This is a genomic window from Enterobacter cloacae complex sp. IR5422 (assembly GCF_049238165.1).
Taxonomy (GTDB): Bacteria; Pseudomonadota; Gammaproteobacteria; order Enterobacterales; family Enterobacteriaceae; genus Enterobacter; species Enterobacter roggenkampii.
Genome location: NZ_JBMKHT010000034.1, coordinates 1 through 46348 on the forward strand (window position 1 = coordinate 1; position 46348 = coordinate 46348).

48 protein-coding genes, 5 tRNA genes and 1 pseudogene are annotated in these 46348 nt (G+C 53.5%); 33 read left to right on the plus strand and 21 right to left on the minus strand.

Translation table 11 applies throughout. The features are described 5' to 3' along the window. Positions 1-75: 75 nt before the first annotated feature. Positions 76-879: pseudogene (queG, locus tag ACOTXT_RS15995) on the plus strand (tRNA epoxyqueuosine(34) reductase QueG); the annotation flags it as partial. Positions 880-1149: 270 nt separating this feature from the next. Here the strand turns inward: queG and ACOTXT_RS16000 are convergent. The 5 genes from ACOTXT_RS16000 to orn form a co-directional block, all read right to left on the minus strand. Continuing rightward, positions 1150-1225, minus strand: a tRNA-Gly gene (locus tag ACOTXT_RS16000). A 36-nt stretch (positions 1226-1261) separates the two neighbouring features. After that, positions 1262-1337 (minus strand) — tRNA-Gly (locus ACOTXT_RS16005). Between the two features lie 36 nt (positions 1338-1373). Next, positions 1374-1449: transfer RNA gene (locus ACOTXT_RS16010), tRNA-Gly, on the minus strand. Between the two features lie 36 nt (positions 1450-1485). After that, a tRNA-Gly gene (locus ACOTXT_RS16015) sits at positions 1486-1561 on the minus strand. A gap of 196 nt (positions 1562-1757) precedes the next feature. Continuing rightward, the gene (gene orn, locus ACOTXT_RS16020) at positions 1758-2303 is read right to left on the minus strand and encodes an oligoribonuclease (protein WP_008502926.1); all 546 of its coding nucleotides are present in this window, start codon (positions 2301-2303) and stop codon (positions 1758-1760) included. Between the two features lie 107 nt (positions 2304-2410). Between orn and rsgA the strand changes: the two genes are divergently transcribed. From rsgA to mscM, 3 genes are all read left to right on the plus strand, one after another. After that, the gene (gene rsgA, locus ACOTXT_RS16025) at positions 2411-3463 is read left to right on the plus strand and encodes a small ribosomal subunit biogenesis GTPase RsgA (RefSeq protein WP_008502927.1); all 1053 of its coding nucleotides are present in this window, start codon (positions 2411-2413) and stop codon (positions 3461-3463) included. Between the two features lie 97 nt (positions 3464-3560). Then, the gene (gene asd / locus ACOTXT_RS16030; protein WP_025911888.1) at positions 3561-4529 is read left to right on the plus strand and encodes an archaetidylserine decarboxylase; all 969 of its coding nucleotides are present in this window, start codon (positions 3561-3563) and stop codon (positions 4527-4529) included. A 19-nt stretch (positions 4530-4548) separates the two neighbouring features. After that, the gene (mscM, locus tag ACOTXT_RS16035) at positions 4549-7872 is read left to right on the plus strand and encodes a miniconductance mechanosensitive channel MscM (protein ID WP_063930110.1); all 3324 of its coding nucleotides are present in this window, start codon (positions 4549-4551) and stop codon (positions 7870-7872) included. Positions 7873-7909: 37 nt separating this feature from the next. On the opposite strand, the gene yjeM is transcribed toward mscM, so the two are convergent. Both yjeM and epmA read right to left on the minus strand, forming a co-directional pair. Continuing rightward, entirely contained in the window at positions 7910-9409 is a 1500-nt protein-coding gene (gene yjeM / locus ACOTXT_RS16040) for a glutamate/gamma-aminobutyrate family transporter YjeM (protein ID WP_055321265.1), read from the minus strand. A 178-nt stretch (positions 9410-9587) separates the two neighbouring features. After that, a complete protein-coding gene (epmA, locus tag ACOTXT_RS16045) occupies positions 9588-10565 on the minus strand; it encodes an elongation factor P--(R)-beta-lysine ligase (RefSeq protein ID WP_008502931.1) in 978 nt (325 codons plus the stop codon). 310 nt (positions 10566-10875) lie between these two features. Here epmA and frdA point away from each other — a divergent pair, with 310 nt between their 5' ends. Genes frdA through frdD form a run of 4 tightly spaced genes read left to right on the plus strand, consistent with a single transcriptional unit; the run spans position 10876 to position 14169 of the window. After that, on the plus strand, positions 10876-12666 hold the full coding sequence (gene frdA, locus ACOTXT_RS16050) for a fumarate reductase (quinol) flavoprotein subunit (RefSeq protein WP_045354583.1): 1791 nt from the start codon (positions 10876-10878) through the stop codon (positions 12664-12666). Beyond that, positions 12659-13393 (plus strand): succinate dehydrogenase/fumarate reductase iron-sulfur subunit, encoded by a 735-nt coding sequence (locus tag ACOTXT_RS16055; protein WP_421625350.1) that lies wholly within the window; start codon positions 12659-12661, stop codon positions 13391-13393. The genes frdA and ACOTXT_RS16055 overlap by 8 nt, the downstream gene beginning before the upstream one ends. A 10-nt stretch (positions 13394-13403) precedes the next feature. After that, on the plus strand, positions 13404-13799 hold the full coding sequence (gene frdC / locus ACOTXT_RS16060; RefSeq protein WP_008502933.1) for a fumarate reductase subunit FrdC: 396 nt from the start codon (positions 13404-13406) through the stop codon (positions 13797-13799). 10 nt (positions 13800-13809) lie between these two features. After that, complete coding sequence (frdD, locus tag ACOTXT_RS16065; RefSeq protein ID WP_008502934.1) at positions 13810-14169, plus strand: fumarate reductase subunit FrdD; 360 nt, start codon at positions 13810-13812, stop codon at positions 14167-14169. Positions 14170-14198: 29 nt separating this feature from the next. Here the strand turns inward: frdD and ampR are convergent, their stop codons facing one another. Beyond that, positions 14199-15074: a LysR family transcriptional regulator AmpR gene (gene ampR / locus ACOTXT_RS16070; protein WP_023345297.1), complete on the minus strand. Its 876-nt coding sequence runs from the start codon at positions 15072-15074 to the stop codon at positions 14199-14201. 132 nt (positions 15075-15206) lie between these two features. On the opposite strand from ampR, the gene ACOTXT_RS16075 reads away from it, so the two are divergent. Continuing rightward, the gene (locus ACOTXT_RS16075) at positions 15207-16352 is read left to right on the plus strand and encodes a cephalosporin-hydrolyzing class C beta-lactamase MIR-5 (protein ID WP_055321263.1); all 1146 of its coding nucleotides are present in this window, start codon (positions 15207-15209) and stop codon (positions 16350-16352) included. Between the two features lie 130 nt (positions 16353-16482). After that, on the plus strand, positions 16483-17013 hold the full coding sequence (locus ACOTXT_RS16080) for a lipocalin family protein (RefSeq protein WP_021240724.1): 531 nt from the start codon (positions 16483-16485) through the stop codon (positions 17011-17013). Here ACOTXT_RS16080 and sugE read toward each other — a convergent pair. Continuing rightward, positions 17010-17327 carry a quaternary ammonium compound efflux SMR transporter SugE gene (sugE, locus tag ACOTXT_RS16085; protein WP_008502938.1) on the minus strand — a complete coding sequence of 106 codons (318 nt, stop codon included), beginning with the start codon at positions 17325-17327 and terminating at the stop codon, positions 17010-17012. The two genes, ACOTXT_RS16080 and sugE, sit on opposite strands and share 4 nt — an antisense overlap. A 261-nt stretch (positions 17328-17588) precedes the next feature. Between sugE and ACOTXT_RS16090 the strand changes: the two genes are divergently transcribed. After that, positions 17589-18188: a helix-turn-helix transcriptional regulator gene (locus tag ACOTXT_RS16090; RefSeq protein WP_021240725.1), complete on the plus strand. Its 600-nt coding sequence runs from the start codon at positions 17589-17591 to the stop codon at positions 18186-18188. Between the two features lie 37 nt (positions 18189-18225). Here the strand turns inward: ACOTXT_RS16090 and ecnB are convergent, their stop codons facing one another. The 3 genes from ecnB to efp all read right to left on the minus strand — a co-directional run bounded on the left by ecnB (position 18226) and on the right by efp (position 19237). Further along, on the minus strand, positions 18226-18372 hold the full coding sequence (ecnB, locus tag ACOTXT_RS16095) for a lipoprotein toxin entericidin B (protein ID WP_003025482.1): 147 nt from the start codon (positions 18370-18372) through the stop codon (positions 18226-18228). A 108-nt stretch (positions 18373-18480) separates the two neighbouring features. Beyond that, entirely contained in the window at positions 18481-18612 is a 132-nt protein-coding gene (locus tag ACOTXT_RS16100) for an entericidin A/B family lipoprotein (RefSeq protein ID WP_024907352.1), read from the minus strand. Between the two features lie 58 nt (positions 18613-18670). After that, on the minus strand, positions 18671-19237 hold the full coding sequence (gene efp, locus ACOTXT_RS16105; RefSeq protein ID WP_008502940.1) for an elongation factor P: 567 nt from the start codon (positions 19235-19237) through the stop codon (positions 18671-18673). 40 nt (positions 19238-19277) lie between these two features. Between efp and epmB the strand changes: the two genes are divergently transcribed. Then, positions 19278-20306: an EF-P beta-lysylation protein EpmB gene (gene epmB / locus ACOTXT_RS16110; RefSeq protein WP_008502941.1), complete on the plus strand. Its 1029-nt coding sequence runs from the start codon at positions 19278-19280 to the stop codon at positions 20304-20306. A 65-nt stretch (positions 20307-20371) separates the two neighbouring features. Here the strand turns inward: epmB and ACOTXT_RS16115 are convergent, their stop codons facing one another. After that, on the minus strand, positions 20372-20725 hold the full coding sequence (locus ACOTXT_RS16115; RefSeq protein WP_008502942.1) for a DUF4156 domain-containing protein: 354 nt from the start codon (positions 20723-20725) through the stop codon (positions 20372-20374). Between the two features lie 234 nt (positions 20726-20959). Here ACOTXT_RS16115 and ACOTXT_RS16120 point away from each other — a divergent pair, with 234 nt between their 5' ends. The 3 genes from ACOTXT_RS16120 to iadA are packed head-to-tail and all read left to right on the plus strand — an operon-like array spanning position 20960 to position 23241. Then, positions 20960-21625 carry a nucleoside recognition domain-containing protein gene (locus ACOTXT_RS16120; protein ID WP_025911870.1) on the plus strand — a complete coding sequence of 222 codons (666 nt, stop codon included), beginning with the start codon at positions 20960-20962 and terminating at the stop codon, positions 21623-21625. Further along, positions 21606-22067, plus strand: coding sequence for a YjiG family protein (locus tag ACOTXT_RS16125; protein WP_055322283.1), 462 nt, complete (start codon positions 21606-21608; stop codon positions 22065-22067). The genes ACOTXT_RS16120 and ACOTXT_RS16125 overlap by 20 nt, the downstream gene beginning before the upstream one ends. Before the next feature lie 10 nt (positions 22068-22077). Continuing rightward, the gene (gene iadA, locus ACOTXT_RS16130) at positions 22078-23241 is read left to right on the plus strand and encodes a beta-aspartyl-peptidase (RefSeq protein ID WP_055322282.1); all 1164 of its coding nucleotides are present in this window, start codon (positions 22078-22080) and stop codon (positions 23239-23241) included. A gap of 65 nt (positions 23242-23306) precedes the next feature. Here iadA and groL read toward each other — a convergent pair whose 3' ends face one another. Further along, on the minus strand, positions 23307-24950 hold the full coding sequence (groL, locus tag ACOTXT_RS16135) for a chaperonin GroEL (protein WP_008502946.1): 1644 nt from the start codon (positions 24948-24950) through the stop codon (positions 23307-23309). 31 nt (positions 24951-24981) lie between these two features. Beyond that, on the minus strand, positions 24982-25275 hold the full coding sequence (locus ACOTXT_RS16140; protein WP_003855929.1) for a co-chaperone GroES: 294 nt from the start codon (positions 25273-25275) through the stop codon (positions 24982-24984). A 179-nt stretch (positions 25276-25454) separates the two neighbouring features. Between ACOTXT_RS16140 and yjeH the strand changes: the two genes are divergently transcribed. Next, positions 25455-26675, plus strand: a complete 1221-nt coding sequence (gene yjeH, locus ACOTXT_RS16145) for an L-methionine/branched-chain amino acid transporter (protein WP_055322281.1) — start codon at positions 25455-25457, stop codon at positions 26673-26675. A gap of 36 nt (positions 26676-26711) precedes the next feature. Here yjeH and ACOTXT_RS16150 read toward each other — a convergent pair whose 3' ends face one another. Further along, positions 26712-27176: an FxsA family protein gene (locus ACOTXT_RS16150; RefSeq protein WP_023616652.1), complete on the minus strand. Its 465-nt coding sequence runs from the start codon at positions 27174-27176 to the stop codon at positions 26712-26714. 334 nt (positions 27177-27510) lie between these two features. On the opposite strand from ACOTXT_RS16150, the gene aspA reads away from it, so the two are divergent. From aspA to ACOTXT_RS16180, 6 genes are all read left to right on the plus strand, one after another. Next, positions 27511-28947 (plus strand): aspartate ammonia-lyase, encoded by a 1437-nt coding sequence (gene aspA / locus ACOTXT_RS16155; protein WP_003855923.1) that lies wholly within the window; start codon positions 27511-27513, stop codon positions 28945-28947. Between the two features lie 115 nt (positions 28948-29062). Further along, positions 29063-30364 (plus strand): anaerobic C4-dicarboxylate transporter, encoded by a 1302-nt coding sequence (locus ACOTXT_RS16160; RefSeq protein WP_003855921.1) that lies wholly within the window; start codon positions 29063-29065, stop codon positions 30362-30364. Positions 30365-30477: 113 nt separating this feature from the next. Beyond that, on the plus strand, positions 30478-30801 hold the full coding sequence (cutA, locus tag ACOTXT_RS16165) for a divalent cation tolerance protein CutA (RefSeq protein ID WP_008502950.1): 324 nt from the start codon (positions 30478-30480) through the stop codon (positions 30799-30801). Continuing rightward, a complete protein-coding gene (locus ACOTXT_RS16170) occupies positions 30777-32468 on the plus strand; it encodes a protein-disulfide reductase DsbD (RefSeq protein WP_044597281.1) in 1692 nt (563 codons plus the stop codon). The genes cutA and ACOTXT_RS16170 overlap by 25 nt, the downstream gene beginning before the upstream one ends. 49 nt (positions 32469-32517) lie before the next feature. Continuing rightward, the gene (locus ACOTXT_RS16175; protein WP_021240733.1) at positions 32518-33093 is read left to right on the plus strand and encodes a transcriptional regulator; all 576 of its coding nucleotides are present in this window, start codon (positions 32518-32520) and stop codon (positions 33091-33093) included. Positions 33094-33220: 127 nt separating this feature from the next. Beyond that, positions 33221-33296 (plus strand) — tRNA-Phe (locus ACOTXT_RS16180). Positions 33297-33890: 594 nt separating this feature from the next. Here ACOTXT_RS16180 and ACOTXT_RS16185 read toward each other — a convergent pair. Continuing rightward, positions 33891-35309 (minus strand): hypothetical protein, encoded by a 1419-nt coding sequence (locus tag ACOTXT_RS16185; RefSeq protein WP_039260992.1) that lies wholly within the window; start codon positions 35307-35309, stop codon positions 33891-33893. Between the two features lie 539 nt (positions 35310-35848). Between ACOTXT_RS16185 and ACOTXT_RS16190 the strand changes: the two genes are divergently transcribed. Beyond that, a complete protein-coding gene (locus tag ACOTXT_RS16190) occupies positions 35849-37033 on the plus strand; it encodes a tyrosine-type recombinase/integrase (RefSeq protein WP_266072310.1) in 1185 nt (394 codons plus the stop codon). A gap of 53 nt (positions 37034-37086) precedes the next feature. On the opposite strand, the gene ACOTXT_RS16195 is transcribed toward ACOTXT_RS16190, so the two are convergent. From ACOTXT_RS16195 to ACOTXT_RS16205, 3 genes are all read right to left on the minus strand, one after another. Continuing rightward, complete coding sequence (locus ACOTXT_RS16195; RefSeq protein WP_248188627.1) at positions 37087-37455, minus strand: Arm DNA-binding domain-containing protein; 369 nt, start codon at positions 37453-37455, stop codon at positions 37087-37089. A gap of 49 nt (positions 37456-37504) precedes the next feature. After that, complete coding sequence (locus tag ACOTXT_RS16200; RefSeq protein ID WP_266072294.1) at positions 37505-39418, minus strand: DUF927 domain-containing protein; 1914 nt, start codon at positions 39416-39418, stop codon at positions 37505-37507. A gap of 84 nt (positions 39419-39502) precedes the next feature. Continuing rightward, the gene (locus tag ACOTXT_RS16205; RefSeq protein WP_421625351.1) at positions 39503-40774 is read right to left on the minus strand and encodes a tyrosine-type recombinase/integrase; all 1272 of its coding nucleotides are present in this window, start codon (positions 40772-40774) and stop codon (positions 39503-39505) included. Between the two features lie 557 nt (positions 40775-41331). On the opposite strand from ACOTXT_RS16205, the gene ACOTXT_RS16210 reads away from it, so the two are divergent. From ACOTXT_RS16210 to ACOTXT_RS16255, 10 genes are all read left to right on the plus strand, one after another. Beyond that, positions 41332-41685, plus strand: coding sequence for a hypothetical protein (locus ACOTXT_RS16210; RefSeq protein ID WP_136088100.1), 354 nt, complete (start codon positions 41332-41334; stop codon positions 41683-41685). Continuing rightward, positions 41678-42109 carry a hypothetical protein gene (locus ACOTXT_RS16215; protein ID WP_136088099.1) on the plus strand — a complete coding sequence of 144 codons (432 nt, stop codon included), beginning with the start codon at positions 41678-41680 and terminating at the stop codon, positions 42107-42109. Before ACOTXT_RS16210 ends, ACOTXT_RS16215 begins: the two co-directional genes overlap by 8 nt. Before the next feature lie 46 nt (positions 42110-42155). After that, positions 42156-42584, plus strand: coding sequence for a DUF2787 family protein (locus ACOTXT_RS16220; protein ID WP_049012548.1), 429 nt, complete (start codon positions 42156-42158; stop codon positions 42582-42584). A gap of 58 nt (positions 42585-42642) precedes the next feature. Continuing rightward, positions 42643-43107, plus strand: coding sequence for a lecithin retinol acyltransferase family protein (locus tag ACOTXT_RS16225; RefSeq protein WP_023293479.1), 465 nt, complete (start codon positions 42643-42645; stop codon positions 43105-43107). Beyond that, positions 43086-43325, plus strand: a complete 240-nt coding sequence (locus tag ACOTXT_RS16230) for a DeoR family transcriptional regulator (RefSeq protein ID WP_071977973.1) — start codon at positions 43086-43088, stop codon at positions 43323-43325. Before ACOTXT_RS16225 ends, ACOTXT_RS16230 begins: the two co-directional genes overlap by 22 nt. A 74-nt stretch (positions 43326-43399) precedes the next feature. After that, the gene (locus ACOTXT_RS16235) at positions 43400-43786 is read left to right on the plus strand and encodes a hypothetical protein (RefSeq protein WP_223349776.1); all 387 of its coding nucleotides are present in this window, start codon (positions 43400-43402) and stop codon (positions 43784-43786) included. A 143-nt stretch (positions 43787-43929) separates the two neighbouring features. After that, positions 43930-44679: a DUF3944 domain-containing protein gene (locus ACOTXT_RS16240; RefSeq protein ID WP_136088098.1), complete on the plus strand. Its 750-nt coding sequence runs from the start codon at positions 43930-43932 to the stop codon at positions 44677-44679. A 103-nt stretch (positions 44680-44782) separates the two neighbouring features. Beyond that, positions 44783-45496 (plus strand): DeoR family transcriptional regulator, encoded by a 714-nt coding sequence (locus ACOTXT_RS16245; RefSeq protein WP_136088097.1) that lies wholly within the window; start codon positions 44783-44785, stop codon positions 45494-45496. A gap of 58 nt (positions 45497-45554) precedes the next feature. Continuing rightward, positions 45555-45866, plus strand: a complete 312-nt coding sequence (locus ACOTXT_RS16250) for a hypothetical protein (RefSeq protein WP_114213009.1) — start codon at positions 45555-45557, stop codon at positions 45864-45866. A gap of 73 nt (positions 45867-45939) precedes the next feature. Then, positions 45940-46119: a DUF262 domain-containing protein gene (locus ACOTXT_RS16255; protein WP_233468235.1), complete on the plus strand. Its 180-nt coding sequence runs from the start codon at positions 45940-45942 to the stop codon at positions 46117-46119. 9 nt (positions 46120-46128) lie between these two features. On the opposite strand, the gene ACOTXT_RS16260 is transcribed toward ACOTXT_RS16255, so the two are convergent. Continuing rightward, a partial coding sequence (locus ACOTXT_RS16260) for an IS1 family transposase (RefSeq protein WP_421625352.1) occupies positions 46129-46348 on the minus strand: 220 nt, incomplete at its 5' end.

A 46348-nucleotide genomic window follows, 5' to 3' on the forward strand; every position in this document is an offset into this window, starting at 1 on the left:
TGAAAATTGGAAAATTGAGCCACAGGACGTCGATAAAGGACGGTTTGGGGCGTCATATCGGGAGCTGCGGACCACTTAATCGCAACTTCCTTAAAAAAACTCGGGGAAACTATTCAGCAGCACTGTGTTTCGCTGAATTTTAGACCCTTTGTTGATTCCGCGCCTATTCTTGAGCGTCCGATCGCCGAAAAAGCCGGGCTTGGCTGGACAGGTAAGCACTCACTTATTCTTAGCCGCGACGCCGGATCGTTCTTCTTCCTCGGTGAACTGCTGATTGATTTACCGCTGCCGGTAGACGGCCCGGTAGAGGAAGGCTGTGGCCGCTGCGTGGCCTGTATGACCATCTGCCCCACCGGCGCCATCGTCGAGCCTTACACCGTTGATGCGCGCCGCTGTATCTCCTACCTCACGATCGAACTGGAAGGCGCCATTCCGGAGGAGTTCCGACCGCTTATCGGCAACCGCATCTACGGCTGCGACGATTGCCAGCTCATCTGCCCGTGGAACCGCTATTCACAGCTCACCGACGAAGAGGATTTCAGCCCGCGCAAGGCGCTCCATGCCCCGCCGCTCGCTGAACTGTTCGCCTGGACCGAAGCCTGGTTCCTGAAAGTGACGGAGGGTTCGGCCATTCGCCGTATCGGCCATCTGCGCTGGCTGCGAAATGTGGCCGTCGCGCTGGGAAATGCCCCGTGGGATGAAGCGAATATTCGGGCGCTTGAAAGCCGTAGAGGTGAGCACCCACTTCTTGATGAACACATAGAATGGGCGATTGCGCAGCAAATTGAGAAACGTAATGCCTGTGTGGTCGAGGTGCAGCTACCGAAGAAACAGCGTCTGGTGAGGGTGATTGAAAAAGGGCTTCCGCGGGATGCCTGAACTATTCACAGCCTGTGAATAAAATTACAAACTCAAGCGTCATCGGGGCTGGAGAAGAGATCAAGTGATCTCAATAACATTTTGAAATCAAATTTTATGAAGTAAATACAGTATCTTATGAAGATATTATTCACCCTGCTAAGTTTTAACCCTGTTTCGGTTAAGCGCAGTTTCTGTGGATAACTCTGTTCACAAGAGTATTTCAGAGAAAACAGAAAACGTCCCCAGCGATTCTTTTCGCTGTGGATATTTTAGAGATGAAGAAGAATTTGGAGCGGGAAACGAGACTCGAACTCGCGACCCCGACCTTGGCAAGGTCGTGCTCTACCAACTGAGCTATTCCCGCTTGGGTGGTCCGTGCTGTGGAAGCACTTTCAAATTTTGGAGCGGGAAACGAGACTCGAACTCGCGACCCCGACCTTGGCAAGGTCGTGCTCTACCAACTGAGCTATTCCCGCTTGGGTGGTCCGTGCTGTGGAAGCACTTTCAAATTTTGGAGCGGGAAACGAGACTCGAACTCGCGACCCCGACCTTGGCAAGGTCGTGCTCTACCAACTGAGCTATTCCCGCTTGGGCAGTCTGTGCTGTGAAAGCACTTTCAAATTTTGGAGCGGGAAACGAGACTCGAACTCGCGACCCCGACCTTGGCAAGGTCGTGCTCTACCAACTGAGCTATTCCCGCAAATCTGCACTGCTTTTGTTGCTGTCGTAACGTGTAATTCTCTGTCGTTACGGGAGGCGCATTATACGAGAAATCCTTTTAGCTGCAACCCCCCTTAAAGCGATTTTTTCGAAATTCAGTTCAAATGCTTATTTAATCGGCAAGCTGCACAATTTAACGACAAAAACCCGGCCACGCAAGGCGCCGGATCGCAAAATCACAGCTTAATAAAGTTTTCGCGGTAGTAAGAAAGCTCCGCCACGGACTCTCGGATATCGTCCATCGCCTGATGCGTCCCCTGCTTTTTAAAGCCGTCGAGAATTTCAGGCTTCCAGCGACGCGCCAGCTCTTTCAGCGTGCTGACATCCAGATAGCGGTAGTGGAAGTAAGACTCCAGCTCCGGCATGTACTTAAACAGGAAACGACGATCCTGGCCGATGCTATTCCCACAAATAGGTGATTTGCCCGCCGGAACCCACTGTTTCAGGAACTCAAGCGTCGCCAGCTCCGCCTCACGGTCACCCATGGTGCTCGCCTTCACGCGCTCCACCAGGCCACTGCCGGTGTGGGTACGCACGTTCCACTCGTCCATCAACGCCAGCTGGTCATCAGACTGATGCACCGCAATCGTAGGCCCTTCCGCCAGGATATTCAGGTTGGCGTCCGTCACCAGGGTCGCAATTTCAATAATGCGATCGCGCTCGGGATCCAGCCCGGTCATTTCGAGATCGATCCAAATCAGGTTGTTTTCATCCGCGCTCATGTTATTTTCCACCCTTCTCGCATAACCGGCAGTAGCAGGTTAACTAGTATTAATTAGAGTGTATCATAGAGGTTTTGCCCCCTACGGGCGACCAGGAGCCAGTGCGATTGAGTAAAAATAAACTCTCCAAAGGGCAGCAGCGCCGCGTGAATGCCAATCACCAGCGCCGTCTTAAAACCACTGCGGAGAAGGTCGATTACGACGACAACCTGTTTGGCGACCCAACGGAAGGCGTAGTCATCAGCCGTTTCGGTATGCACGCTGACGTGGAATCCGCCGATGGTGCGATTCACCGCTGCAACATCCGCCGGACCATTCGTTCTCTGGTGACCGGCGACCGCGTCGTCTGGCGACCGGGTAAAGAGGCGGCGGAAGGCGTAACGGTAAAAGGTATTGTTGAAGCGGTCCATGAGCGCACGTCCGTGTTAACCCGTCCCGATTTCTACGACGGGGTCAAACCGATTGCCGCCAACATTAACCAGATTGTTATCGTATCGGCGATTTTGCCCGAACTGTCGCTCAATATTATCGACCGATACCTCGTCGCCTGCGAAACGCTGCAGGTTGAACCGATCATCGTGCTGAACAAAATCGATCTGCTGGACGACGACGGAATGGCCTTCGTCAATGAGCAGATGGATATCTATCGCAAAATTGGCTATCGCGTCCTGATGGTCTCCAGCTACACCAAAGATGGCCTGAAACCGCTTGAAGAGGCACTGACCGACCGCATCAGCATCTTTGCGGGCCAGTCCGGCGTGGGTAAATCGAGCCTGCTGAACAACCTGCTTGGCCTTCAGCAAGAGATCCTCACCAACGATGTGTCTGACGTCTCGGGCCTGGGCCAGCACACCACCACCGCGTCACGCCTGTATCACTTCCCACATGGCGGCGACGTGATCGACTCCCCGGGCGTGCGAGAGTTCGGTTTATGGCACCTTGAGCCGGAACAAATCTTTAACGGATTTGTCGAATTCCATGATTATTTAGGCGCTTGCAAGTACCGCGACTGTAAACACGATAACGATCCAGGCTGCGCTATCCGAGAAGCGGTTGAGAAAGGCGAAATCGCGGAGACCCGCTTCGAGAATTATCACCGCATTCTTGAGAGCATGGATCAGGTAAAAACGCGTAAAAACTTTTCTGATTCTGATAACTGACAACTAAGCTAAGCATCGCTAAAATCGTCCCCTTTTTTCAGGTTCCGGTGGCTTACCGCCGGATCAGGAACGACAAAACAATGGCCTGGAGGCTACCTTGTTAAACGCATTTAAACTTTCGCTTCAATACATTCTGCCAAAACTGTGGCTCACTCGCCTGGCGGGCTGGGGCGCGAGCAAACGCGCAGGCTGGCTGACCAAACTGGTCATCGACCTTTTCGTAAAATATTACAAGGTCGACATGAAAGAGGCGCAGAAGCCGGACACCGCCAGCTACCGCACCTTCAACGAATTCTTCGTGCGCCCGCTGCGTGACGACGTGCGCCCGGTGAACACCGACCCTAACGTCCTGGTGATGCCGGCAGACGGCGTGATCAGCCAGTTGGGTAACATCGAAGACGACAAAATTCTGCAGGCGAAGGGCCATAACTACAGCCTGGAAGCGCTGCTGGCGGGTAACTACCTGATGGCGGATCTGTTCCGCAACGGTACCTTTGCCACCACCTATCTGTCACCGCGCGACTACCACCGCGTGCACATGCCGTGTAACGGCATCCTGCGTGAAATGATTTACGTCCCGGGCGATCTGTTCTCCGTGAACCACCTGACCGCGCAGAACGTACCAAACCTGTTTGCCCGTAACGAGCGCGTCATCTGCCTGTTCGATACTGAATTTGGCCCTATGGCCCAGATTCTGGTCGGTGCGACCATCGTCGGCAGCATCGAAACCGTCTGGGCAGGCACCATCACCCCGCCGCGCGAAGGCGTGATCAAACGCTGGACCTGGCCTGCCGGTGAAGCGGAAGGTTCCGTGGCCCTGCTCAAAGGTCAGGAGATGGGCCGCTTTAAGCTGGGCTCCACCGTGATCAACCTGTTTGCGCCGGGCAAAGTGAAGCTGGCTGAACAGCTTGAAAGCCTGTCGGTGACAAAGCTGGGCCAGCCGCTGGCGGTCTCTACCGAAACCTTCGTGACGCCGGATGCAGAGCCTGCTCCGCTGTCACAGGAAGAGATTCACGCCGAGCACGACGCCAGCCCGCTGGTTGACGACAAAAAAGACGAAGGCTAACAACAGAAGGATCGCTGACGTGCGCCCGATTATCGTTCTACTGATGGCCTGGTGCCTCAGCATGGGGGCGTACGCAGCGACAGCCCCCGACGCCAAACAGATAACCCAGGAACTGGAGCAGGCAAAAGCGGCCAAACCCGCTCAGCCAGAGACCGTCGAGTCGCTCCAGTCAGCACTGAACGCGCTTGAGGAGCGGAAAGGCTCGCTTGAGCGCGCTCAGCAGTATCAGCAGGTTATCGACAACTTCCCCAAACTCTCGCAGACGCTGCGCGCGCAGCTCAATAACTTGCGCGACGAACCGCGCGATGTGCCGGCAGGGATGACCTCCGACGCGCTGAACCAGGAGATCCTGCAGGTCAGCAGCCAGCTTCTGGAAAAGAGCCGCCTTGCTCAGCAGGAGCAGGAGCGAGCGCGCGAAATTGCCGACTCCCTCAGCCAGCTTCCGCAGCAGCAAACCGACGCCCGCCGCCAGCTTAATGAAGTTGAGCGCCGCGTGGGGACACAAAACGGCAACACGCCACAGGCGCAGGCCCAAAATCTGGGCCTGCAGGCAGAATCAGCTCGCCTGAAGGCCCTTGTCGATGAGCTCGAGCTGGCGCAGCTTTCCGCCAATAACCGCCAGGAGCTGTCGCGGATGCGCTCAGAACTCGCTCAAAAGCAGAGCGAGCAGCTGGACGCCTATCTTCAGGCCTTGCGCAACCAGCTCAATAGCCAGCGCCAGCGTGAAGCGGAGCGCGCGCTGGAAAGTACCGAGCTGCTGGCAGAAAATAGCGATAACCTGCCTGCCGGCATCGTCGAGCAGTTTAAGGTCAACCGTGAGCTTTCGGCCGCGCTGAATCAACAGGCGCAGCGTATGGATCTGGTGGCCTCGCAGCAGCGTCAGGCCACTAATCAAACCCTTCAGGTTCGCCAGGCGCTCAACACCCTGCGCGAACAGTCCCAGTGGCTCGGATCGTCAAACCTGCTGGGCGAAGCGCTACGCGCCCAGGTCGCGCGCCTGCCGGAGATGCCAAAGCCGCAGCAGCTGGATACCGAAATGGCCCAGCTACGTGTTCAGCGACTGCATTTTGAAGATCTTCTCAATAAGCAGCCGCAAATCCGCCAGATCCGTCAGGCTGACGGACAGCCTCTGACCGGCGAGCAAAGCCGCATTCTGGAAGCCCAGCTGCGTACCCAGCGTGAACTGCTGAACTCTTTGCTCCAGGGCGGGGATACGCTGATTCTTGAGCTGACCAAGCTAAAAGTGTCCAACAGCCAGCTGGAAGATGCGTTGAAAGAGGTGAACGAGGCGACGCACCGTTATCTCTTCTGGACGTCCGACGTGCGTCCGATGACCTTCTCGTGGCCAATTGAGATTGTCCAGGATCTGCGCCGTCTGATTTCGCTGGATACCTTCAGCCAGCTGGGACAGGCCAGCGTGATGATGCTCACCAGCAAAGAGACCATTTTCCCGCTGCTGGGGGCGTTAATTCTGGTGGGCTTCAGCATTTACTCGCGCAGACATTTCACCCGCTTCCTCGAGCGTTCCAGCTCCCGGGTGGGGAAGGTTACCCAGGATCACTTCTGGCTGACGTTGCGCACCGTATTCTGGTCGATTCTCGTCGCCTCCCCGCTGCCGGTGCTGTGGATGACGCTGGGCTATGGCCTGCGGGAAGCCTGGCCCTATCCGCTCGCGGTAGCAATTGGCGATGGCGTCACCGCCACGGTGCCGCTGCTGTGGGTGGTGATGATTTGCGCCACCTTTGCGCGACCCAATGGCCTGTTCATCGCCCACTTTGGCTGGCCGCGTAATCGCGTGGCGCGCGCCATGCGTTACTATCTGATGAGCATCGGGCTGATTGTGCCGCTGATTATGGCGCTGATCATGTTCGATAATCTCAACGACCGGGAGTTTTCAGGCTCGTTGGGCCGCCTCTGCTTTATGCTGATATGCGGAGCGCTGGCTATCGTCACGCTCAGCCTGAAACGCGCGGGTATTCCGCTCTATCTGGATAAAACCGGCAGCGGCGACAATATGTTCAACCGGCTGCTCTGGAACCTGCTGCTCAGCGCACCGTTGATTGCGATGCTGGCAGCCGCGGTGGGTTACCTGGCGACGTCGCAGGCGCTGTTGGCACGTCTCGAAACCTCGGTGGCCATCTGGTTCCTGCTGCTGGTGGTGTATCACGTGATCCGCCGCTGGATGCTGATCCAGCGCCGCCGTCTGGCGTTTGACCGTGCCAAGCATCGCCGGGCGGAGATCCTCGCCCAGCGCGCGCGGGGTGAGGAAGAGCCAAACCACGTTAACAGTACGGAAGGTACGACGGAGGCGGATGAGGTCGAACTGGATCTGGATGCCATCAGTACCCAGTCCCTGCGTCTGGTTCGCTCCATCCTGATGCTGATTGCCCTCCTGTCGGTCATCTTCCTGTGGTCGGAGATCCACTCGGCATTTGGCTTCCTGGAGAACATCTCGCTGTGGGACGTGACCTCTACGGTGCAGGGCGTTGAAAGCCTGGAGCCGATCACCTTAGGGGCGGTGCTGATTGCCATTCTGGTGCTGATCATCACCACCCAACTGGTGCGCAACTTCCCGGCACTGCTGGAGCTGGCGCTGCTGCAGCATCTGGATTTAACGCCGGGTACGGGCTATGCGATCACGACCATTACCAAGTATCTGATCATGCTGTTTGGCAGTCTGGTTGGCTTCTCGATGATCGGCATTGAGTGGTCGAAGCTCCAGTGGCTCGTCGCAGCGCTCGGCGTTGGATTAGGTTTTGGTTTACAGGAGATCTTCGCCAACTTCATCTCGGGCCTGATCATTCTGTTCGAGAAACCGATCCGTATTGGCGATACCGTCACGATCCGCGATCTGACCGGCAGCATCACGAAGATCAACACCCGAGCGACGACGATCAGCGACTGGGATCGGAAAGAGATCATCGTGCCAAACAAGGCGTTTATTACCGAGCAGTTCATCAACTGGTCGCTCTCAGACTCCGTTACCCGTGTGGTGCTGACGGTACCGGCACCGTCGGACGCGAACAGCGAAGAGGTCACCCAGATCCTCTACACTGCCGCGGAGCGCTGCTCGCTGGTCATCGACAACCCGGCGCCGGAAGTCTTCCTTGTGGATTTACAGCAGGGGATTCAGATTTTCGAGCTGCGTATCTACGCCGCCGAAATGGGCCACCGTATGCCGCTGCGCCATGAGATCCACCAGCTGATTCTGGCGGGCTTCCGCGAGCACGGTATTGATATGCCGTTCCCACCGTTCCAGATGCGTCTGGAAAGCCTGGACGGGCGTAAAACGGGAAGAACGCTGACGTCAGCGGCGCGTACGCGCCCGGCGGGCAGCTTATAACGCGTCTCCCCTCCCTTTCGGGAGGGGAATATTCCCGCTACGCCACTTCTGCGATGTACGCCGTCGCGCGTCGACGGTAATTCTCATAAATTCCCATCGCTAACAGCGAGAAGAAGATTGGGCCGCCCACCATCCACGGCGCGCTGCTCCAGTCGTTCGCCTCAATCACCGGCTGAATGATGGTGAAAATATTGGCAAACGCCACCACCAGCAGCACCACCGTGGTGGCCAACAGCGTTGCCGCGCGGGTTTTGAAGATCACAAACGGACGCTCAAGATCCTGCTTTGCCTTAAAGAACGGGAACGCCAGGGTCAGGAACAGGTACGGCAGGGTCATCGACACGTTCGCCATCAGGGTCAGCTTGTTATAGAACGCCGATGCGGTATCACCGCCAAATGAGACCAGCAGAATAAACACGCACACCAGCAGACACTGCATCCACATGGCGTTGGCAGGCATGCCTGCGGTATTGAGCTGGGTCATGCGTCCCGGCCACAGCGCTTTTGGCGTACCCTGGATGATCGCTTTCAGCGGCGAGTAGATCAGCGTGAAGAATGCGCCGGTATAGGCAAGGAACATCGACAGGCCGGTAATGCGCGCAAACCAGATCCCCATGGTGGCCGATGCTTCCGGCGTCAGGTGCATGGCGTTACCCAGCGTCATCCCCAGGCTTTTCATCAGCACGTAGGTAATGTTGCCGAGGTTGGTGGTGTTGTTACTCAATACCTGCTGCCAGTTGGTGCTGACGCCCCAGAGGAAAATCGCCAGTGAATAGCCGATGGAAATCACGATAGCGGCAAAAATAATCCCTTTGGCAAAGTTCTTTTCCGGGTTCTCGGTCTTGTCGACCAGCCCGCCCACCGCTTCAATACCGCCGTAGGCGAAGATGGCAAACACCACGAAGGAGAGCATGGCCAGCCCGGACTGGTAACCTGGATTAGGCGAGGAAACGAAGTTCACCTCCTGCGCAAAATGACCACCGTTCAGGCACAGAATGGCAATACTCACCAACAGCAGCACCAGGTTCAGGCACATCACGGAAATACCGCCAACGGCAGTGATACGGGCAATTTTGTTGATGCCTTTTGACGCCACCAGCGTGACCACCACCATCCAGCATACCGCCAGAATCCCGACGACCTGCGTGGAGCTCAGCCCGGCTAACGACCAGACCTGCGTTTTATCGGCACCGAAAAGAAACGTGGAGAATGGCACCCAGACTTTGGCCGCCGTGCTGACCATCCAGACGACATAAGAGGAGAACCACATAAACGTACCGATAAAGGCATAACGCGGGCCGACGCTGTTGTTCATCCAGGAGTAGATCCCGCCCTCTTCTTTCCGGTAAGCCGAGCCCATCTCCGCCATCATCAGCGCAAACGGGATAAAGAAGAACAGAGCCGAAACGATATAAAACGGCGTCGCGCTGTAACCCATCAGATAGAACGCTGACGGGCTGTTGGCAAAACCAAAGACTGAGGTAAATATCATCAGGATGAGCCCGGTGAGGGTCATCTTTTTGAGTGACTGGGACATAGAACCATCCGAAAAGGAATTAAACTGCGCGGATGGTAGCAGATGACCAGACTAATATTGTGGCTATAAGGGGCAAATTAAGAAAAAGACCCGTATATTGATAATATGACAGTTTTTAATGTGGCAGGGCCAAATGACCGAGTAGGCCGGGTAAGCGACAGCGCCACCCGGCAATTCTTTAAGCGCGATCGACCGTAAAGGCAATCACATCGCCAAGCTGCTCTGCGCCCAGGGCCAGCATGACCAGACGGTCAACACCCAGCGCCACGCCGGAGCAATCCGGCAGACCTGCTTTTAATGCTTCAAGCAGATTAACATCAATAGGCTGCTGCGGCAGGCCGCGCGCGGCGCGCTTGCGGTTATCCTGCTCGAAACGCTGCGCCTGCTCGCGGGCGTCCGTCAATTCGTGGAAGCCGTTCGCCAGCTCAATACCTTTGTAATAGACCTCAAAACGCTCTGCCACACGGTGGTCTTCGGTACTGATCTGCGCCAGTGACGCCTGGCTTGCCGGGAAGTGATAGACAAACGTCGGACGGTCTTTGCCAATCTGCGGTTCCACGCCGAAGGTGAACAGCAGCTGCAGCAGCGTGTCGCGGTCCTCTTCGGTATCTGCCACGTTGCTCAGATCCAGTTTTGCCGCCACTTCGCGCAGCAGGGTTTTGTCCGCCGACAGCGGATCGATTTCCAGATGGCGCTGGAAGGCCTGCTGATAAGAGAGCGTTTCCGCTTCTGAGCAATCCAGAACCTGCTGAAGCAGATCGTCCACCTCATTCATCAGGCGGTACATATCATAATGCGGGCGATACCACTCCAGCATGGTGAATTCCGGGTTGTGGTGACGACCCATCTCTTCGTTGCGGAAGCTACGGCACAGCTGATAGACCGGACCACATCCCGCCGCCAGCAGGCGTTTCATGTGGTATTCCGGGCTGGTCATCAGATACAAATTCATGCCCTGAGAGTGGCCGGGGCCAACAAAACGGGTTTCAAACGGGACCAGATGAATATCCGTTACCGTTGCCTGACTCATGCACGGGGTTTCCACCTCCAGGACGCCGCGGTCGGCAAAGAAACGGCGGATCTCCGTCATAATTGCAGCGCGTTTTAACAGATTAGGGATGGATGCGCTCGGCTCCCAGGTGGCCGTTTCGCTCATGAGTTGTTCTCCGATTTCAGACAAGGGCACGAAGTCTACTCGTTAGCAGGGACAGAGACAAATTTTGCGCAGTAAAAAAGCTCATTTCATTTAGGTGAACAATTGCGTGATGCAATTCATCAATCTCAATGATAAATCGCCGGACAGAACAGCAAAAAAATCGAACACGTCAAATTTCCCTGACATCTACACGGTTATACTGTTTTACCCATAAAGGAGCAGTGGAAACGCTTTCGCAATCGTCCTTTTGGACGGGTGAACTACCTTTAGTTTGTCGCGTTGCGAAATAACAAAAATCTGGAGGAATGTCGTGCAAACTTTTCAGGCCGATCTTGCCGTAATAGGCGCTGGCGGGGCTGGATTACGTGCTGCGATTGCTGCAGCGCAAGCTAATCCCAACGCTAAAATCGCATTGATTTCAAAAGTCTATCCAATGCGCAGCCACACGGTGGCCGCAGAAGGAGGATCCGCCGCCGTTGCGCAGGATCATGACAGCTTTGAATACCATTTCCACGACACGGTTGCAGGGGGCGACTGGCTTTGCGAACAGGATGTCGTTGACTACTTTGTGCACCATTGTCCAACGGAGATGACCCAGCTTGAACAGTGGGGATGTCCGTGGAGTCGTCGCCCGGACGGCAGCGTCAACGTTCGTCGCTTCGGCGGCATGAAGATCGAACGTACCTGGTTCGCCGCCGATAAGACCGGCTTCCACATGCTGCACACCCTGTTCCAGACCTCCCTTCAGTTCCCACAAATCCAGCGCTTTGATGAGCATTTCGTTCTCGACATTCTGGTGGATGATGGGCACGCGCGCGGCCTGGTGGCGATGAACATGATGGAAGGCACGCTCGTCCAGATCCGCGCCAGTGCGGTGGTGATGGCGACGGGCGGTGCGGGCCGCGTTTATCGTTATAACACCAACGGCGGCATCGTTACCGGCGACGGTATGGGTATGGCGCTCAGCCACGGCGTGCCGCTGCGCGATATGGAGTTCGTGCAGTATCACCCAACCGGTCTGCCGGGCTCCGGCATTCTGATGACGGAAGGCTGCCGCGGTGAAGGCGGTATTCTGGTCAACAAAAACGGCTACCGCTACCTGCAGGATTACGGCATGGGCCCGGAAACCCCGCTCGGCGAGCCGAAGAACAAGTACATGGAACTCGGCCCGCGCGACAAAGTCTCTCAGGCCTTCTGGCACGAGTGGCGCAAAGGCAACACCATCTCCACACCGCGTGGCGACGTGGTTCACCTCGACCTGCGTCACCTGGGCGAGAAAAAGCTGCTGGAACGTCTGCCGTTCATCTGCGAGCTGGCGAAAGCCTACGTCGGCGTCGATCCGGTGAAAGAGCCGATTCCGGTCCGCCCAACGGCGCACTACACCATGGGCGGGATCGAAACCGACCAGCAGTGCGAAACCCGTATTAAGGGTCTGTTCGCCGTCGGTGAATGTTCCTCCGTGGGCCTGCACGGTGCCAACCGCCTCGGCTCAAACTCGCTGGCCGAGCTGGTGGTCTTTGGCCGCATGGCGGGCGAGCGCGCGATGGAACGAGCGGCAACCGCAGGCGAAGCTAACGGTGCCGCGCTGGATGCGCAGGTCGCAGACGTTGAAAAACGCCTGAAAGATCTGGTGAACCAGGAAGGTAACGAGAACTGGTCTAAGATCCGCGACGAGATGGGCCTGTCGATGGAAGAAGGTTGCGGTATCTACCGTACCCCTGAGCTGATGCAAAAAACCGTCGATAAGCTGGCGGAACTGCAGGAGCGCTTCAAGCGCGTGCGCATCACCGACACCTCCAGCGTCTTCAACACCGACCTGCTCTACACCATCGAGCTGGGCCACGGCCTGAACGTGGCGGAATGTATGGCGCACTCTGCGCTGGCGCGTAAAGAGTCGCGTGGGGCGCACCAGCGTCTTGATGAAGGCTGTACCGAACGTGACGACGTCAACTTCCTGAAACACACTCTCGCCTGGCGCGATGCGGATGGCACCACACGCCTGGACTACAGCGACGTGAAAATCACCACGCTGCCGCCGGCTAAACGCGTGTACGGTGCAGAAGCAGAAGCCGCCGAGAAGAAGGAGAAGGCGAATGGCTGAGATGCAAAAACTGAAAGTTGAAGTGGTGCGCTACAACCCGGAAGTGGATGCCGCACCGCACAGCGCTTTCTATGAAGTTCCTTACGACGAGCAAACCTCCCTGCTGGACGCGCTCGGGTATATCAAAGACAACCTGGCGCCAGACCTGAGCTACCGCTGGTCCTGCCGCATGGCGATCTGCGGCTCCTGCGGCATGATGGTCAACAAGGTGCCGAAGCTGGCCTGTAAGACCTTCCTGCGTGACTACACCAAAGGCATCAAGGTCGAAGCCCTGGGCAACTTCCCTATCGATCGCGATCTGGTGGTCGATATGACCCACTTTATCGAAAGCCTGGAAGCCATTAAGCCTTACATTATTGGCAACCCGCGCACGCCGGATCAGGGGCCAAACAACCAGACTCCAGCTCAGATGGCGAAATACCATCAGTTCTCAGGCTGCATCAACTGCGGTCTTTGCTACGCCGCCTGTCCGCAATTTGGCCTGAACCCCGAGTTCATCGGCCCGGCCGCCATTACCCTGGCGCACCGCTATAACGAAGACAGCCGCGACCACGGTAAAAAAGAACGTATGGCGCAGCTTAACAGCCAGAACGGCGTCTGGACCTGTACCTTTGTGGGTTATTGCTCCGAAGTCTGTCCGAAGCACGTCGACCCGGCCGCCGCCATTCAGCAGGGTAAAGTGGAAAGCTCGAAAGACTTTCTTATCGCTACCCTGAAACCACGCTAAGGAGTGCATGATGACGACTAAACGCAAAGCCTATGTGCGGCCTGTGCCGTCCACCTGGTGGAAAAACCTGCCGTTTTATCGCTTCTACATGCTGCGTGAAGGCACAGCGGTACCGGCGGTCTGGTTCAGCCTTGAGCTGATGTACGGCGTTTTTGCCCTCAAGCATGGCCCGGAAACCTGGGCCAGCTTTGTCGGTTTCCTGCAAAACCCGATCATTGTCATTCTGAACCTGATCGTGCTTGCAGCCGCGCTGCTGCATACCAAAACCTGGTTTGAACTGGCGCCAAAAGCGGCGAACATCATCGTAAAAGGCGAGAAAATGGGGCCAGAGCCGGTGATTAAGGGGCTCTGGGCGGTGACGATTCTGGTCACTGTGGTCATTCTGTTTGTCGCACTGTTCTGGTAAGGAGACTACTGTGATCAATCCAAATCCAAAACGTTCTGACGAGCCGGTCTTCTGGGGCCTCTTTGGCGCAGGCGGCATGTGGAGTGCCATCATTGCCCCCGTCATCATTCTGCTGGTGGGCATTATGCTGCCGCTGGGGCTGTTCCCGGGCGATGCGCTGAGCTACGAACGCGTACTGGCGTTCGCGAGCAGCTTTATCGGCCGCGTGTTCATCTTCCTGATGATCGTCCTGCCGCTGTGGTGTGGCCTGCACCGTATTCACCATGCGATGCATGACCTGAAAATCCATGTACCGAGCGGGAAATGGGTATTCTACGGTCTGGCGACCATCCTGACCGTGGTCACGCTGATTGCCGTGATCACTATCTGACGCCTCTGGCCCGCCATCCGGCGGGCCTTTTATTTCTGCATCTTCCCCACCAGCCATTGAGCAAACTCGCGCATTGCGGGCGTTTCTGCGCGTGACTGCAGCCTCGTGAGCCAGTAGCTGCCAAGGTCAATCTGCGTCGCAAAGGGTTGTACAATGCGCTCACTGTTCAGCAGATGGGTGAACATATCGACAGGGGCAATCGCGATGCCCGTACCTGCCTGCGCGGCTTCCAGCATGGTCACGGACGAATCAAATACCATTACCCGGTGCGTCGGTGAAGGCGGGTTTTCTCCCGCGGCCTGCATCCAGGCGGTCCACTCGTCGCGCCGGTAAGAACGCAGCAGGGTAAACTTCAGGATATCGGCAGGGGTGTGCAACGCGGCTGCAATGTCAGGCGTGCAAAGCGGTGCCAGCGGCGCAGAACAGAGAAATGTCGCTTCCGTGCCGTGCCACGCCCCTCCGCCATAGCGAATGGCGTAATCAAGCCCCTCGGCTGCCGGATCGACGCGATTGTTGTGCGTCGACAGCTGAAGATCGATATGCGGATAGCAGCGACGAAAGTCCGCGAGCTGCGAGAATAACACCCCGGTAGCAAAGGTACCCACCACGCCAATTTTCAGCTTCTCCTGGGCGCGCTGGCTGGCAAAGCGATCCAGCATTCCGGCAATTCGGTCGAACGAGTCATTCAGTACCGGCAGCAAATTCTCGCCTTCCGTGGTCAGCATCAGCCCACGCGAAACGCGGACGAACAGCTGGCAATTAAGGTGCTGCTCCAGCGCCTTTACGTGCTGGCTAATCGCGGAATGGGTGACATTCAGCTCGATAGCGGCATGCGTAAAACTGAGGTGCCTTGCGGCCGCTTCGAAGGCGCGAAGCGAATTAAGCGGAAGATAGCTGCGGGTCATGGTCCCATCCGTTAGAAAAATTAACAGCTAATGCTAAATTTAACCGTTTGTCAGCCACAGTCAAATCCAACAGACTACAGCGGTCTGACGGGCCCGGACACTCCCTTGAACTGCTATTACGGAAGATAACCGATGATGACAAAATCCCTAAGCTGTGCCCTGCTGCTCAGCGTCGCCAGTTCTGCATTCGCCGCACCGATGTCCGAAAAACAGCTGGCTGAGGTGGTGGAACGTACCGTTACGCCGCTGATGAACGCGCAGGCCATTCCGGGTATGGCGGTGGCGGTAATTTATCAGGGTCAGCCACACTACTTTACCTTCGGTAAAGCCGATGTTGCGGCGAACAAACCCGTCACCCCGCAAACCCTGTTTGAGCTGGGCTCTATAAGTAAAACCTTCACCGGCGTACTGGGCGGCGATGCCATTGCCCGGGGTGAAATAGCGCTGGGCGATCCGGTAGCAAAATACTGGCCTGAGCTCACGGGCAAGCAGTGGCAGGGCATTCGCATGCTGGATCTGGCAACCTATACCGCAGGCGGTCTGCCGTTACAGGTGCCGGATGAGGTCACGGATACCGCCTCTCTGCTGCGCTTTTATCAAAACTGGCAGCCGCAGTGGAAGCCGGGCACCACGCGTCTTTACGCTAACGCCAGCATCGGTCTTTTTGGTGCGCTGGCGGTTAAACCTTCCGGCATGAGCTATGAGCAGGCCATGACGACGCGGGTCTTTAAACCCCTCAAGCTGGACCATACCTGGATTAACGTCCCGAAAGCGGAAGAGGCGCATTACGCCTGGGGATACCGTGAGGGTAAAGCGGTCCACGTTTCGCCAGGGATGCTGGACGCGGAAGCCTATGGCGTAAAAACTAACGTGAAGGATATGGCGAGCTGGCTGATAGCCAACATGAAGCCGGATTCTCTTCAGGCTCCCTCACTCAAGCAAGGCATTGCTCTGGCGCAGTCTCGCTACTGGCGCGTGGGGGCTATGTATCAGGGGTTAGGCTGGGAGATGCTCAACTGGCCGGTCGATGCCAAAACCGTCGTCGGAGGCAGTGATAACAAGGTGGCGCTGGCACCATTGCCCGTGGCAGAAGTGAATCCACCCGCGCCGCCGGTCAAGGCCTCCTGGGTCCATAAAACAGGCTCGACGGGCGGGTTTGGCAGCTACGTGGCATTTATTCCTGAAAAGCAGCTCGGCATTGTGATGCTGGCGAATAAAAGCTATCCGAACCCGGCACGCGTTGAGGCGGCATACCGTATCCTCGACGCGCTGCAGTAAAACATTGCCGGGTGGCGGCTTCGCCTTACCCGGCCTACAAAACCACAGTGTGCGGCGAAATTCGCCGCACAATCTTCCGCATTTTTCCTGCTGTCATCTACACTTAACAAAAAACAGTAAGGAAACTCCTATGCGCATTCTGCCTGTTATCGCCGCGGTGACAGCCGCGTTTTTAGTGGTTGCCTGCAGTTCCCCTACCCCGCCTCCTGGCGTCACCGTCGTCACGCCTTTTGATGCACAACGCTTCCTTGGAACATGGTATGAAATCGCGCGCCTCGACCATCGGTTTGAGCAGGGTTTAGAGAAGGTCACGGCGAATTACAGTCCGATGGATGATGGCGGTATTCAGGTGATCAACCGGGGCTATAATCCCGATCGGGAGATGTGGCAGCAGTCGGTGGGAAAAGCGTACTTCACTGGCGACCCGCGACGGGCCGCGCTTAAGGTCTCTTTCTTTGGTCCGTTTTATGGCGGTTATAACGTGATAGCGCTCGACAAAGCGTATCGCCATGCGCTGGTCTGTGGGCCGGATCGCGACTACCTGTGGATACTCTCCCGCACGCCAACTATTTCACCCGAAATGAAGCAGCAGATGCTGGACGTCGCGACCCGGCAAGGGTTTGATGTATCAAAACTTATCTGGGTAAAACAGCCCCATTAGTGGGTGCTGAGCTTAAGCCCAACGATCCCGGCCACAATCAGAGCGAGGCTGGCGATACGCGCCAGACTCGCTGACTCGCCGAGTAGCAAAATGCCGGTGATGGCGGCCCCCACCGCGCCAATACCCGTCCAGACGGCATAAGCCGTTCCCACAGGCAAAGAGCGCATCGCCCAGGATAGCAGAACAATACTGACTATCATGGCGGTAACGGTAATGACGCTGGGCGTCAGGCGGGTAAATCCGTGGGTGTACTTGAGACCAATCGCCCATACCACTTCGAGCAGGCCAGCAATAAAAAGAATAATCCAGGACATGTCAGGCTCCTTAACTTAATGCAAGTTGGGGCCGTCCCCGGTGAAAGAAACGCTTACGGGTCGTCCCGTAAGGCAGAGATTACGCCACCTATTGTGGTTAGCGTGCTATTTTTTTTCAATCCTTTTTTGCTGAACACGTTAAGGCAAGAAATAGCCGCAGTATGGCGCGGAGTTCCGGCTTTTAGCACTCATCCGACTTCTCTATGATGATGTGCTTTCTGATGGCAGGAAGCCAAACCACTAGCCGACTGCGAATAAAATATGTTCAAAATTCTTTTGATTGACCGTTGTCACTTCACCCGCGCGGGGTTTGAAGCATGGCTCAATCATTCCGGTTTGTTCCCGGGACACTACGTAGTGACCGGGCTGAATAATCTGTTTCTTGCCAGAGAACACATTCTGCAATGGAAACCGACGCTGGTTATCGCTGACCTGTACGGCTTCAGGCAGGATATTCACCATTTTCAGCAGCTCTCTTCCCTGCTTAACGCCAGTGAACGATTACCGTTTATTTTGCTGCAGTCGGGAGAGGATAGCGGCATGACCGACTGGCTTGGGAAGTTTCCGGTCTGGTCGTCGCTGTTGAAAAACGCCAGTCTCGAAGAGGTGGCAACGGTTATCAACGACGCGTTAATTTCGCGCGCCAGCGCTGACAGGCCAACGGCGGCAGCCCCTTTGCTGACCCGGCAGGAAGAGAAGGTGTTGACGTTATGGATGGACGGCGCGAGCAATCAAAAAATTGCCGCTCACCTGAGCATCAACGGAAAAACGGTTTATACCTATAAACGCAATATCCGCATGAAATTACATATGGATACGCGTTTTTCTCCGTTCTTGTCCCTGCAGGAATCAGAAAGCTGACGGTACGAAACCCGGCTGGTCCCGTACCGTTTATTCATTACTGCTGAGCTTTTGTTGCCGCACCAGAGATTGCGCTACCACCTTCAGAAATATCCTGACCGACGCCACGCGTGGTATTACAGGCCGTTAACACTGAAGAAAGTACCAGGACTGAAAAGATCGCTGCAATTGTCTTCTTAACCATAATATCTTCCTTTTATAGCCAAAGTTGTTTTGTGTATAGCAACTTAAGAATAGACAAAATCCCGCCGGTTGACGGAAGAGGAAGCATTTTTAGGAAAATTAGACGAACTTAGCTGGCGGCGTGAGAAATGATATGACCCAGATCCTGGATATCTTGTCCCATTCCACGCGTGGTGTTACAGCCAGAAAGCAATGCACTGGAGAGCGCTAACAGAAGCAGAATTTTAACGGTACGTTTCATCATCCCTGCCTGCAAAAAATCGGGCGCAGCGGGCGCTGCGCCTTCAATCATACGTAAATTACTTCACGCGGGATACGTATTCGCCGGAGCGGGTATCCACTTTGATCACTTCGCCAGTCTGTACGAACAGTGGCACTTTCACCACTGCGCCGGTAGACAGTTTGGCTGGCTTACCGCCGGTACCTGCGGTATCACCCTTCAGACCTGGATCGGTTTCAACGATTTCCAGTTCTACGAAGTTTGGTGGGGTCACTGCGATAGGCTGGCCGTTCCACAGGGTCACGATGCACTCAGCCTGATCCAGCAGCCATTTAGCGCTGTCACCTACCGCTTTCTCATCAGCAGACAGCTGTTCGAAAGTGGAGTTGTTCATGAAATGCCAGAACTCGCCATCGTTGTACAGATAGGTCAGGTTCATATCAACAACATCAGCGCCTTCAGCAGAGTCAGTAGACTTGAAGGTTTTCTCAACACGGGTACCGGTCAGCAGACGGCGCAGCTTAACGCGTGCGAATGCCTGGCCTTTACCTGGTTTAACGAATTCGCTGGCTTCAACCGCGTACGGTTCGCCGTCCATCATGATTTTAAGACCAGCACGAAAATCGTTGCTATAGTACGTTGCCATAAGGCCCTCTAAATTTGTTAACTGGTAGCTAAGCCACAAAATGGCGCATATTGTAACCCTAAACACCCCGTCCAGAGAAGATTGGTTATCGCAACTTGCCGATGTAATCACCAGTCCTGATGAATTGCTGCGTCTTTTAGACCTCGATCAGCACCCAGAGTTGCTTGCAGGCCGCGAGGCAAAGCGCCTTTTCGCCCTGCGCGTTCCCCGTGCGTTTGTGGCGCGGATGGAGAAAGGCAACCCCGACGATCCGCTATTAAAACAAACGCTTACTTCGCAGGATGAATTCATTACTGCGCCGGGATACAGCACCGATCCGCTGGAAGAGCAGAACAGCGTGGTGCCGGGTTTACTGCACAAGTATCTCAACCGCGCCCTGCTGCTGGTAAAAGGCGGCTGTGCGGTAAATTGTCGTTATTGCTTCCGTCGGCACTTCCCCTATGCCGAAAACCAGGGCAATAAACGCAACTGGCAGGTCGCGCTGGACTATATCGCCGCCCATCCGGAGCTGGATGAGATTATTTTTTCCGGCGGTGACCCGTTGATGGCGAAAGATCATGAGCTGGACTGGCTGCTGACTCAGCTTGAAGCCATCCCGCACATTAAGCGCCTGCGCATTCATAGCCGCTTACCGATTGTCATTCCGGCACGTATCACCGACGGCCTTGTGGCACGCCTGGAGCAATCTCGCCTGCAGGTGCTGCTGGTGAATCATATTAATCACGCGAACGAAATTGACGATGCGTTTCGCGCGGCGATGGCGCGACTCCGTAAAGCGGGCGTGACGCTGCTGAACCAGAGCGTGCTGCTGCGCGGCGTGAATGACAGCGCCCGCGTGCTGGCCGATCTGAGCAATGCCCTGTTTGATGCGGGCGTGATGCCGTATTACCTGCACGTGCTGGATCGCGTTCAGGGCGCGGCGCATTTCATGGTGACGGATGAAGAAGCCCGGCAGATTATGCGCGAACTGTTAACGCTGGTTTCAGGCTATATGGTGCCGAAGCTGGCACGCGAGATTGGCGGAGAGCCGAGCAAGACGCCGCTCGATTTGCAGCTGCGGCAGCACTAAAAAGGCAGGTGGCGCTACGCTTACATGCCCTACAGGGCCGGGCGCAGCGCCATTAGCACATTACATCAGTTCGGGCACTTATAGACCTGGCCCGTCATCTGGCTGGCGGTCGGCACGAAGCTGGACAGCATACTCTGCGTTGGGCTACTTACGCCGTAAATCACGTTGCCGCCCATTGCCGCAGCCTGATTACGCAGGGCATTCGCCGCTCCGCGCATAGAACCGCCTTCCTCACCGTGCTGACCCGACATCCAGTTACTTTGTTCACCGGTTGCCGTGCCTAACAGCTGGCATTCACTGCCAGGCTTATCTTCCACAAAGCGAACGCCCTGGCCCGCTGCCGACAGCTCATTGCTGGAGCTACAACCCGCCAGCAGCAGTGCTGCCCCTACAATCCCTGCACAGACTTTTACGCGCATGTTATTCCTCGTTTTCAATAAGCTGGACAGTAATTGTCCGTGTGTAAATCTTATACCTAAAAGATGACTAAAAGAAAAACCCCCGCGCATTTCTGCGAGCCAGATTCCGCGAGGCACTCCTCCGACATCTTAAATGAATTCTGATAATAACCTTTGGGATATCGTGTTTTAGCCCCCGATCGTTTTTAGTGATGCAACGTACAACTTTTGTACGCGACTAAAAAAGGAGGTTTTATGAGTGCATCATCCTCAGGAGAGGAAAAAGTGACATGGGTGGGTTATGTGGCGTTTGTACTTACCATCGTTTTTTTCTCGGGCTTTTTCGCCAAAAGCACCGAATGGTGGCGCGTGCTGGATTTTACCGTCTTAAACGGCAGCTTTGGCCCGGTCAACGGCGCTCTGACGTTTCGCGGAACGGGCGGAACGGGGGCGAAAGACGGTTTCCTCTTTGCCCTTGAGCTGGCTCCCTCGGTTATTTTATCGCTTGGTATCATCGCCGTCACCGAAGGTCTGGGCGGGCTGCGTGCCGCACAGCAGCTTATGACCCCCATTTTACGTCCGCTGCTGGGTGTGCCGGGCGTTTGCTCCCTGGCGCTGATAGCCAACCTGCAAAACACCGATGCGGCGGCAGGGATGACCAAAGAGTTAACCGATGAAGGCGCGATTACGGACCAGGAGCGCGCTATTTTCGCCACCTTTCAGACCAGCGGTAGCGCCATCATTACCAACTATTTTTCTTCCGGTGCCGCGCTCTTCACCGTAATCACCATCCCGGTGATTACGCCGCTGGCCGTTATTCTGGTGTTTAAATTCGTTGGCGCGAACGTCCTGCGCCTGTGGATCGCCCACATGGAAAATCGTCGTCTTCAGGAGGAAGAACATGATCGCCCAGCCGCGTAAAAATATCATGGATATGTTTATTGATGGCGCCCGGCGCGGCTTTACCATCGCCACCACCAGCCTCTTGCCAAACGTCGTTATGGCGTTTGTCATCATTCAGGCGCTCAAGGTCACCGGCCTGCTGGATATTGTCGGCAAGATATGCGAGCCAATTATGGCGCTGTGGGGCCTTCCGGGTGCGGCGGCAACGGTTCTTTTGGCCTCGGTGATGAGTATGGGCGGCGGCGTGGGCGTCTGCGCCAGCCTGGTCGCCACCGGCACGCTCAACGGCCACGATGCCACCATCCTGCTGCCCGCCATCTATCTGATGGGCAATCCGGTGCAAAACACCGGCCGCTGCCTGGGTACCGCCGGCGTAAACCCGAAATATTATCCGCATATTATTACTCTTTGTGTCATTAATGCCCTGCTCTCAATGTGGGTGATGCAGCTACTCTTCTGAGGAGATAAAAATGGATTTTTCAGTGCTGAACCCTCACCTTTTCCGCAACGCACATCTCTACGCCCCGGAGGATAAGGGACGTTGCGATCTGCTGATCGCTGCGGGAAAAATCGTGGCGATCGAAAAAGCGAACCACGGAACAACGAGGCCAGACTGCCCGGAAAGCGATCTGGCTGGGGCGGTGGTTTGCCCGGGGTTTATCGACCAGCATGTGCATTTGATCGGTGGCGGCGGCGAGGCGGGCCCTCACACCCGCACGCCAGAGGTTCGCCTGTCTGCACTCGTTGCCGCAGGCATCACCTCGGTTGTTGGCCTGCTAGGCACCGACGGCGTGACCCGGCATCCTGAATCGCTGCTGGCAAAAACGCGGGCCCTTGAACATGAAGGGATCAGCGCATGGATGCTGACGGGGGCGTACGGGCTGCCTTCGCCGACCATCACCGGCAGTGTCGAAAAAGACGTGGCGCTGATTGATAAAATCATTGGCGTGAAATGCGCGATCTCTGACCATCGTTCTTCCGCGCCAGCCGAGGACCAGCTCGCCAGTATGGCTGCCCAGTCACGCGTAGGCGGGCTGTTGGGTGCCAAAGCGGGTATTTCCGTGTTTCACCTCGGCAACAGCCCAAAGCTGCTGGAGCCGCTATTTAGCATCCTGCATAACGCCGACGTTCCCCGCGTGAAACTGCTGCCAACGCACGTAAACCGCGCCCGGGCACTGTTCGATGCCGCGCTGAGCTATGCCCGCGAAGGCGGCTTTATCGACATCACGACCAGTATCAGTGAACCGATTGACGCCGCCAGCGCCATCGTGATGGCCCGCGAGGCGCAGGTGCCGTTTAACCGGCTTACGCTCAGTTCGGACGGCAACGGCAGTCAGCCGAAATTTGATGAGAGCGGCAATCTGGTGGGTATGGGCGTGGCGGGGTTCGAATCCCTGCTCGAAACGCTGCAGCAGCTGGTCAGCCGACATCAGCTGCCGCTGGAAGAGGCGCTTCTTCCCTTTACGCGAAACGTGGCGGCGTTTCTCGGGCTGGAGCATAAGGGACGGATAGCGCCCGGATGCGACGCGGATTTCCTGGTACTGACGGACGATCTGAAGATTCGCGAGGTCTGGGCCAAAGGCCGCCAGATGGTGCGAGAAGGTGCCGTGTGCGTCAAAGGGACTTTCGAATAGCACATAATAAAAAACCCCGGGCATTTCTGCCCGGGGTTCGTTCTGAGAGGTTCAGAACAACATGATTACATCATGCCGCCCATTCCACCCATGCCGCCCATGCCAGCAGCACCTAAGTCAGGCGCATCGCCTTTAGGCAGGTCGGTCACCATGCACTCGGTGGTGATCATCAGACCAGCAACAGAGGCCGCGTACTGCAGAGCAGAACGGGTCACTTTAGTTGGGTCCAGGATACCGAAGTCGATCATGTTGCCGTATTCTTCAGTTGCCGCGTTGTAACCGTAGTTACCTTCGCCCGCTTTCACCTTGTTCGCCACCACAGATGGCTCTTCACCGGCGTTAGACACGATCTGACGCAGAGGCGCTTCCATTGCGCGCAGCGCAACTTTGATACCCACGTTCTGGTCTTCGTTCTGAGCGGTCAGGCCAGCCAGTTTAGCGGCAACGCGCACCAGCGCAACGCCACCACCCGCAACCACGCCTTCTTCTACCGCAGCACGGGTCGCGTGCAGGGCATCGTCAACGCGCGCTTTTTTCTCTTTCATTTCAACTTCGGTCGCAGCACCGACTTTGATTACCGCAACGCCGCCTGCCAGTTTCGCTACGCGCTCCTGCAGTTTTTCACGGTCGTAATCGGAAGTCGCTTCTTCGATCTGCTTACGGATCTGACCAACGCGGCCCTGAATAGCGGCTTCTTCACCTACGCCATCGATGATGGTGGTGGTGTCTTTGTTGATCACAACGCGTTTCGCCTGGCCCAGGTCTTCCAGGGTCGCTTTTTCCAGCTCCATACCGATCTCTTCAGAGATGACGGTACCGCCGGTCAGGGTAGCGATATCCTGCAGCATCGCTTTACGACGATCGCCGAAGCCAGGTGCTTTAACCGCAGCCACTTTCACGATGCCGCGCATGGTGTTAACCACCAGGGTCGCCAGCGCTTCGCCTTCAACATCTTCAGCGATGATAACCAGCGGTTTGCCTGCTTTCGCAACGGCTTCCAGCACTGGCAGCATTTCGCGGATGTTGGAGATTTTTTTGTCAGCCAGCAGGATGAACGGGCTTTCCAGCTCAACAGCGCCAGTCTCTGGCTTGTTGATGAAGTATGGGGACAGGTAACCGCGGTCGAACTGCATACCTTCAACCACGTCCAGTTCGTCTTCCAGACCGGTACCGTCTTCAACGGTGATTACGCCTTCTTTACCGACTTTGTCCATCGCTTCCGCGATCAGTTTACCTACGGTTTCGTCGGAGTTAGCGGAGATGGTACCAACCTGAGCAATCGCTTTAGAGTCAGAGCACGGTACGGACAGCGCTTTCAGTTCTTCCACAGCGGAGGCGACAGCTTTGTCGATACCACGTTTCAGATCCATTGGGTTCATGCCCGCCGCAACGGCTTTCAGACCTTCGGTGATGATGGCCTGCGCCAGAACGGTCGCGGTGGTGGTACCGTCGCCTGCAGCGTCGTTCGCTTTAGAGGCCACTTCTTTCACCATCTGCGCACCCATGTTTTCGAACTTGTCTTCCAGCTCGATTTCACGTGCTACGGAAACACCGTCTTTGGTGATGGTTGGCGCGCCGAAGGATTTATCCAGCACTACGTTACGGCCTTTCGGGCCCAGGGTCACTTTAACTGCATCTGCCAGTACGTTTACGCCGCGGAGCATTTTTACACGAGCGTCGTTACCGAATTTTACGTCTTTAGCTGCCATGTTCTTATTTCCTCAAATTCTCGTGCGTAAATTACGCTTCAACAATTGCCAGAATGTCGCTCTCGGACATGATCAACACTTCTTCATTGTCGATCTTCTCGGATTTCACGCCGTAGCCATCGTTGAAAATTACGATGTCACCAACTTTAACGTCCAGTGGCTGCACAGTTCCGTTTTCCAGGATGCGGCCCTTACCGACAGCGATGATTTCGCCACGCGTTGATTTGGCTGCTGCAGAACCGGTCAGAACGATGCCGCCAGCAGACTTGGTTTCAACTTCTTTACGTTTGACGATCACACGATCATGTAACGGACGAATACTCATTGATAGCTCTCCTTTGAGAAAGTCATTATCAGTTATGGATGACGCCGGCCCGCATGCGGTTTTCCGACTAGTGCCCTGAGAGATGGGGATAGCTTTTTACCCCTTCAAGGGGGAGCTGAAAAAAAATTTTGCGAAAGTGTTACCATCGCCTCTCTTTTGGAATTGGCAGGACGATGTCAATGAGTGGACTCAAGCAAGAGTTGGGGCTGGCGCAGGGCGTCGGCCTGCTCTCAACCTCCTTGTTAGGAACGGGCGTGTTCGCCGTACCTGCACTGGCGGCACTGGTAGCCGGAAATAACAGTCTGTGGGCGTGGCCCGTTCTGATTGTATTGGTTTTCCCGATTGCCATTGTGTTTGCCATCCTGGGGCGGCATTTCCCCAGCGCGGGCGGCGTGGCGCATTTTGTCGGGCTGGCATTTGGCCCGCGACTGGAGCGTGTGACCGGCTGGCTGTTTCTCTCCGTTATTCCGGTTGGGCTTCCTGCGGCGCTGCACATTGCAACCGGCTTTGGCCAGGCGCTGTTTGGCTGGCATGACGAGCAGTTGCTGTTGGCCGAACTGGGTACGCTGGCTATCGTCTGGTGGGTGGGTTCACGCGGAGCCCGCTCCAGCGCCAACCTGCAGACACTGGTTGCGGTGCTGATTGTCGCGCTCGTTGCCGCTATCTGGTGGGCGGGCGATATCACCGTAAAAGAGATTCCCTTCCCGGCCGTGACAGACGTCGACCACTCACAGCTTTTTGCCGCGCTCTCCGTCATGTTCTGGTGTTTTGTCGGTCTGGAAGCCTTTGCCCATCTGGCGTCGGAATTTAAGCAGCCTGAACGTGATTTCCCCCGCGCACTGATGATCGGCCTGCTGCTGGCAGGCACGGTGTACTGGGCGTGTACCGTGCTCGTGTTGCACTTCAAGGCTTTCGGAGCCGATCTCGCCGCCGCGGCATCGCTGCCGGGTATCGTGGTTGAACTGTTTGGTGTGAAGGCGCTGTGGATCGCCTGCGTTATCGGCTATCTGGCCTGTTTTGCCAGCCTCAACATTTATATCCAGAGCTTTGCCCGTCTGGTGTGGTCTCAGGCGCTTTACAGACCTGATAACCGCCTCGCGCGCCTGTCTAAACGCCAGCTGCCGCTGAATGCCCTGAATGCCGTACTGGGCTGCTGCGTGCTGAGTACGCTGTGCATTTACGCCCTGAAGATCAATCTGGATACGCTGCTCGTCTACGCCAACGGCATTTTCATCATGATCTACCTGCTGTGCATGCTGGCAGGTTGTCGTCTGCTGAAAGGCCGTTATAAAGCACTGGCGTTTGTTGGTGGGCTGCTGTGCCTGCTGTTGCTGGCGATGGTGGGGTGGAAAAGTATGTACGCCATCGTCATGCTGGCGGTGTTGTGGCTGGCGCTTTAGTAGGCCCGGTAAGCGAAGCGCCACCGGGCAACAAAATCACCGATCGTCTTTGTGATCCAGACGGTCGTGCTGTTCATCCTTACGCTGATATTCCCCTTCAAACGTGTCGCCTGGCCCGGTGCTGAACCCACCGCCCGGCATACGGCTAAAGCGCAGATGCGGCAGCAGCTTCATGGTCAGGTGCTTTTGCACCGGCGGCAGAAGCAGCAGAAGGCCGAGGAAGTCGGTAAAGAACCCGGGCAGAATCAGCAGCAGCCCCGCAATAATCAACGACACGCTTTTGATCATCTCTTCCGCCGGGCTTTCGCCTGCGGCCATCTTTTGCTGCATTATCAGGAAATTTTTGAAACCCTGATTACGCACCAGCGACATGCCGATGACGGAGGTGAAAATCACCAGAATCAGCGTCAGCAGGACGCCCAGCACATGGGCAACCTGGATGAAAATGGAAATCTCAATGTAAACATAGAGAAAGAAAGCAATAAACGGTATCCAGCGCACTGGCATCTCCTGTGTGGCAGAGGCCATCGGCCCCTGTCTGAATGTGTTCGCGACGCGCGTTTGTATGAGATGGTGACGGTTAGCGAAAATTCAATCAGTTTGCACGGATATTTTTTTTGGAAATATTAAAGCGGTGACCCATTTCACAGATTAATAATTATCATGGAATCGGCTCGATAATAAGTGATCCAGCTTACGGCAATTCGCTATCATCAGCATATGATCTCGAGCATCTGGCTGATTGAGGGAATAATCGTCGGTCAGAAAATATTCAAAACCACATAAATACTGTGTGTTTAGTACAATCCATCGGCAGCTTGAAAAGAAGGTTCACATGTTAAACAACATTCGTATCGAAGAAGACTTGTTGGGTACCAGGGAAGTTCCAGCGGATGCCTACTACGGTGTCCACACTCTGAGAGCGATTGAAAACTTCTACATCAGCAACAGCAAAATCAGCGACATCCCTGAGTTTGTTCGTGGCATGGTGATGGTGAAGAAAGCCGCAGCCCTGGCCAACAAAGAGCTGCAAACCATTCCTAAAAGCGCGGCAAATGCGATTATCGCAGCCTGCGATGAAGTGCTGAACAACGGCAAATGCATGGATCAGTTCCCGGTTGACGTCTATCAGGGCGGCGCGGGCACCTCCGTCAACATGAATACCAACGAAGTACTGGCAAACATTGGCCTGGAGCTGATGGGTCACCAGAAAGGTGAATACCAGTACCTGAACCCGAACGACCATGTCAACAAATGCCAGTCCACCAACGACGCCTACCCTACCGGCTTCCGTATCGCGGTGTATGCCTCCGTGGTGAAACTGGTGGATGCGATCAACCAGCTGGGTGATGGCTTCCAGCGTAAAGCGGTTGAGTTCCAGGACATTCTGAAAATGGGTCGTACCCAGCTGCAGGATGCGGTGCCGATGACCCTCGGCCAGGAATTCCACGCGTTTAACGTCCTGCTGAACGAAGAGACTAAAAATCTGCTGCGCACCTCCGAGCTGCTGCTGGAAGTGAACCTGGGCGCTACCGCCATCGGTACGCGTCTGAACACCCCGGATGGCTATCAGCAGCTGGCGGTACAGAAGCTGGCTGAAGTGTCCAACCTGCCGGTTGTGCCTGCAGAAGACCTGATTGAAGCGACCTCCGACTGCGGCGCCTACGTCATGGTACACAGCGCGCTGAAACGTCTGGCGGTGAAACTGTCCAAAATTTGTAACGACCTGCGCCTGCTCTCTTCCGGCCCGCGCGCTGGCCTGAACGAAATCAACCTGCCAGAACTGCAGGCAGGTTCGTCCATCATGCCAGCCAAGGTGAACCCGGTCGTGCCAGAAGTAGTGAATCAGGTTTGCTTCAAAGTCATCGGTAACGATACGACCGTGACCATGGCCTCTGAAGCGGGTCAGCTGCAGCTGAACGTGATGGAGCCAGTCATTGGCCAGGCGATGTTTGAATCTATCCACATTCTGACCAACGCCTGCTACAACCTGCTGGAAAAATGCATCAACGGCATCACGGCGAATAAAGAAGTCTGCGAGGGTTATGTCTATAACTCCATCGGGATCGTCACCTACCTCAACCCGTTCATCGGGCACCATAACGGCGACATCGTCGGTAAGATTTGCGCCGAAACCGGTAAGAGCGTGCGCGAAGTGGTGCTGGAGCGCGGGCTGTTGACCGAAGCCGAGCTGGACGATATTTTCTCAGCCCAGAACCTGATGCACCCGGCCTATAAAGCGAAACGATATACCGATGAAAGCGAACAGTAACCGTTCAGGCTAGGCTTCTTAAGGCACGTCACTTGTGACGTGCCTTTTTTCTTTTTAGGCGTTACCAAAATACAACAATTCAATATCAACTTGTTAATAAGCAAGGCAGGTCCTTATGTTTGGAGCAGAACTCGTCATCGTCTTGTTGGCGATTTATTTGGGAGCACGACTCGGGGGTATCGGCATCGGTTTTGCCGGCGGTCTTGGAGTGCTCGTTCTTACCCTTATCTTTCAGATTAAACCCGGCGCAATCCCGTTCGACGTTATCGAAATCATCATGGCAGTCATTGCCGCTATTGCCGCCATGCAGGTGGCAGGCGGTATGGACTACCTGGTGAGCCTGGCGGAGCGCATGCTACGCCGCCACCCGAAATACATAACCTTCCTTGCTCCGCTGGTGACCTGGTTTATGACCATTCTCGCCGGTACTGGCCACACCGCTTTCTCCACGTTACCGGTGATTACCGAAGTGGCGAAAGAACAGGGTATCCGTCCGTCGCGTCCGCTCTCTATTGCCGTCGTCGCGTCCCAGATCGCGATTACCGCCTCGCCGATTTCCGCGGCGGTGGTCTTCTTCGCCGGTATCCTGGAGCCGATGGGCGTGAGCTACCTGACGCTGCTGGCGATCTGCATTCCGGTGACGCTGATTGCGGTGATGATTACCGCCGTGCTGTGTAACTTCCTCGGTGCTGAACTGAAAGACGATCCGGTTTATCAGGAGCGTCTGGCAAAAGGTGAAGTGAGCCTGCGCGGCAGTCAGGTCTTCGAACTGAAGCCACATGCGAAACGCTCCGTGCTGCTGTTTCTGATTGGTATTGTTGCCGTCATGTTCTATGCGACCGCCATCAGCGATACCGTGGGGCTGATCCAGAACCCGGTCCTGCCGCGTAACGAAGCGATTGTGGTGTTCATGCTGACCATCGCGACGCTGATTAGCATCACCTGTAAAATTGATACCAGCGAAGTGCTGAACGCCAGCACCTTCAAATCCGGTATGAGCGCCTGCGTGTGCGTACTGGGTGTGGCGTGGCTTGGCGATACCTTCGTGAAAGCGCACATCAGTGATATCCAGACCGTCGCTGGTGACCTGCTGCACAACTATCCGTGGCTGCTGGCTGTCGTGCTGTTCTTCGCGGCTACTCTGCTTTACTCCCAGGCGGCGACCACCAAAGCGCTGATGCCTGCGGCGCTGATGCTGGGTGTGACGCCGCTGACGGCAATTGCCTCTTTTGCGGCGGTTTCTGCCCTGTTCGTATTGCCAACCTACCCAACCCTGCTGGCGGCGGTGGAGATGGACGACACCGGCTCAACCCGTATCGGTAAGTACGTGTTTAACCACGCGTTCCTCATCCCGGGCGTGGTGGCGATTACGCTTTGCGTGATCCTCGGCTTTATCATCGGCGGCATTGTGCTGTAAACGGTTAGCCGTTGTAAAAATAGTTAAAATCGGGCCGCTCAGCGGCCCGTTTCATTAATGACCAGTCGTCTTGCGTGATATAGTGAAGACTTTCGTGATGAGGAGGTCGACTTGTGAACACGCCTGATGCCGTTGTCGTACTGTGCACCGCCCCTGATGAAGCTTCTGCCCAGGATCTCGCCGCCAAAGTGCTGGCCGAAAAACGGGCAGCCTGCGTCACGCTCCTCCCCGGCGCTACCTCTCTTTACTATTGGGAAGGTAAGCTGGAGCAAGAGTACGAAGTCCAGATGTTGCTTAAAACCAATCTGGCGAATCAGCAGGCACTCCTCGACTGCCTCAAATCTCATCATCCTTACCAAACCCCGGAACTGCTGGTCTTGCCAGTGGTTCATGGCGATAACGACTATCTCTCATGGCTCAACGCTTCCTTACGCTGATCCTGCTGCTTTGCAGCACATCAGTTTTTGCCGGGCTGTTTGACGCGCCCGGCCGTTCGAACTTCATTCCTGCCGATCGGGCGTTTGTTTTCGATTTCCAGCAAAACCAGCACGACCTTACGCTCAACTGGCAGGTGAAAGAGGGCTATTACCTCTATCGCAAGCAGGTGAGCATTACGCCTGCTCAGGCCAGCGTGGGCGCATTACAGATGCCCGCTGGCGAGTGGCATGAAGATGAGTTTTACGGCAAAAGCGAAATCTATCGCCAGCGCCTGAGTGTGCCCGTTACGGTGAACCAGGCGGATAAAGGCGCGACCCTGACGGTGACCTACCAGGGATGCGCGGATGCCGGATTCTGCTATCCGCCGGAAACAAAGGTGGTTCCGCTTAGTGAGGTGAAAGCGTCGCCCACGATTTCACCTCTTCCTTCAGGCGAGAAGCATGAGGATACCGCTGACCTTCCGTTCTCCGCGCTGTGGGCCTTACTGATTGGCATTGGCATTGCCTTTACCCCCTGCGTGCTGCCGATGTATCCGCTCATCTCTGGCATCGTACTGGGCGGCAAACAGCGCCTTTCCACCGCACGCGCGCTGCTGCTGGCCTTTATTTACGTGCAGGGTATGGCGCTGACCTACACGGCGCTCGGCCTTGTGGTCGCCGCTGCCGGGTTGCAGTTCCAGGCCGCACTTCAGCACCCTTATGTGCTGATTGGCCTGTCGGCGATATTTATTCTGCTGGCACTGTCGATGTTTGGCCTGTTCACGCTGCAGTTACCGTCTGCTCTGCAAACCCGCTTAACGCTGATGAGTAATCGTCAGCAGGGAGGCTCGGCAGGCGGCGTGTTTATGATGGGGGCCATCGCCGGACTGATTTGCTCCCCTTGCACCACTGCCCCGCTGAGCGCCATCCTGCTCTATATTGCCCAGAGCGGCAATCTGTGGCTCGGCGGCGGTACGCTGTACCTTTATGCGCTGGGCATGGGCCTGCCGCTCATTCTGGTCACGGTTTTTGGCAACCGCCTGCTGCCGAAGAGCGGCCCGTGGATGGAGACGGTGAAAACCGCATTTGGTTTTGTGATTCTGGCGCTGCCGGTGTTTCTGCTGGAACGCATTACGGGTGACGTCTGGGGCACTCGCCTGTGGGCGATGCTCGGCGTAGCGTTCTTCTCCTGGGCATTTATCGTCAGTCTGGGGGCCAAAAAAGCGTGGATGCGACTGGTGCAAATCCTCCTGCTCGCCGCCGCGCTGGTGAGCGTGCGTCCTCTGCAGGATTGGGCGTTCGGCTCGCCGGTCGGCCAGACGCAGGCGCATTTGAACTTTATGCAGATTAAGAACGTCGATGAGCTCAACATCGCGCTTGCGCAGGCGAAGGGCAAACCGGTGATGCTCGATCTCTATGCCGACTGGTGCGTCGCCTGCAAAGAGTTTGAAAAATACACCTTTAGCGATCCGCAGGTGCAAAACGCCCTGAAAGAGACGGTTCTGCTCCAGGCGAACGTGACAGCCAATAGTGCGCAGGATAAGGCTCTGCTAAAACAGCTAAACGTGCTCGGGCTGCCAACCATTCTGTTCTTCAATCAACAGGGTCAGGAGCAGCCAGAACAGCGTGTAACCGGGTTTATGGATGCAGCGGCATTTAGCGCGCATTTGCGCAATCGCCAACCGTAAACAACACTTTAAACGGAACATACCGTTGGGAATAGCGGAGGAGATAACCGTGCAACGTGAAGACGTACTGGGACAAGCCCTGCAATTACTTGAGATTTATGGGATCGCCAGCACCACGCTTGAGATGGTAGCCGACCGTATCGATTACCCCCTGGATGATCTTAAGCGCTTCTGGCCGGATAAAGAGGCGCTCGTTTATGATGCTCTGCGCTATCTCAGCCAGCAGGTTGATATCTGGCGCAGGCAGCTGATGCTGAATGAAGAACTGACTGCGGAACAAAAGCTGCTGGCGCGCTATACCGCCCTGACGGAATGTGTCAGCAACAACCGCTATCCGGGCTGCCTGTTTATTGCGGCCTGTACGTTCTATCCCGATCCCGACCATCCTGTCCATCAGTTGGCGGATCAGCAAAAACGGGCTGCGCATGACTTCACTCACGAGCTGCTGACCCGTCTTGAAGTGGATGACCCGGCAATGGTGGCGAAACAGATGGAGCTGGTGCTGGAGGGCTGCCTGAGCCGCATGCTGGTGAACCGTAGCCAGGCCGATGTGGATACGGCGCACCGACTGGCAGAAGATATTCTGCGCTTTGCTCAGTGCCGTATGGGCGGGGCGTTAACGTAAGCGAACCTGTTAAATTTGACGTATTCGACGCGTAAACCATCAGATTGCCGCAAAGTTAAGCAATTGAACAGCTTTCCCCGAAATAATGTTGACGATAAGGCGCGATTGCGGTTTAATGCGCTCCGTTGCCCGGATAGCTCAGTCGGTAGAGCAGGGGATTGAAAATCCCCGTGTCCTTGGTTCGATTCCGAGTCCGGGCACCAATATTCATAAGGCCTCGCTGCAAAGCGGGGCTTTTTCCTTTTCTGGCTACGGTAGATTTCTGGTCGTTGCAACACGTTATTTGTTTGCTGGATTTCTCGCCATTTTCGCAGATGTTCGTTACTTTTACACACCTCAACACCCTCTGATGTGTCTCTTCCTTACCCCACTGCTACGGTCTTTCTACGGTCCTCTACGGTTCCTTTCTCTAAGATTATTCATAATGAAGCAGAGAATACGGGGGAAATGGGGGATTTCATAATTTACTTTATTTAACAACAAATTACCTTCCATTACCCCCGAGGGAAGACCGGGGAGACTCCTCTTCAGGCAAGGGGGAAGAACTCAGCGTTATCAACTCCCCTTGTCAGTCGGGTGTTTCCACCATCTACTCCACCTGTAATATTCTTTTTTTCACCTTATGATTCTTCGCATCAGCAAAATCCCCCGCTTTCCACGTCATTAAAAAATGACTCAGCCCCATCGGAATTCCTTACCTGAACATAAACTTTGAACTGTAATACTTACATTAAACAATGTGTATTACCGATTTAAAATAGCCATAACCCAGCCCCTTTATAAGGGGCTAGATTTTGTTAGAAAATAATATTACTTATATCAGAAATAGCATTCAAAGATCCTCTATAGTCGCTCCCTGTTTTAGGAAGAATGTAAGAGTATCTGGAATCACCATTATATACTAACTTCCAATGCTTACCTTCCTCAGACAACTCAAACCCAAGTTCCTTAAGCTGCCTTGACGTTGCCTTATCCATACTCCTGTAGCCATTAAGTGCTCTTTTCAAATGAGTTTGACGCGAATTTGCTTCCATAGTTTGAGGGTTATTGGAAATTAAAGAAGATAATATATGATTACTTCGACTACCCTCTTTCGTATTCACAATAGCAACCTTCAGTGCTTCTATTATTACATCTTTGATCTCACCATTGAAAAAGTCAGTTTCTTCCCCTGCATTCATTACTATACTTCCTTGAGCTGAAGCTTGTGATTGAAGCATTCGAACACGATATTCTAAAGATAATATATTACTTTTGAGTTCTTCTATTGTTTCATCTTTTGCAACATTATCGGCCTCATACAAACCCATCAATTCACTTGTGTATTCACCTCTAATCTTAAGTGTATTAATAGAATCCTTAGTTCTTCTTTTTTGTATTTCACTCCATCCCCCCTCAGAGACGGGAGCCATTGTAGATGTGGCTTTTACGACATCATCAAATAATTCATCCTCAAACTCCTTCGCTGTTTTCTCACCCCGACGGTAAAAGGAGATATTTTGTCCTCGCGGCCAGTAAATTCCGACTGCACCTGCGTAAGCATTTTTAGAATTTGTCTCATTTTTTAGTTTTATTGAAAACATTTTCTCACGAGGTTCAATTAGAACATGAGCTATGCCACACACCTTTCTTGCTAATCGCTCAGGAATAATGTTATGAGGATGTTCATTGTAAAAATATTTCGAACTGACATAGATTATTGGCAGCCTGTTTTCAGTTTCTCCATTGATAACTTTTGCCGCCAACTTTAAATGCTCTTCAGAATTCGAAAGGTAATCAGGTTCTATTGATGTTTTGAAGGCATCATCCAAACCACCAGAAAATTTATCTATCAACCTAATTACTATCAAAGGTTTTTTAGGTTGAGGTGCTAAATACGCAGCCTCCTGACTAACCACACTTGATTCAACTTGGATCCATACCGTATTATTTATTAAGTTCTTATTTATAGATATATCAGTTACCCATTTGTGTGGTTCGGAAATTTTAGAATATCTGAAGCAACCTAACTGAACATCTTGGTTGCCATGAGTAATTACATCAATCCTTTCATTACTTGACTCTACATAAAAATCTTCACTAAGATAGTCACACGCCAATTGTGCAGGTATAAAGTTTGTGTGTGGTGATTCATGAATCCAAGAAAAGCACTCATTGAATACATCGTCAAATAAAACATCATTCGAAACATAGAAACCAGTGGAGAAAAACTTCATTGACATTGTCCTTTTGATATGAGGTTACCTTAAGAAGATAATGAAAATTAAATTTAAAATCAACCCACAAGCCCTCCCTTCCCAAAAAAAACAACTATATCAACTGAGATAGGGGGGTCAGAACAAAGACGATGTATTCCACATAATCATGAAATAAACCTACAACACCAAAATTAAAAAATGTAGCCCTATAAAAAACAACACCTACTAAATTAATGATTAATCATTAATGCAGAAGCATGCTCTCAAAATAAGCACATACTCTCCAATAAGGTATTTCTGGATAATGTCGACCATATATGTAATTAAAATCAATCAAAGCACATATTATTTTTTTGAATACATCCCCCACCGGTATTTTTTCCATTAAGACCAGAAACAGACCGTAACACCTATTTTTGCGGCATTTCTCGTCTTCATTCATCTCATGTGGCACCTGTATTCCCTTCGCCACGCTAGAAAATCAACTCAGCCATTAACAGCGCCGTGCCGGGGATGGGTCAACCCTGACGTTCTTTACACCAGTCACAGGAGGTAATATGTCCAGCGCGAAACGCTTCCGTTTTACTAATCAGCTCATTAAATCCCTGCCCCCTAACACATCCGATGCACGCAGTACCGATGCCGAATACAGCGACACCGAGATTTCCGGCCTCAAGTGTCTGGTCAGCAGAAGAGAAGGTCGTAAAAAGTTTTTGCTACGCTACCTTTATCATGGACGAAAACGCGCCATCGCCATTGGTCACTGGCCTGAAGTGGACGTCAATCTTGCTCGTCAGATTGCCATAGAACACAAACGTTCCCTTGCCACCGGCACTGACCCTAAGCAGGAGCGTGAAAACAAGAGAATGGAGCTGACGTTCGATGAACTCTTTAATCAGCATTATCTGCCATGGGCAAAATCCGCTAAACGCAGTTGGGGAAAGGATGTTCAGCGCTACCGCGATCATATCCGTCCCGCCATTGGTCAGAGGCTGCTGAGCGATATCACACCAGCGAGCATTCTGCGCCTTCAGCAGACGTTAAGTACTTCCCTGTCAGCGGCTACCTGTAACCGTGTCATCGTACTCATTAAAGCCGTCTTTACATGGGCCGGAAGGCAAAGCATGACCTCTGTTCATCCGGCAAGGGTGGTACAGCTACTCAGGGAGAACAACGCCCGACAGCGTTATTTTACCGAGGACGAAATTCGTCGTATTTTTCTCTCCGCCGATAACGATACCAGCCCTGTAGCTGCCCGCTATGTCAAACTGCTGTTACTGACCGGCCTTCGTCGTGATGAGCTGCGTCTGGCTAAGTGGGAGCATGTTGACCCGGTTAAACGCACCCTGTGGCTCCCTGAAACCAAGAATGGCTATGGACGGATTGTTCACCTTAACTCACTGGCGATGGACGTAATCAGAACGCTGCCAACGCAGCGGGGAAATCCGTGGTTGTTTATTGGTAAAAAACAGGGAATGCCGCTGAGTAACCCGGTTAAAGCCTTTCAGCGTATCGTGCGTCGGGCGGGAATTTTCGACAAGGAAGTGTGTATTCATACCTGCCGCCATTCGGTTGCCGCCCTCATCGTGTCCTACGGCGGAACACTGTATGACGTTCAGGCTCAACTGGGGCACCGCAGCAGTCAGTCTTCACAACGGTATGCGCATCTTCATCCTCAGCGCTTACAGAACACCAGTCAGTTACTGGCGGAAAGGATAACGGCTCAGCTACCGTCCTTGTGATAACAGAAAAGCAGAGGCAAATGCCCCTGCTTTTTTTACTGTTCAGCCATCAGTCAGAACGGGATATTCTCATAAGCGGCCCCATATTCTTCATCCGGCACCCGGTTATCATCATATCTGTTATAGAGTTCACGAGCACACTCGCGCGCGTCTTTAATAGACATACGAGGGAACCTGCCGAGGGGTTCATAATAGCAGGCCCCTCTAAGCGTATAACGAGCCAGGAATTTAATCTGACCGTTGGCAATGACGGCCCGGAGCGCCGGCTCACTGCCATCGAAGATTTCACGAGAAATGTCGTGATACAGGCACTCCGCCAGTGTGTTAACCAGAGCGTAATCATTGAATGAGGTTTTTTCTTCATTTTCGCTGCTGATAGCGTGAGGAAAACCGTCATAGTACTGGTCTGATTCAAAAATCATACATCACCTTCTATTCGTTGTTATTCAGTCAAAATGGTTTTATTCAGGGTTAAAATTCGGTCATCACATTGCATTTCAGAAACGCTTTTTTGACCTGGTAGTAAGACTGCGCCATCGTCTTCAGCGCTCTTTTTTTATAGTGTCCGGCACTTTCGCCAAGCAGATAACCGGAACGCTCTAACGGTCTGGCCACATCAACGGTCTTAAGTCCCTTTTCAGAACAGAGCTTTTCAAACACCGATTCATAAATCAGGAAGTCGCCGGTTTTGTAATGGACGAATCCCCACATATCTCCCGGGCATCGGGCATGTTCGTCACGCAGGGTGATAAAGTGCCTGCTGCTTTTTGTCACCAGCGTCAGCTGAAGCTCCTCCAGCATGTTACGCACCGGGTTATACTGATTCTGGTTATCATCCAGCCAGCGTCGTGCAGCGGACATAACGGATTCAGCCACCGCATCGCTTTCGAAAGGTAAAAGGCCATATTTCAGCGCCTTCTCTCCTGCCAGCCATACCAGCGCAAATCTTTTCAGTCCGCGCCGCTGAACGCGGGTAATATCACGCCCCTCATCCCTCAGGGCCTCTTCCAGTGCGTTACAGCAGGCATCTGTCTGTTCCTGGAGCCAGGATGAAAACTCTGCGTAGGTGCGAAGACCGCCAGCCGTATTTTTCCCGGATAACAGTTTGCCGATAAATGCAGGCCCGGCATGACCATAAGCCTCTGCCAGCCCCGTCTTCAGTGCATCTGCACGGGCACGTGTTTCTGATACCGGTTCATCCGGTTTTTGAGCATCCTCAGGCAACAGTTCCATACTGATGGCCCTGTGCTCCTGCCCTCCCTGTAACACGGCTTTCTGTTCAGCCAGCTTTTCGGAGATTGACATCTCACCGGTGGAGAGAATAAACATGCGCCATTTAAACGGCTCATCTGCCGTCAGGCCACGGTTCAGGCGCTCTTTTGCCGTACCTGACGTAATGTTGTAAAGCAGTGAGGAAAGTTGCTTATGATTACTCGCACCCAGTTCATCGACGCAGGCGACCAGACCAGAATAGTCAGCGAGAAGGCGCTCCATCGCGTTAGGCGTGGTATTCCAGCGAATAATATTTACATTCCCCCCACTACCCGGCTCGCTGCCATCACCATGGACCGATGCAGCCAGCATCAGGAGAAGCGTTTTACCGGTGGTGGATACGCCGTGAAAATGAAACATGCCCACATCCATACCGGCAGGAACCAGAAGCATCGAAGCAAAGGACGCACTCAGCGCAAAGGTCTGCGCCCAGCCATGGACATTTTCCCGGATGAGGTTAATCCACTCCTCCAGAGCCCCACCTTTGTGCAGTCCGGGACGCACGCGGAATCCCGGCAGCAGATAATCAAACCCGGTCAGAGAGGTCACAACGGGCTCATAACCATGTAAAAAGGCCATATCCTCCGAAACGAATCCCATCGCATCTGCCATCAGATAGACAGGCAGCGGTAAACTCCGGCAGCGCTGAAGAAAACGGTCAAAAAGGGCAAACTGCTGTGGAGAGGAGCCAACACAAAATCCACGATCTGCCAGTTTGCCTACTACCTGAGCACCGCTCTGAACAATATCCTCAAAGCGCACCAGGGCCTTAACATACTTACCCAGCCCGTTACCGGTCATAAGGCGAATCCCAAGACTGGACTCCTTATCTTTCCCGCAAAACAGGGCGACAGGCACAACTGGCGTACCGCAAACCAGCACAGGTTTCTGTCCACCGATGAAGAAAAGGCCATCAGCCGTATTCACATAATGCCGTGGCAGCCCATCACTAATACCGAGTGAAGCGATATCATCTTCACCGACTTCAGTCTTTTCAGCACGCCTGATAATTGCCTCCGACATTTTGGTGAAATTTTTATCGCGGTCAGCAAAAACGCGAATACGCTTAATCCCGGAAACCTTAGGAACATTAGTTGTCACTTTTTTATTCATGTGTATTACCATCAAATTACGCCACCGTCAGAAAACGGGTGCATCAGAACCATAGTTAAAAACCATACCGTTGAGTGAAGGTTGTTATCCCATCGCCCGGTTAACGACTTCGTGGTAACGCGCGGGCGAACTGTGCACATATATTTCGGTTACTTTGATAGTGCTGTGACCCAATAAATCTTTGATGGTGTGAATGTCGGCCCCGCTCTCAATGAGCTTTGTCGCAAAGGTATGACGCATCTCATGGATGGTGAACGGTGGAATACCCGCAGCCTCACAAAGTCGTTTTTGCAGGCGACGTGGCTCAGCAACCGGATTGTCGGTTCCCTTGCCCGGAAATACCCAGCCTTCATCACCCAGATGCTGACGCTGTTCTGTCAGAAGAACGAAAGCCTTATCACATACCGGTACACGGCGTAGTTTGCCGTTTTTGGTATGGCGAAGGGTGATAACCTTGCGGCTCCAGTCCACATCTTCAAGACGAAGGTGACGGGTTTCCCCCAGACGCAGCCCCGTCAGGGCAAGGAACATGAGAAGAGTAAGGGCTTCATGATCGGGTTTACCATTACGCCAGCACTCACAGACTTCCATCCAGCGCTGAAGCTGGGAGTCATCCATGGCGCGGCGATCTGACGTCACTTCAGGCAGCGCTTTGATATAAAGCGCCGGAGAACGGCTGATGTATCCCATGCGTATAGCCCAGGTAAACACCGCTTTAATGAGCGCCAGATGGCGGTTGCGGGTGGCAGGCTTGAGATCGAGATTATGCAGATAGCTCAGAATATCTGCCTCCGTCATACCTGCCAGCTTTTTGGCACCGAGAAGAGGGCGCAGGTATTTACGGATCTTAGAAAGATCGGTGTTAGCTGAACGCTTAACGCCTGTGCTGAGTACGCTTTTCTCATACTCATCCACAAGCTCATTAAACGTCATTTTACTGTGAGTAAGAAAACGCTCACCATAAGTCTCAACGGAAGCCTTAAGCTCCTGAATTATTTTAAAGGCATGCTCCCTTGCGTTATTAATGGAAAATTCAGGGTAACTTCCTACGGAAACGTAAACATTCTTTCCGCGAATACTTTTGCGGACAATAAACTTAATGCGTCCGGATGAGTGGAATATAGCCTTAAGCCCGGTACATTTTGTATCGCTGGCTTCGATAGTCCGGCCAGTTTGTATTGCACGGGTTTTACACTCATCAAAAAAAGCTTTAGTGAATGCCTCTCTTTGATTCTTTGGGCTGCGATGTCGGGCCATTGGTTCAACACAGCAATCATCAACGTCAACGCTGGTTTTGATGTTTTGCGCTGACTTACAAAAGCGACCATCCACAGAATCAACATCATTCTGTTTCATTGTCAGCGTTATTAGGTTTAAAGAACTATCGGGTTTCATAATGCATACATCTCGCTCAATTAATACAAATTAAGGGTATTGAGTTAGATGCTGGCCAGCACATGAAGCGAATAGTATTGGCAGAAATACTGAAGTGCAAATCACCGACTCTGACATTTTGGTGAGAAAAGCACGCGTTAAAGAGGCCTGTTTGCCCCCTTAATCTCCTGAAAGTGCCACTCCCCCACTTTCAGGCCTGAACGTCGTTTCTCTCCATAAAGAATATCGATTATGGGGTGTTGCTTGTTTTTTGAACTATTTAAGGCGTTTTGTGATTGAGAAAATAAGTAAGAAAATCAATAGCAATTGTGCGCAAGCGTTCTCTCATTTTCAGTTAAAACAGCTCATGCTAATTTCTTTATAAAACGCTTAAAATCTAAAAAAAACGGGATTTAACGCCAGCCCACCACTAAATTTAAGGACATAATCCAAAATAAGCAAACAACGTAAAAAAAATGTAACTAAAAGTCATTTGAAAACATATTATCAATATGAATCAATTAGTTATGGAGATAATCATGTTTAAACTCACGACTCCCACCAGTATTCCCCTTCTCAACCTGCCCGCCTCCGCACTGGTGGCCCTCAGCAATGAAATCCTTGGCCCTGTCGATGATATCGACCTGTTTACCGATTTCTGGAACGAAACGGGAACCCTGCTCTGGCATCTCAACCACGATGACACGCTCCCCGAAGACCCGCTGCTGGCAGTCGCACTGGCTAACCCGGAATACGTCACCGCACTTGATGATGGCTGGTATCTCCTGCTCGGTATCGTCTGCGATGACGGACAGGGTATCTATCTGGTGTTCCCGGAAACAACCGTTATCCCGCAGCTACAGAACCTGATTGAGGCACTGAACCATGAGTAAGAAAAAAATCGCTACCGAAGCCGCCGTCACCGAAAGCTATACCGTGTTCTACAGTGGGGACGCCGAGAAAATCAGCCCCCACAGTAAGGGGCTGCTGACGTATGAGCTGGGTAAGGAGGGTGATACCGGAAGCCTTGCCCTGCGCTTAACCGCCAATGGCGAAGGAGGCCTGTTCTCCCGTGAATGGATAACGCTTGATGCGATTCACGCCATTCTTGAACAGCAGCAGGACAGCTTTCCGTCGCGTGTGTTTCGACCACTATTTGGTCAGGGCAGCACCAACAACGCCGGGTTTCTTGCCGCCGTACTCAGAAGTCCGGATATCTGCCTTATCGAAGCGGACAGCAGCAGACTCTTTATGCACCGCTGCTATGCCGACTGGCAGCATCGTATGACGCAGCTTGCTACGCTCAGCCAGGACTAACCCCGCTTTTTCTGTGTTCTGTTAACCAAAAATCAGGAAATTCACTATGTCATCACCCGTAATATTGCAGGGCGGCTATGTGCTGCCTCTCTCCCGGTCGTTCACCCAACTGCTTCTGGATATCCTCGCGCAAAAACCGCCTCATCGTCACCCCATCACCGGATTAACCATTAACTTCCGTGACCCTGAATACTCACCGGAAAAGGGCGGCTGGCATCCGGTCGAAATACGCCTCATCCCTGCCGGAGAAGACTGGCAGCTCGATTACGTCACCGATTTTCACTATGCAGGGCATCCATGGCCTGAGCTTGAAAAAGATGTCGATGTGAGCTGGACGCAACAATACACGTGGCTTTCCCGTTGTGGCGATATCTCTCATGTCGACGCCCGTGAGTTCTGGTCGCTATGGGAAAGTAACTTTATGGCTTACCACGATATGGGGGTTTTCACGGTCCGTACGTTGTGGGAAAGCTGAGTGTTCACAACGTTTCCCCCGCATCCCCCCTCTCCCCCGTAGTAAGGAACTGAATGTTATGTACCGGCTTCTGCTGCTGAACTTCGTGGATTCATTTATCGATAACTGCATTCTCTCCTGCGTCGATGAACCGGCTTACGGTGGTATCGTGCAGTGCGAACTGCTTTTTGGCCTTGCCGCACACAGCGGTATCTATGTGGGTAACGGCGATATTGTTCATCTTGATGGCGATGGAACCGTTATCAAAAGTAAGGCCAAAGGGTTTCTTGACCGGCTCGATGGCTGGAACTCCGCTATCTCGGTGTATACCGACTGTATGGATTTGACGCCTCAGGGTTGTGCGCAGGCCGCTGAACGGGCAAAGGCGGCAGTGGGTCAGCGCTATCCTTATAGCCTGCTCGACTTTAACTGCCACCGGTTTACTGCCCGCTGCGTTACCGGCGATTCGTGCCCTGATATCTGGCTTGCCAGACACCTCGATTCTTTTCAGAAAGGGGACCGATGGCGCGTATGGCAACGATGAAAGCCAGCCGTTGCAGGCAACGTGTCACCGGACAGGGAGAACGGCTTATCCGACTGACCATGGCCCTGTTTTACGGTCAGACAATATCTGTTCGCTACATCATCCGGCAGTTTGACGTGTCTCCCCGTACAGCAAGACGGGACCTCACCCATCTGGCCTTTGTGCTGGAATCCGCTGGCCCTCACCTCTGGCGACTGGCTCCCTCGCTGAAACCCTGACTTTTTTCTCTGCCGGACATCTCCTGACCACCCCGTATGGCAGGCTGTCTCCGCTTTTCAATCCATAAGGGAACATGATGAAAATTTTAAAACTGTTAACCGCCACAATTCTGCTTTCCGCCTTCAGCCACAGCGCGTTCGCCGACGAGCAGGCTGACGCTCAGATGATAACCAACTCGACCTTCTGCGCGATGTACTCCACCCGCCTGACCCAGACCAGTGACAGCGGCCTTCAGGTAAAAGGCGTCAATCTCAATGCCCGCTTCAACGGACCGGTATTCAACAGGGTACTTCAGGTGATGAACAAAACCTATGGCAGAACCTGGCTCGAATCAAATGCCCGTAACGGCAGCATGACCGCCATGCAGCTTTCGCAGTCGGAGCTGCTCTATAACCCGGAATATGCCCGGCAGTGCGATGCTTTTGCGGATAAAGTGGAAAAGGAATGGCGCGGAAAGTAATCCCGACGCGTTATACCTCCATCCGGTGAACAGAAACCTGCTTTCGGGCAGGTTTTTTTTTACTTTTTCTTGATCAGCCGGACACGTCCTGTCCGGGGGGAGTAATTAAACTGTCAGGTCCAATATCCGCTATGAGGTGAAATATGGCTACCTACCGACACGACCCTGACCTTGAGTTTCTGCGCCACTGCCATCGTGACGATCTGGATTTACTGGTTTCTGTGCTTATCTGCGATCCGAAAGACGGACTGGCACGCATCACGGAAACGCTGACCTATGATCCTCAGTATAAAAAACACAAGCCCAACCACCCGCGCTACTGGGATGCCATTGCCGCCGAGGTTCAGACGTTTGGGGCGAACAGCTTTGCCACGCTGCTCCGGTGGGGGAAAGGGGTGCTGTACCGGGAAATTCTCACCGATGCCTGCGATAAAATGAAGGTGAACTACAACAACAAATCCAGCGTTGAAACCATTGAAATGAATCTGCTGATGAAGATCCTGGAGAAAAGCCTTGAGAAGATGACGCCCGATCAGCTAAAGACCGTGGCGGAAGAATTGCAGACAGGCTACAGCAACCCCACGCCGGAGTTGCTGACCATGGCAATCCAGGCGGGGATAAAAACATCCGGGTTTGCGGCCTATCAGATGGCACTTGTTGTCACAAATGGTGTGGCGAAAGCCCTGTTAGGCAGAGGGCTGACCGTTGCAGGAAATGCCATGCTGACACGTACCATGGGCGCTTTTGCAGGTCCCGTGGGCTGGGTGCTCAGTTCTCTCTGGCTGCTGATAGATTTAGCCGGTCCCGCATACCGGGTGACGTTACCATCCTGTATTTTTATTGCCTACATGCGCCAGAAGCATCTTTATTCACCTGAGAGTACTGACGTTTAACACTTAGCATTTAAGGTTTTCAGGCTTTAAAAAACATCAGAGGGCGGACAAATCCTGTCCGCTACTGCTGGCATCATTTCCCGGCTAAATTCGGGAACGATGTATGACGCTGATAACACAAGAAAACGAACATGACAGACTGGCAACCCGCCTTTCCATCATCCTGAGCCGTTTGTTTCAGGGTGAAAAGCTACATATTGGAACACTGGCAGAAGAATTTGGGGTGACGACGCGTACGCTGCGACGGGATTTCAACGTCCGTCTGACGTACCTTGATATTGAACAGAGCAACGGCGTGTATCAGCTTGCCTCCCATTACTTTCGTCGCCGCACGGAACGGGATATGAAGATACTGGCGAGACTGCTGCATCTTGACCGTCTGTTACCCGCGATGGATGCCAAACTGCTGAGCCTTCTGCTTGACGGGGAGCACCCTTCACCCTACAGGATTATGCTCCCGGAGCCGCGCCAGAAACCCACGCTCTTTGGGGATTTCAGCAGACTGACGCTCGCCATACTTAACCAGACCCAGGTACGTATCAAAACCGATAAAAACGTCAGCCATACCGTTCATCCCTATCGCCTGCTTTGCAGCCATGCGGAGTGGTTTCTTGCCGGGTGTACGTCACCGGGCGTGTTCGTTATCTCCCTGTCCCGAATCAGGCTGGTTGAGGTATTACCGGATACAATCTTTGAAATCGATAATGCGCTCATTTCGCTGATTGAACAGTCTGAATTTATGGAAGCGTTACCCCACATGAACATTATTCATCAGATAATGCATTACGGGAGCAAACAGACGAATAATCGTAATTAAAATCACAACATATTATTAGTGATGATTAAATCACATTAACATGATAAGTGAGAAAGTTATGATTATTGATAAAGAATACGCACTTGTAGATGCAACAGCAAGACTTAACACTGACCTGAGGGATTATGAAATTGAAATAAATAAGGCTGCCAGCGTAACGTTTGGCAATGACCTGACAGACATAACGGTATACCAGTTCAGTTTTATCATCAGTATCAGGGCAGACGGTGAAAAAATAAAGCACGGCCTTCTTGTTAACTTCGGTAAAAATATAGCAAGACAGGTTTCATCACTTTGTGCATCCGCAATGCGCGTCTACCCGAATGAAAAACACAAACCGAGCCGTCAGCTTTTCCATTGCATAAATTAGTTTGTGCAAAGACTGTACTACCGACACGTATTAAATTAAAATAGGCCAGCTAATATAACATATGAGGTTTATGATGGCTGGCCAGTATGAAAAAGCAATAACGATAAAACAAGCGATAGATTCGATTAATTTACGCCACTATCTTCTGCCTGCAATTCAGAGGAAGTTCGTCTGGAGCAGCAGTCAGATATGTCTGCTGTTTGATTCCATCATGCGAGACTACCCGATAAACTCTTTCATGATGTGGGGGTAGTGCATCCAATTAGTAGAACATGTATTTTTCGATAAAAGCTCCGATGACTTTTTCGTGGACCTCAACTGAGCGTGAGAAGCAGATTGTTTTACGAGCCAACCGCTTAATGCGGGTGCGGAGCGTCAGGTTATTACGCTCAATACGTTGGGTGAATATCTTGCCGGTCAGATGCTTATCCTTCGGCACCTCCCGGCCATAGCTACCCCAGTCGTCGCTGGTGATCATGCCG

Bases quoted from the DNA above. Each gene is read 5' to 3' on its own strand.
- orn (WP_008502926.1), bottom strand. From the start codon at position 2,303: ATGAGCGCGGATGAAAACAACCTGATTTGGATCGATCTCGAAATGACC.
- yjeM (WP_055321265.1), bottom strand. From the start codon at position 9,409: ATGTCCCAGTCACTCAAAAAGATGACCCTCACCGGGCTCATCCTGATG.
- epmA (WP_008502931.1), bottom strand. From the start codon at position 10,565: ATGAGCGAAACGGCCACCTGGGAGCCGAGCGCATCCATCCCTAATCTG.
- ACOTXT_RS16055 (WP_421625350.1), top strand. From the start codon at position 12,659: ATGGCTGAGATGCAAAAACTGAAAGTTGAAGTGGTGCGCTACAACCCG.
- frdC (WP_008502933.1), top strand. From the start codon at position 13,404: ATGACGACTAAACGCAAAGCCTATGTGCGGCCTGTGCCGTCCACCTGG.
- ampR (WP_023345297.1), bottom strand. From the start codon at position 15,074: ATGACCCGCAGCTATCTTCCGCTTAATTCGCTTCGCGCCTTCGAAGCG.
- ACOTXT_RS16075 (WP_055321263.1), top strand. From the start codon at position 15,207: ATGATGACAAAATCCCTAAGCTGTGCCCTGCTGCTCAGCGTCGCCAGT.
- ACOTXT_RS16080 (WP_021240724.1), top strand. From the start codon at position 16,483: ATGCGCATTCTGCCTGTTATCGCCGCGGTGACAGCCGCGTTTTTAGTG.
- sugE (WP_008502938.1), bottom strand. From the start codon at position 17,327: ATGTCCTGGATTATTCTTTTTATTGCTGGCCTGCTCGAAGTGGTATGG.
- ACOTXT_RS16090 (WP_021240725.1), top strand. From the start codon at position 17,589: ATGTTCAAAATTCTTTTGATTGACCGTTGTCACTTCACCCGCGCGGGG.
- ecnB (WP_003025482.1), bottom strand. From the start codon at position 18,372: ATGGTTAAGAAGACAATTGCAGCGATCTTTTCAGTCCTGGTACTTTCT.
- ACOTXT_RS16100 (WP_024907352.1), bottom strand. From the start codon at position 18,612: ATGAAACGTACCGTTAAAATTCTGCTTCTGTTAGCGCTCTCCAGTGCA.
- efp (WP_008502940.1), bottom strand. From the start codon at position 19,237: ATGGCAACGTACTATAGCAACGATTTTCGTGCTGGTCTTAAAATCATG.
- epmB (WP_008502941.1), top strand. From the start codon at position 19,278: ATGGCGCATATTGTAACCCTAAACACCCCGTCCAGAGAAGATTGGTTA.
- ACOTXT_RS16115 (WP_008502942.1), bottom strand. From the start codon at position 20,725: ATGCGCGTAAAAGTCTGTGCAGGGATTGTAGGGGCAGCACTGCTGCTG.
- ACOTXT_RS16120 (WP_025911870.1), top strand. From the start codon at position 20,960: ATGAGTGCATCATCCTCAGGAGAGGAAAAAGTGACATGGGTGGGTTAT.
- ACOTXT_RS16125 (WP_055322283.1), top strand. From the start codon at position 21,606: ATGATCGCCCAGCCGCGTAAAAATATCATGGATATGTTTATTGATGGC.
- iadA (WP_055322282.1), top strand. From the start codon at position 22,078: ATGGATTTTTCAGTGCTGAACCCTCACCTTTTCCGCAACGCACATCTC.
- groL (WP_008502946.1), bottom strand. From the start codon at position 24,950: ATGGCAGCTAAAGACGTAAAATTCGGTAACGACGCTCGTGTAAAAATG.
- ACOTXT_RS16140 (WP_003855929.1), bottom strand. From the start codon at position 25,275: ATGAGTATTCGTCCGTTACATGATCGTGTGATCGTCAAACGTAAAGAA.
- yjeH (WP_055322281.1), top strand. From the start codon at position 25,455: ATGAGTGGACTCAAGCAAGAGTTGGGGCTGGCGCAGGGCGTCGGCCTG.
- aspA (WP_003855923.1), top strand. From the start codon at position 27,511: ATGTTAAACAACATTCGTATCGAAGAAGACTTGTTGGGTACCAGGGAA.
- ACOTXT_RS16160 (WP_003855921.1), top strand. From the start codon at position 29,063: ATGTTTGGAGCAGAACTCGTCATCGTCTTGTTGGCGATTTATTTGGGA.
- ACOTXT_RS16170 (WP_044597281.1), top strand. From the start codon at position 30,777: ATGGCTCAACGCTTCCTTACGCTGATCCTGCTGCTTTGCAGCACATCA.
- ACOTXT_RS16185 (WP_039260992.1), bottom strand. From the start codon at position 35,309: ATGAAGTTTTTCTCCACTGGTTTCTATGTTTCGAATGATGTTTTATTT.
- ACOTXT_RS16190 (WP_266072310.1), top strand. From the start codon at position 35,849: ATGTCCAGCGCGAAACGCTTCCGTTTTACTAATCAGCTCATTAAATCC.
- ACOTXT_RS16195 (WP_248188627.1), bottom strand. From the start codon at position 37,455: ATGATTTTTGAATCAGACCAGTACTATGACGGTTTTCCTCACGCTATC.
- ACOTXT_RS16200 (WP_266072294.1), bottom strand. From the start codon at position 39,418: ATGAATAAAAAAGTGACAACTAATGTTCCTAAGGTTTCCGGGATTAAG.
- ACOTXT_RS16205 (WP_421625351.1), bottom strand. From the start codon at position 40,774: ATGAAACAGAATGATGTTGATTCTGTGGATGGTCGCTTTTGTAAGTCA.
- ACOTXT_RS16210 (WP_136088100.1), top strand. From the start codon at position 41,332: ATGTTTAAACTCACGACTCCCACCAGTATTCCCCTTCTCAACCTGCCC.
- ACOTXT_RS16215 (WP_136088099.1), top strand. From the start codon at position 41,678: ATGAGTAAGAAAAAAATCGCTACCGAAGCCGCCGTCACCGAAAGCTAT.
- ACOTXT_RS16220 (WP_049012548.1), top strand. From the start codon at position 42,156: ATGTCATCACCCGTAATATTGCAGGGCGGCTATGTGCTGCCTCTCTCC.
- ACOTXT_RS16225 (WP_023293479.1), top strand. From the start codon at position 42,643: ATGTACCGGCTTCTGCTGCTGAACTTCGTGGATTCATTTATCGATAAC.
- ACOTXT_RS16230 (WP_071977973.1), top strand. From the start codon at position 43,086: ATGGCGCGTATGGCAACGATGAAAGCCAGCCGTTGCAGGCAACGTGTC.
- ACOTXT_RS16235 (WP_223349776.1), top strand. From the start codon at position 43,400: ATGATGAAAATTTTAAAACTGTTAACCGCCACAATTCTGCTTTCCGCC.
- ACOTXT_RS16240 (WP_136088098.1), top strand. From the start codon at position 43,930: ATGGCTACCTACCGACACGACCCTGACCTTGAGTTTCTGCGCCACTGC.
- ACOTXT_RS16245 (WP_136088097.1), top strand. From the start codon at position 44,783: ATGACGCTGATAACACAAGAAAACGAACATGACAGACTGGCAACCCGC.
- ACOTXT_RS16250 (WP_114213009.1), top strand. From the start codon at position 45,555: ATGATTATTGATAAAGAATACGCACTTGTAGATGCAACAGCAAGACTT.
- ACOTXT_RS16255 (WP_233468235.1), top strand. From the start codon at position 45,940: ATGGCTGGCCAGTATGAAAAAGCAATAACGATAAAACAAGCGATAGAT.